Here is a 57,671-nt window from a genome sequence, read left to right as displayed (position 1 = left end):
TGCGTAGTTCGACGTGACGGCCATCGCGACCGGGCGGGCGGCGAGGGCCGCGAGCAGGCGTCGGATGAGCACCCCGTCGGCCACGTCGTGCACGTGGAACTCGTCGAAGCACAGCAGCTCGACGTGCCCGTCGCCGTCGGGGGATCGCAGCAGCTCGTCGAGGGCCGCGTTCAGGTCGTGCCGGTGCCGGAAGATCGCGGCGTGCAGCTCGGGGAAGAAATCGTGGAAGTGGATCCGGCGTTTGCGGGCGGTGGGCGCGGCCGCGAAGGCCGCATCCATGAGCCAGGTCTTGCCGCGGCCCGCGGGTCCGTGCAGGTACACGTGCCGTCGCGCGGGCCTCAGCATCCGTGGGACGGCGGCGCGTTGCGCGGCATCCAGCGCGATGCCCTGTGCGCGGGCGGCGGCCTCGATCGCGGCCTCCGTGACCCCGCGGAACACCTGGGCAGCTGCGGTGTCGCGGGCGCGGGCGGTGGTGGGCATCGAGGGACAGTCTGCCCCACGGAGGCCGAGGGACGGCCGTAGGCTCGACGGCATGGGGGAGACGACATACCGCCGATTGAACGCGCGGGTCACCGGGATCGCGATCGCCGCTGCGTTGGGCGGCTTCCTGTTCGGCTTCGATACGGCCGTCATCAACGGCGCCGTGGATGCGCTCGCGGGGGACTTCGCGCTCGACGGCGCGCTCACGGGCTTCGCCGTGTCGAGCGCGCTGCTGGGATGCGCGGTGGGCGCGTGGTTCGCGGGGGCGATGGCCAATCGCTGGGGGCGCGTGCCGGTCATGCTCGTCGCCGCCGGGCTGTTCCTCGTCTCGTCGATCGGATCCGGATTCGCGTTCGGCGTGATCGACCTCATCGTCTGGCGGGTCGTCGGCGGCCTGGGCGTGGGTGCCGCGTCGGTCATCGCGCCTGCCTACATCGCCGAGGTGTCGCCCGCGCGCATCCGCGGTCGGCTGGGATCGCTGCAGCAGCTCGCCATCGTGACGGGCATCTTCGTCGCGCTGCTCTCGAACGCGCTGCTGGCCGGGATCTCGGGCGGCGCCGCGGAGGTGCTCTGGTTCGGCCTGCCCGCTTGGCGCTGGATGTTCATGATCGAGGCGATCCCCGCAATCGTGTACGGCGTCATGTCGCTGCGGCTGCCGGAATCGCCCCGCTACCTCGTGCTGCGCGGGCGGTACGACAAGGCGTCGCAGGTGCTGCTCGACTTCACGGGCTCCCAGGACGTCAACCTGAAGATCCAGCAGATCCGGGACTCCCTCGAGACCGAGCGCCGGCAGTCGCTGCGCGACATCCTCGGCCCGGCGCTCGGGCTGAAGCCGATCGTGTGGGTCGGCATCCTGCTGTCGGTGTTCCAGCAGTTCGTGGGCATCAACGTGATCTTCTACTACTCGACGACGCTGTGGCGGTCGGTCGGCTTCGACGAGTCGAGCGCGCTGCTGACATCCGTGATCACGTCGGTCACCAACATCCTCGTCACGATCGTGGCGATCGTGCTGGTCGACCGTGTCGGGCGGCGCCTCATGCTGCTCGTCGGATCCGTCATCATGACCGTCGCGCTCGGCACGATGGCCGTGGCCTTCTCCTTCGCGGAGCTCGTGACGGCCGAGGACGGCTCGACCACGGCGAATCTCGAGGCACCGTGGTCGGTCATCGCCCTGGTCGCCGCGAACCTGTTCGTCGTCGGGTTCGGCGCGACGTGGGGGCCGATCGTGTGGGTGCTGCTGGGCGAGATGTTCCCGAACCGGATCCGCGCGAGCGCGCTCGCAGTGGCGGCTGCGGCCCAGTGGGTGGCCAACTTCGTGATCTCGACGACGTTCCCGGTCCTGAGCGAGATCGGCCTGTCGTTCGCGTACGGGATCTACGCGGTGTGTGCCGCGGCGTCGTTCGTGTTCGTGCTGTGGAAGGTGCGGGAGACGAAGGGCATGGAGCTGGAGGACATGCGCAGCTGAGGCGCTCCCGCTCGGTGGCGGCAGCGCTCCGGCCATGCGGGGGTGTCGCTCGGACGATGGCGTGACCGGGCGCTTAGGCTCGGTACGCCATGATCCGGTTCGAACACGTCACAAAGCGATACCGGGGGACCGCGAAACCCGCCCTCGACGACGTCGACTTCGAGGTGCAGCGCGGTGAGTTCGTGTTCCTCGTGGGCGCGTCCGGGTCGGGCAAGTCCTCCTGCCTGCGGCTGATCCTGCGCGAGGATCTCCCGAGCGAGGGCCGCATCGTGGTCCTCGGGCGCGACACGAAGTCGCTGTCGAACCGCCGCACGCCGTACTTCCGCCGGCACATCGGGTCGGTGTTCCAGGACTTCCGGCTGCTGCCGTCGAAGACCGTCTTCCAGAACGTCGCATTCACGCTGCAGGTGATCGGATCCTCCCGCGCTTTCGTCAAGCAGGCGGTCCCGGAGGCGCTCGAGCTCGTGGGGCTCGCCGGCATGGCGAAGCGGATGCCGCACGAGCTGTCCGGCGGCGAGCAGCAGCGCGTCGCGATCGCGCGCGCCCTCGTCAACCGGCCGCAGGTGCTCCTCGCCGACGAGCCGACCGGCAACCTCGACCCGGCGACCTCGGTCGACATCATGCAGCTCCTCGCGCGGATCAACGCCTCGGGCACCACGATCCTGTGCGCGACGCACGAGGCGAACTTCGTGGACCAGATGCAGCGCCGCGTCATCGAGCTCAAGCACGGCCAGCTCGTGCGCGACGAGCGTCACGGCGGCTACGGCGACCGCTCGGGCATCAAGACGCTCGAGCCCCAGGTCGAGCGGGGAGCCGCGGCGGTCGCCGCACTCACGGCCGTGCTCGAGCTGCAGCGCGAGGTGAGCGGCAACGCGACCGGAGCCGTTCCGACCCCCGCGCGCGAGGGGGCGCCCGCTTCGCCCGCGCCGGCGGCCGAGCCCACCGGTTCCCCGCAGCCCTCCGAGCCCACGGCTCCCACGGCGCCCGAGCCGGTCCCTGCCGCACAGGACGATCCTCGTCCCGAGCCGCCGACAGCGGCCGTGCCGCGCCCCGACGTCGACGTCGCGGAGCTCGGCATGGCGGATCGGTTGGGGCTGCGGAGCAACGACGACGAGGTGGGCCCGACATCATGAGGGTGGGATTGATCCTCGCGGAGGTGCTCAACGGCCTGCGACGCAACGCGTCCATGGTCGTCTCGGTCGTGCTGGTCACGTTCGTCTCGCTCACCTTCGTGGGCGCCGCGATCCTGATGCAGGCCCAGATCGGCACCATGCGCGACTATTTCCAGGACCGGGCGCAGGTCGACGTCTACATGTGCTCGTCCATCTCCGTGACCGAGACCTGCACGGGCGGCGTGGCCAACGAGGACCAGATCGCGGCGGTGGAGGCCGAGCTGGAGGGCCCGACGCTGTCGCCGCTCATCCAGCACTTCTCGTACGAGTCGCAGGCGGAGGCGTACGAGTCGCTGCTCGCCAACTTCGGCGAGGACTACGCGCGCCTGCTCACCGAGGAGCAGACCAGCGCCATCTTCCACATCAATCTGCTGGATCCGACCCAGTCGGACGTCATCGTGGAGGCCTTCGCGGGCGTGGACGGCGTCGAGGAGGTGTCGGACCAGCTCGAGTACCTCGATCCGCTCTTCTCCGCGCTCACGATCGCCACGTACGTCGCGGTCGGCATCGCCGGACTCATGCTCATCTCGGCGGTGCTGCTGATCTCCACGACCATCCGCCTGTCGGCCTACGCCCGCCGCCGCGAGGTCGGCATCATGCGGCTCGTGGGCGCCTCCAACCGCTTCATCCAGACGCCGTTCATCCTGGAGGGCGTCGTGGCATCGCTCATCGGATCGCTCCTCGCCAGCGGCGCGGTGCTCGCCGGGGTCAGGTTCGGTGTCGAGGGCTACCTCAGCCAGGGCATGGCGACGATCCCCTGGGTCGGCATGCGCGAGGCCTTCCTCGTGGTGCCCGTGGTCATCGCGATCGGCGTGGCCCTCGCGGCGCTGTCCGCGGGCTTCGCGATCCGGCGCTGGCTGCGGGCGTAGCCCCCTGCTGCCCCCGCGGTCGCAGGAGGAGCCGCGCGCCGGGAGGCGGTAGGGTGGAAGGCTGTCCCGCGCGAGACGGGACCCGTTCGCAACAGAGGGAGGTGAGCACATGCCCAGGGAGAAGGGCGAGAAGGTCATCGCGACCAACCGTCGCGCTCGGCACGAGTACTCGATCGAGAAGACGTACGAGGCGGGGCTCGTGCTCACCGGCACCGAGGTGAAGTCGTTGCGGCAGGGCCGTGCGAACCTGTCGGACGGGTACGCGTACGTCGACGGGGGAGAGGCGTGGCTCGACGCCGTGCACATCCCCGAGTACTCGCAGGGCACGTGGACCAACCACTCCTCGAAGCGCACGCGCAAGCTGCTGCTCCACAAGGACGAGATCGTGCGGCTCAGCCACGCCGTCTCCGCCGGCGGGTACACGCTCGTGCCGCTCCGGCTGTACTTCCTCGACGGGCGGGCGAAGGTCGAGATCGCCGTCGCCAAGGGAAAGCGCGAGTTCGACAAGCGCCAGACCCTCCGCGAGCGGCAGGACAAGCGCGAGGCCGAGCGGGCCATGCGCACCCGCAATCGCCTGGGCGAGTAGTTCTCCACAGCCGCGCCCGAGCGCAGCCTCCCCGTGCCTATCCTGGCCGCGAAAGGGGGCGGGCGTGGCCGGGATGGGGGCGGGCGAGGCGATCGTGGCGACCGCGCATGCCGCGTTCCTCGTCGTGGGCCTCGTGCTCATCCGCGTCGACATCCTCGAGCATCGCCTGCCGGACCGGATCGTGCTGCCCTCGGCGATCGGGCTGACCGCGCTGCTGGCGGTGGCGGCCGCGATGGCGGGGGACCTGCAGCCGGCGGGGCGGGCGGCGCTCGGCGGGCTGACGCTCATGGGGCTCTATCTCGCGCTGCGCGCCGCGCACCCGGCCGGTCTCGGCGGCGGAGACGTCAAGCTCGCGGCGCTGGTCGGGGTGTTCCTCGGCTGGCACGGATGGATGCCGCTCGTCGTCGGAGCGGGGGCGGCGTTCGTGCTCGGTGCGGCGTTCGCGACGGTCATGATGCTCGCCGGGAGGGCCGGGCGGGACACGCACATCGCCTTCGGCCCGTGGATGATCGTGGGAGCTTGGGCGGCGCTGCTGGTCACCTGAGCGTCCGCCGCAGGGTGGGGCCGGCGTCCATGTCAAGCGACTGCGGGCGGACGGGGCGCTTCGCTAGCCTTGCGGCATGGCGGGCATCATGGCGCGGGTGAAGGTGCTGATCGCGTGGGCGCTCGCCCGCAAGCCGGTGCGGGCCTTCTTGCTGTACGCCGAGCAGAAGGGCCCGCTGCTCGCCTCGAGCGTGACCTACCGCGCGCTGTTCTCGATCTTCGCGGGCGTCCTGCTGGGCTTCTCGGTCGCGGCGATCTGGCTCGCGGGCCGTCCGGAGCTGTGGCAGGCGCTCATCGACGCGGTCGACAACGTCGTCCCCGGCCTGATCGGCGGGGAAGACGGGATCATCCGCCCCGGAGACCTGGACCAGCCCGCGAGCTTCACCATCGCCGGTCTCGCATCGCTCGTCGCCCTCATCATCGCCGCGATCGGGGTGATCGGGGTGCTGCGCCAGGCGATCCGCATGATGGCCGGCACGACGCACGAGAGCGTCCCCGGGGTCCTGCTGATCCTGCGCGACCTGCTGTTCGCCGTGATCATGGGAGCGGTGCTCCTGGCCGCAGCGGTGACGAGCTTCCTCGGCTCCGCCTTCGTCGGCACCGTGCTGGGATGGATCGGCGCCGACGACGGCGGGTTCGCCCCGATCGCGACGCGGATGGTGACCGTGCTGGTGACGTTCGTGCTCGACGCGGTGCTCATCGCGCTGCTGTTCCGCATGCTGTCGGGGCTGCGCCCGTCCGCGCGCTCGCTGTGGAGCGGCGCGGTGATCGGCGGCATCGGACTGACCGTGCTGCAGCAGCTGTCGGGCCTGTTCGTCGGGGGTGCGACGAACAACCCGCTGCTGGCGTCGTTCGCGTCGCTCATCGCGCTGCTGCTGTGGGTGAACCTGTCGGCGCAGGTGATCCTCATCGCGTGCGCGTACATCATCGTCGGCGTGGAGGAGGAGCAGGATCGCGTGCGGGCGCGCTTCGCGGCCGAGACGTTCGCGCAGCGCCGCGTGCGGCGTGCCGAGCGCGAGGTCCAGCTCGCCGTCGACGCCCTGCGCGAGGCGCGCGAGGCGGAGGACGAGGAACGGGCGAAGGACCAGGAGCAGATCCGGGAGAGCCGGAGCTGACCGCATACCGCGATCCGGACGCTCGCGCCAGCCCCCGGGCCGCACCGTGCCGCGACGGGAGACCCGGCTTATGGTGGGGTCATGGCCATCGCACGACTGCACGGCGGACCCCTCGACGGTCAGGTCCTGCCCCTGGAATCGCCCGAGCTCGATCAGCTGATCCTGCCCTATTCGGACGGACAGATCATCTATGATCGCGAGGGCGCTCCCGCCCACACCGGCGAATCCGACGGCCCGACGGAGGTCTCCTTCCGCTACGCCGGTGAGGAGAACGACATCGGCATCGGCGACGACCGCCACCCCGGCGCGTGAGCGCGCCGGACCGCGGCCGCGAGCCTTCGCGCTTCGTCGAGATCGAGCGCAAGTTCGACGTCGACGCGGGGGCACCGGTGCCCACGTGGACCGAGGTCCCCGGCGTCGCCTCCGTCAGCGCGGGGGAGCGGCGGCACCTCGACGCGCTGTATCTGGACACCGAGGACCTGGCTCTCGCGCGCGCGGGCGTCGCCCTGCGCCGGCGCACCGGCGGCCCCGACGCGGGTTGGCACATCAAGGGGCCCCTGATCGACGGGGCCCGCACGGAGCTGGGGTGGCCGCTGGGTGAGTCGGACGAACCGCCCGCGGCCGTGCTCGCCGAGATCGCGCCCTGGACGACCGCGCCGCTCGCGCCGCTTGCGCGCATCGTCAATGACCGCACGGCCTACGAGCTCCTCGACGCCGACGGTGCCGTGCTCGCGGAGTTCGTCGACGATCACGTGCGCACCAGTGATCTGCGCCAGGGCACGGAGCGCGAATGGCACGAGTGGGAGGTCGAGCTCGGCCCCGCCGCGCCCTCCGACGCCGCCGATCGCGAGACTTTCTTCACCGCTGTGGCCGACGCGGCCTTCGCCGCCGGAGCCCGCCCCGCGCTCTCCGCGTCCAAGCTCGCCCGCGCCCTCGGCCACTGAGGGCCCCCGCTCGTTGAGCGGAGCCGCGCAGCGGCGGAGTCGAAACGGGTTGAGCGAAGCGGCGCAGCCGCGGAGTCGAGACCGAGGCCGCGCCACGCGCCACAACACCGGCAGACGACGAAGGCCCCCGGAACGGATCCGGGGGCCTTCTCGTGCGCGGGGCGACTCACATGTTGATCATGTGGCCGGCGAGGCCGTGGAAGCCCTCCTGCAGCGCCTCCGACAGGGTCGGGTGCGTGTGGATGTTGCGGGCGGCCTCGAGCGCCGTGAGGTCCCACTTCTGCGCGAGCGTGAGCTCGGGCAGCAGTTCCGAGACGTCCGGGCCGATGAGGTGGCCACCGATGAGCTCGAGGTGCTCGGCGTCGGCGATGAGCTTGACGAAGCCGACCGGCTCGCCCAGGCCGTTCGCCTTGCCGTTCGCGCTGAACGGGAACTTCGCGACCTTGATCTCGCGGCCCTCGGCGCGCGCCTGCTCCTCCGTGAGGCCGAAGCTGGCGACCTGCGGCGAGCAGAACGTCGCGCGCGGCATCATGCGGTAGTCGCCCAGCGTCATGGTCTCGGCCTTGCCGATCGTCTCGGCGGCGACCACGGCCTGCGCCTCGGCCACGTGGGCCAGCTGCAGCTTCGCGGTCACGTCGCCGATGGCGTAGATGCCCTCGACGTTCGTGCGCATGTGGTCGTCGATCTCGATCGCGCCGCGGTCGGTGAGCTTGACGCCCGTCTTGTCGAGGCCGAAGCCCTCGACGTTCGGCGCGAATCCGACCGACATGAGCACCTTGCCGGCCTCGATCGATCCGGACTGGCCGTCCTTCGCCGAGTACTCGACCGTGACGGATGAGCCGTTGTCGGTGATCTTCTCGACCTTGGTGGAGGTGAGGATGTCGATGCCGTACTTCTTGTACTGCCTCTGGATCTCCTTGGAGACCTCGGCGTCCTCGTTCGGCAGGGCGCGGTCAAGGAACTCGATGATCGTGACCTTGACGCCGTAGTTCGACAGGACGTAGCCGAATTCCATGCCGATCGCGCCGGCGCCCACGATCACGATCGACTCGGGCAGCTCGCGCGAGAGGATCTGCTCCTCGTACGTCACGACGTTGTCGCTCAGCTCGACGCCCGGCAGCAGGCGCACCTTCGAACCGGTCGCGATGATCGCGTTGTCGAACGTGATCTCCTCGGCCGAGCCGTCCGCCTTGGCCACCGAGATGGCCTTCGGGCCCGTGAAGGTGCCGCGGCCCTCGTACTCGGTGACCTTGTTCTTCTTCATCAGGAAGTGGATGCCCTTGACGTGCGTCTCGGCCACCTTGCGGCTGCGGTCGAACGCCGCGCCGAAGTCGAAGTGCACATCGCCGGAGATGCCGTAGAAGTCCGCCTTGTGGGTGAACGTGTGGGCGATCTCGGCGTTCTTGAGGAGGGACTTCGACGGAATGCACCCGACGTTCAGGCAGACCCCGCCCCAGTACTTCTCTTCGATGATCGCGACACTGAGCCCGAGCTGCGAGCTGCGCACGGCGGCGACGTAACCGCCGGGACCCGCGCCGAGGATGACGACGTCGTAATGAGCCATGCCCTCAGCCTATCGCCCGGTGGGGTCCGCGGAGTCGTCGCGCGCGCCCGGTCGTCCGCGACGGACGAGCAGCGCGATGAGGGTTCCGACGATCGCGAGGGCGACGATCCCGAGCAGGATCCACGGGAGCGCGTCGCCACCCGCAGCGTCGTCCGCGTCCCCGTCAGGAGCGGGCGTCTCCGCATCGGGCGCGGGGGTGGCGGGGGTCTCCGGCTGGTCGGTGGCCGCGGGCTCCTCGGTGGCGGGAGTCGTGGGGGCCGACGGCTCCTCTGCCGGGGGAGCGACCGCCTCGAGGGAGAAGGAGAACGTGCCGTCCGTCGGATGCCCATCGCTCGACACGACGCGCCAGTTGACCGTGTATTCGCCCGTCTCGGTCGGCGCGGCGACCGCTTGCGTCACGACGGCCCCGTCGACCTCGGCCGAGCCCTCGGAGAGGTTCTCGCCGGAGGGGGACAGCACGTCCACCACGGTCTCGTCGCCGCCCATCGTGATGAGCGCCGCGGAGAACGACAGCGTCACGGCCTCGGGCATCGCCGTCACCGAGGAGCCCTCGGCGGGATCCGAACTGATGAGGGTGTCATGCGCGGCGGCCGGGGAGGCCAGCGCGAGGGACGCGACGACCGCGGCAGCGGCCGCGGGCGCGAGCAGGCGGGACAGTCTGGGGAAGCGTGCGGAAGCCATGGCCCCGAACCTACCGCCGAACACCTGAGCGTGACCCCGCAGGGGGATGCCGGGATGCCGGATCGGCGCTCGCGCCGGGATGCGGATCGGCTAGGCTGGGGGGAGAAGGAGGGTGACGTGTCAGAGACCAACCGTGCCGGTTCGCCGATCCATCGTGACGGCGACACCACGCGTTTCGGCCACGACGGCTCGGGTGACTCGACCCAGACGTTCGGACATGACTCGGACCTGTCCTTCGTGCCGTTCCGGGGAGAGCTCAACGCGACCGAGCGGGACGCGATCGGTGCGCTCCCGTCGGGATCCGCGCTGCTGCTCGTCCGCTCCGGCCCGACCGCGGGTGCGCGCTACCTCCTCGACTCCGACGTGACCACGGCCGGGCGGCACCCCGAGGCCGACATCTTCTTCGACGACGTGACGGTGTCGCGTCGTCACGCGGAGATCACGCGGCACAAGACGTCCTTCGAGATCGTCGACCAGCGCTCGCTCAACGGAACGTACGTCAACGGCGAACGGGTCGACCGCGCGGTGCTGACGGACGGCGCCGAGGTGCGGATCGGCAAGTTCCGCCTCAACTTCTTCGCCTCGCCCCTCGACCGGACGGAGCAGGGCGGCTGATGGCGGCGGCCGCCGCCCGCGAGCCTTCTTCCGATCGGAAAGCGCCCGCGGGGCTGCTGAGCATCGGTCAGGTGCTCGCCAAGCTCACTCCAGAGTTCCCGGCGCTGACCTCCAGCAAGCTCCGCTTCCTCGAAGTGCAGGGAATCGTCCGACCGCAGCGCACGGCAGCGGGGTACCGCAAGTTCGCCCCCGCAGACCTCGAGCGTCTGCGCCTGGCGCTCACGCTGCAACGCGACCACTACCTGCCGCTCGTCGTGATCCGCGAGTACCTCGACGACATCGACGCCGGGCGCTCGCCCGCGACCCCGCAGGTGCCGCCGCCCTCGATCCATCCCGCCGTCCGTCGTCACAGCCGCCAGGAGCTGCTGACCGCCTCGGGCGCGGGACCGCAGCTGCTCAACGACGCCGTCAGCACGGGACTGCTGAAGCCCGCCGATCACTACGACGACCACGCGCTGGCGCTCATGCGGGCGCTCGTGGCGCTCGAGCGCCACGGCATCGAGCCGCGCCACGTGCGCGGCCTGCGGCAGAGCGCTGAGCGCGACGTCGCGCTCGTCGAGTCGGCGCTGTCTGCGCTGCTCAAGCGACCCGACGCGACGTCGCGGGCCAAGGCGAGCGAGCTCGCGCCCGAGGTCGCGGCGCGGCTCGAAGACCTCCGCGCGATCTTCATCAAGGACGCGCTGGGGCGCCTCCTGCCGTAGCATTGATCTCCCGTTGGTAACGCTTGAGCGACACGCCGCGGGCGATCCGCGGATGTCGTTGCCGGTGCTCGGGGGCTCCCATACGGTGGAGGAACCAGGGCATACGAGGAGGACAAGATGAACGCTGGCGATCACTCCGGTGACAACGGCATGACCGACCTCCTCTTCACGGACGGCCTGCCGGACCTCGACCCGGAGGCCGGCTACCGCGGCGCCGTCGCCGCCCGCGCGGCGGGCATCACCTACCGCCAGCTGGACTACTGGGCGCGCACCGAGCTGGTCGAACCCACGGTGCGGGGCGCATCCGGTTCCGGATCGCAGCGCCTCTACGGCTTCCGGGACATCCTCGTGCTGAAGCTCGTCAAGCGCCTGCTCGACACCGGGATCTCCCTGCAGCAGATCCGCACCGCCGTGGAGCAGCTCCGCGCCGCCGGCATCCGCGACCTCGCAGGCACCACGCTCATGAGCGACGGCGCCTCGGTCTACCTGTGCACCTCCGACGACGAGGTCATCGACCTCGTCAGCCGCGGCCAGGGCGTCTTCGGTATCGCCGTCGGCAAGGTGCTGCACGAGGTGGAAGCCACCCTCGTCGACTTCGACCCGGCCGCCCCGGACCCCGTGGACGAGCTCGCCGCACGCCGCGCGAAGCGCACGGCTTGATTCTCTTTCTCCCACGCGTTTCTTTTTCCTCCCGCTCGTCGGGCCCCGAGGGGCCGCTCCTCGGGGGAGGCGCTTGCGCTTCGCTTCAGCGCGCCGGCGCTGCGCGCCTGGTGGCGGGCGCACTCGCGCCCGCACGCTCGCGCTTCGCGCTCGCACCGGGTTGAGGTCGGTGGGTAGGGGTACGGGTTTTGGGTGCTCGTTGAGCGGAGCGGCGGAGCCGCGGAGTCGAAACGGGCTGAGCGGAGCCGCGTAGCGGCGGAGACGAAGCCGAGTGCGACCGGCCGGAGGCGGGAAGAGCGCGCTATTCCGCGACGGTCTCGCGGGGGTCTTCGATGCGGCCCGCGCGCATGATGCGGTCGAGCAGCGCGTCGAAGTCGGCCGCCAGCTCCTGGGCGGACTCGCCGGGCCAGACATGCAGCGGCTTGGCGGCGCCCTGGGCCTGCTGCAGCGAGGTGCGCTCGGGCAGCTGCGGCTCCAGCACGAGCGGGCCGAACATGTCGCGCAGCTCCTTGATGCGGAACTGGTGCTCGACCGACTGGGGCCGGACACGGTTGACGACCAGGCCCAGCGGCTGCAGCCGGGGGGAGAGGCCGCGGCGGATCTCCTCGATCGCACGCAGCGCGCGGTCGGCCGCGGCGACCGAGAACAGGCCCGGCTCGGTGACCACCATCACGCGGTCGCTGGCCGCCCACGCGGTGCGCGTGAGCGCGTTGAGCGACGGCGGGCAGTCGATCAGCACGAGGTCGTACTCGCTCTCGATCAAGGCGAGCGCCTCCTCGAGCTTCCAGACATCCGCGACCGTGGGGTGCGGGCCGTCGAAGTTGATCGCGGACGGGCTCCCCAGCATCACGTCGATCACGCCGTCGTGCACGCGCGTCCACCCGCTCGAGGTGATCGCCTGACGGACGATCTTCTCCTTGGGGCTGGTCAGCACGTCGGAGACGTTGAGGCGCCCGGCGATCTGCACGTCCAGGCCCGTGGAGACGTCGGCCTGGGGGTCGAGATCCACGACGAGCGTGCGCAGCGACCGCGCGAAGGCGGCAGAGGCGAGACCGAGAGTCACGGTCGTCTTGCCGACGCCGCCCTTGAGGGAACTGACGCTGAGTACGTGCACAGTCCCCTACGTTACCTCCCCTATGCTGAGAACCACGTCGCCCGGCCCAGGTCGCCGGCGCGAATCGTCTCATGGCTCCGCCGCACTCACTGCTGAAGGGGGCGTATGTTCGCCAAGATCCTCGTGGCCAATCGTGGAGAGATCGCGATCAGAGCGTTCCGCGCGGCGTATGAGCTGGGGGCCCGCACGGTCGCCGTGTTCCCCCACGAGGATCGCAACTCCCTTCACCGGCTGAAGGCGGACGAGGCGTACCGGATCGGCACGGAGGGGCACCCCGTCCGTGCGTACCTGGACGTCGACGAGATCATCCGCGTCGCGCGGGAGTGCGGCGCCGACGCGATCTACCCCGGGTACGGCTTCCTGTCCGAGAACCCGGACCTGGCGGAGAAGGCCGCCGATGCGGGCATCACGTTCATCGGGCCGTCGGCGACGGTGCTCGAGATGGCGGGCAACAAGGTCACGGCGAAGGAGCACGCGATCAAGGCGGGCGTGCCCGTGCTGCGCTCGACCGATGCCTCCGACGACGTCGACGCGCTCGTCGCCCAGTCGGACGAGATCGGCTTCCCCCTGTTCGCCAAGGCCGTCGCGGGCGGCGGTGGGCGCGGCATGCGCCGCGTCGAGAGCAAGGCCGAGCTCGCCCCGGCGCTCGCCGAGGCGATGCGCGAGGCGCAGAGCGCGTTCGGCGACCCGCGGATGTTCCTCGAGCAGGCGGTCGTCCGGCCCCGGCACATCGAGGTGCAGATCCTCGCCGACAAGACCGGCGCGACGGTGCACCTGTTCGAGCGGGACTGCTCCGTGCAGCGCCGGCACCAGAAGGTCGTCGAGATCGCACCCGCGCCCAACCTCGACGACGCGATCCGCTCCGAGCTGCACCGTCACGCCGTGGCGTTTGCCGAGTCGATCGGCTACGAGAACGCGGGCACGGTCGAGTTCCTCCTCGAGACGGCGGGGGACCGGGCCGGCGAGATCGTGTTCATCGAGATGAACCCGCGCATCCAGGTGGAGCACACGGTGACCGAAGAGGTCACGGACGTCGACCTCGTGCAGTCCCAGATGCGCATCGCCGCCGGCCAGACCCTCGCGGAGCTGGGCCTGGAGCAGGACGCGATCAAGCTGCGCGGTGCCGCGCTGCAGTGCCGCATCACCACCGAGGATCCGGCACAGGGTTTCCGCCCCGACACCGGCAAGATCACGACGTACCGCTCGCCGGGCGGCGCGGGCATCCGGCTCGACGGCGGCACGACGGCCGCGGGCGCGCAGATCAGCCCGCACTTCGACTCGATGCTCGCCAAGCTCACGTGCCGCGGGCGCGACTTCGGCGCCGCGGTCGCCCGCGCCCGCCGCGCGCTTGCCGAATTCCGCATCCGCGGCGTCTCCACCAACATCCCGTTCCTGCAGGCGGTGCTCGACGATCCGGAGTTCTCGGTCGGAGACCTGTCGACCGCGTTCATCGACGAGCGCCCCCAGCTCCTGGCGGGCCGGGTCTCGAAGGACCGGGGATCGAAGATCCTGAGCTGGCTCGTCGACGTGACGGTCAACAAGCCGCACGGGGAGAGGCCGCTCTCGATCTCCCCGCGGGAGAAGCTGCCCGCGGTCGACCTCGCGGCCCCCGCGCCCGAGGGTTCCCGTCAGCGGCTGCAGCAGCTCGGTCCCGCCGGCTTCGCGCAGGCCCTGCGCGCGCAGACGGCTCTCGCGGTCACGGAGACGACGTTCCGCGACGCCCACCAGTCGCTGCTCGCGACGCGCGTGCGCACGCGCGACCTCCTCGCCGTCGCCCCGCACGTCGCGCGCCTCACGCCGCAGCTGCTCTCGGTCGAGGCCTGGGGCGGGGCGACCTACGACGTCGCCCTCCGGTTCCTCGGCGAGGATCCCTGGGAGCGCCTGGACAGCCTCCGCGAGGCCCTGCCGAACGTCGCCATCCAGATGCTGCTGCGCGGGCGCAACACGGTCGGCTACACGCCGTACCCGACGCGCGTGACCGATGCCTTCGTGCAGGAGGCCGCGGCATCCGGCATCGACATCTTCCGGATCTTCGACGCGCTCAACGACGTGTCGCAGATGCGACCGGCGATCGACGCGGTCCTCGCGAGCGAGACGGCGATCGCGGAGGTGGCGGTCTGCTACACCGGCGACCTGCTGAATCCGGCGGAGGACCTCTACACGCTCGACTACTACCTGCGCCTGGCGGAGCAGATCGTGGACGCCGGCGCCCACATCCTCGCCATCAAGGACATGGCGGGGCTGTTGCGGCCCGCCGCCGCGGCCACACTCGTCTCCGCCTTCCGCGAGCGCTTCGACGTGCCGGTGCACGTGCACACGCACGACACCCCGGGCGGGCAGCTGGCCACGCTGCTGGCCGCCAGCGCGGCGGGAGCGGACGCGGTCGACGCCGCCGCCGCGCCCATGGCGGGCACCACGAGCCAGCCGTCCCTGTCGGCGCTGGTCGCGGCGCTCGCGCACACCGAGCGCGACACCGGCCTGGACCTCCGCGCGGTGACGGATCTGGAGCCGTACTGGGAGGCCGTGCGTCAGCTGTACCGCCCGTTCGAGTCGGGCCTCGCCGGCCCCACCGGCCGGGTCTACCGCCACGAGATCCCCGGCGGTCAGCTGTCGAACCTCCGCCAGCAGGCGATCGCTCTCGGACTCGCGGACGACTTCGAGCTCATCGAGGAGATGTACGCGGCGGCCGATGACATCCTGGGCCGCGTGCCGAAGGTCACGCCGTCGTCCAAGGTCGTGGGCGACCTCGCGCTGCACCTCGCCGCGGTGAGGGCGGATCCGGCGGACTTCGCCGAGAACCCCCACAAGTACGACGTGCCGGACTCGGTGGTCGGCTTCATGGCGGGGGAGCTGGGCGACCTGCCGGGCGGATGGCCCGAGCCGTTCCGCAGCAAGGTCCTCGAGGGTCGCACGGCGCGTCCCCCGGTCACGCCGCTCGAGGCACAGGACGAGGCGGCGCTCGCCGCCGACTCGGCCACGCGCCGCGCCGCGCTCAACCGCCTCCTGTTCCCGCAGCCCACCAAGGCGTTCGAGAGCATGCGCGAGACGTACGGCGATCTGTCGGTGCTCGAGACGGCCGACTACCTGTACGGCCTGGAGCCCGGCGGCGAGCACGTCGTCGAGATCGAGCGCGGCGTGCAGCTCTACGTGGGGCTGGAGGCGGTCGGCGAACCCGACGACAAGGGCATCCGCTCGGTCATGGCGACGCTCAACGGGCAGCTGCGCCCCGTGGCGGCGCGCGACCGCGGCATCGAGGTGGAGGTGCACGCGGCCGAGAAGGCCGACACCTCGAAGCCGGGTCAGGTGGCGGCTCCCTTCTCGGGTGTCGTCACGCTCAAGGTGGCCGAGGGCGACCGGGTCACCGCGGGTCAGGCGGTCGCCTCGATCGAGGCGATGAAGATGGAGGCCGCGATCACGACACCCGTCGACGGCGTCGTGGAGCGCCTCGCGATCGGCGCCGCGCAGCAGGTGGACGCGGGCGACCTTTTGGTCGTCGTCAATCCCGGCCAGTAATCTGAGCAAGGGGCGGGAGGGACTCGTCCCTCGGGCGTGGCCCAATGGAGTGAAACCCGCTGTGACGAAGAACATCACCACCGACCCCGATGAAGATCCGGCGGAGGGGCAGGACCACGGCGTCCTCGCCGACGCCGGCGTCGACACGACGGCGATCGGAATTCTGAGCCCCCACACCGCGCAGGTCCGGGTGGTGCTTCCGCACGTCGTCGAGGAGCCGGACGACGAGGTCATCGACGACGGGCTGAACCCCGACGACGTGCGTCGCGGCGAGATCGTCATCGAGCTTCCCGGCGGGCACGCCGCGGCGGGTGCCGTCGACCGGGACGGGGAGCCGGGCGACGAACCGCCGCATGCCGAGGAGGAGTCGCCCGCGATGACGGGCGAGATCGACGGGGGCATCGTGAGCGCCGCGCGGGAAGCTGCGGACGCGGACGAGCACGGCATCGAGGACGCGGTCGTCGTGCATGAGGGCGGCCACGGCAGCGAGGAACCGGCTGCCGAAGAGCAGGATCGCGACCCGCAGGGGGACAGCCGGCAGGACGACGACGAGCCCGATCACGAGCCCGAAGCCGCGGAGGCGGGGCAGCGCGCCGACGAGGCGCCGCCTGCCGAGGACGACGAGGAGACGCCCGTCTCGGCGGAGCCCACCGACGCCGGGGAGCCCGTCGCCGCACCGCAGTCGGCGGCGGCGTCCACAGGCTTCGAGACCGATGCGCACCACGACGAGTCCGCGTCGGGAGAGGATGTCGCGACGCCGATGGCTGCCGCGCCGTCCGCCGACGGCGGGGAGCCGGAGACCGATCCGGTGGAGGAAGAGGCGATGACGGAGTCCGAGAAGAACCGCGAGGACGACGCAGCGGCCGACGCGGGGCGGTCCGAGCGTACGCTCTCGCCGGCCCCCGCACGCCCCCGGACGGAGGTACAGCTGACGTCGAAGCGACTGGGCGAACTGGGAGCCAGCGCCGAGCGGGAGTCGAGCGACCTCCTGACGCCCGACCGACTGCTCGATCCCAACCGGGTCAGCCGTTCGGAGCCCGAGGACCCGTGGCGACACCTCGTCTACTCCCTCACCCGCGGCCGTGTGAACCTGGGCGACAGCCGCCGGACGCGTGAGCGCAAGGAGCTCACGGCGCGCATCGCGGCCGCGCTGCCGGGCGGCGCGCGTTTCGTGCCCGTCCTGAGCCGCAAGGGCGGCGTCGGCAAGACGACCGTGACGACCCTCCTCGGCATGGCGCTCGCGGACGCGCGCGACGACCGCATCATCGCGGTCGACGCCAACCCCGATCGCGGCACGCTCGCCGACCGCATCGGCCGCAAGAGCAGCAGGACCGTGAGGGATCTCGTGCGGATGCGCGATGAGGTCAGGGGCTACAACGACATCTCGGGGATCGTCGCGCGCGACGAGACACGGCTGGACGTGCTCGCCTCCGACGCCGATCCGCGCATCGCGGAGGCCTTCGGCGACGACGACTACCGGGACGTCGCGGCCGTGGCGGGCCACTACTACTCGATCGTGCTCACGGACACCGGGACGGGCATCGTCCACTCGGTGATGGGCGCGACGCTCGAGCTGGCGGATCAGCTCATCATCGTGTCGGGCCTGAGCGTCGACGAGGCGCGCCTGGCCTCGGAGACCCTGACGTGGCTCGAGTCGAACGGCTACGAGCAGCAGGCGCGAGACGCCGTCGTGGTGCTGACCCAGCAGGCGCCAGGGGCGCCGATCGTGCGGCTCGGCGAGCTGGACGCCCACTTCGCCAGCCGCGTGCGCGCCGTGATGCACCTTCCGTACGACCCGGCGCTCGCGACGGGCAGCGTGATCTCGTTCCGCGAGCTCCGCCCTGCCACGCGGCAGGCGGCGCGGGAGATCGCGGCTCGCGTCGTCGAAGGGCTGCGCGAGAGCGGGAAGGCGGCGTGACCGCCCGGGAGATCCGCCTGTACGGCGATCCGGTGCTGCGCACGCCGTGCGCGGAGATCGAGACGATCGACGACGGCATCCGCGCGCTGGTGCAGGACCTGCTCGATTCGGTCGCGCTGCCCGGCCGCGCGGGGGTCGCGGCGCCGCAGATCGGCGTGGGCCTGCGGGCGTTCAGCTACAACGTCGATGAGCGGATCGGGTACATCCTCAATCCGCGCCTCGTCGAGGTGCGCGGCGAGGCGCAGCCGACGGGGGAGGGGTGCCTGTCGGTGCCGGGCCTCTGGCACGATGCGCTGCGCCACCCGTACGCGCGGGTGGAGGGCATCGATCTCGACGGCGGGAAGGTCGTGCTGGAGGGGGAGGGCCTCATGGCGCAGATGCTGCAGCACGAGACGGATCACCTCGACGGCGTCGTCTACGTGCAGCGCCTGCCGAAGGAGGAGCGCGCCAAGGCGATGCGCGCCATCCGCGAGTCCGACTGGTTTTGACAGACGCCGGCTCAATGCGCCGAAGGCGCGTTGAGCCGGCGACTGTCAAGGTTGAGCGAGCGCAGCGAGTCGAAACCTCCCTCTCGCTCCGCTCAATGCGCCGAAGGCGCGTTGAGCCGGCGACTCCTACCTCAAGAGAACGCGGTCCGCACGAGTTCGCCGACCTTCGCGAGGGTCGCCTCGTCGATCTCCTCGAGGAACCATGCGCAGGGGCGCAGGGTCGTGTCGGGCTCGCGTTCCACCTTCGCCTTCTCCGACAGCCCCAGTGACATCACTCCGTCGTCGAGGCGGAGGAACACCAGGACCGGCGCGCTCCGAGCGGTGGCGTATCCCGGCATGCCGTACCAGATCCGGGGCTTGAGCTTCGGTCCGGCATCGAGGATGGTCTCGTGCAGCCGCGCGCCGATCGTCGCGTAAGGCTCGGGCCATCCGGCGATCTTGTCGAGGACCGCCTGAGCGTCCTTGGCCGTCTTGTCCGTTTTCGTCAGGGACATGGGGAGCAAACCCTTCTCTCGCGCCGCATTCGCGGCATGGTGAACACAACCGACCCGATCAGGGGCGGTTGCGCAATCTCCACCGCGGACATGTCCTGGCCGATGCCAGTCCTCTCCGCGAATGTGTCAGACGAGCACTTCGTCATCGACTGCGCGAGGGGCACACGGGGTGCCGCGTTCACGATAGCAGGAGCTCGCCACCGAGCTCCGGACCCGCCCGTCGGCGGGCGGGTCCGGTCAGCCCGGGACGGAGATGTTCGTCGTGCTCACGGGCTCGGAGTAGAGCTCCTCGATCTCGCGCGCGAAGTCGCGCGTGATCTCGGCGCGCTTGATAGACAGCTTCGGCGTCAGGTGCCCTGTCGCCTCGGTCCACTCGGTTCCCAGCACGGCGAACTTGCGGACCGACTCGGCGCGCGAGACGTGCTTGTTCGCCTCGTCGATCGCGCGCTGGATCTCGGCGCGGACCGTGGGGTTCTTGGCGGCCTGCTCGAGCGTCAGGTCGGGGCTCTCGCCGTGCGTCGCCAGCCATGCGGGCAGCATCTCCGGGTCGAGGGTCACGAGCGCCGAGATGAACGGCTTCTTGTCCCCGACCACGACCACCTGTCCGACGATCGGGTTCGCGCGGATCGGGTCCTCGAGGGCCGCGGGCGCGACGTTCTTCCCGCCGGCCGTGACGATGATCTCCTTCTTGCGACCGGTGATCGTGAGATATCCGGCCTCGTCGAGCGAGCCGAGGTCGCCGGTGCGGAACCACTCTCCGTCGAACGCCTCGGCGGTCGCTTCGGCGTTGTTCCAGTACTCGCGGAAGACGTTGATGCCCTTGACCTGCACCTCGCCGTCGTCGGCGACCCGGATGCTCACACCCGGCAGTGCGGGCCCCACCGTGCCCACCTTGATGAGGTCGGGCAGGTTGACGCTCGCGGGCGCCGTGGTCTCGGTGAGGCCGTAGCCCTCGAGGATCTTGATGCCGAGGCTGTGGAAGAAGTGGCCGAGGCGCGGACCGAGCGGAGCCGATCCGGAGACGGCGTAGGTGACGCGACCGCCCATGAGCGCGCGGAGCTTCGAGTAGACGAGCTTGTCGAACAGTCGGAACCGGAGCTTAAGGCCCAGGCCGATCTTCTCGCCGTCCTGCAGCCGGCGCGAGTGCTCGACGGCGGTGTGGGCTGCCGCGCGGAAGATCTTGCCCTTGCCCTCCGTCTCGGTCTTCTGCTCGGCCGAGTTGTAGACCTTCTCGAACACGCGCGGCACCGCCAGCAGCAGTGTCGGCTTGAACGAGCCCAGGGTCTTGACGAGGTTCTTGGTGTTGGGCTCGTGCCCGGTCTTGACACCCGCGTGGATGTAGAGGATCGACATGAAACGGGCGAAGACGTGCGCCGTGGTGATGAACAGCACGGTGGACGCGCCGGGCTGGTGCACGACCTCCGCGAGGGCCTCGGCCGAGTTGCGTGAGAGCTCCACGAAGTTGCTGTGGGTGAGCACGCAGCCCTTCGGGCGACCGGTCGAGCCGGACGTGTAGATGAGGGTCGCGATGTCCGAGCCCTTCGCGAGGCGGCGGCGGCGCTCGATCTCCTCGTCCGCAACACCCGTGCCCTCGGAAGTGAGGCGCTCGATGATCCCCTCGTCCATGCGCCATACGGAGCGCACGAGCGGAAGCTCGTCCTGCACGCTCTGGAACGTCTCGTGGTGCGCCGCGGTCTCGGTGATGAGGCCGACGGCGCCCGAGTCGGACAGGATCCACTGCAGCTGCGACGGCGAGCTTGTCTCGTACACGGGCACCATGACCGCGCCGGCGTAGAAGAGAGCGAAGTCGACCAGCGTCCACTGGTACGTGGTCTTCGCGATGAAGCCGATCTTGTCGCCCGGCTGGATGCCGGCGGACACGAAGCCCTTCGCGAGGGCGATGACCTGGCGCTCGAACTCCCGCGCGGTGACATCGCGCCAGCCGTCGCCGTCCGGCACGCCGAAGATCGCGCGATCAGGCGTCGACCGTGCTCGCTCGACGAGCAGATCGGCGACGTTCGCGTCGGGGTCGGCGGGCACGATCGCAGGTGTCGAGAACTCGATCACGGCAGCTCCTTCGGTACCGGGATGGTCGGGTTCCCTCGATTGTAGACGTATGGCGCCGTCTTCCCGGGAGGCTTGACGTGGCCTCTCCCGGGGCTCGTGGGAGGGGAGGGGCGCCCGGCTAGACTTCAATGCGCGTCCGGCGCCAGCAGGGGAGACCGGGCGGCGGCAGAAAGGGATGCGCTCCGCGGTGTTCTACTGGTTCATGAAGTACATCGTGATCGGGCCCGTGCTGAAGGCCGTCTTCCGGCCGTGGGTCGTGGGACGCGAGCACGTCCCGGCGAGCGGCGCCGCGATCCTCGCGAGCAACCACCTCTCCTTCGCGGATTCGATCTTCCTCCCGCTCATGCTCGACCGGCGGGTGTCCTTCCTCGCCAAGAGCGAGTACTTCACGGGGAAGGGCATCAAGGGCTGGCTGACGCGCCTCTTCTTCAAGGGAACCGGGCAGCTGCCGATCGACCGCTCCGGCGGGAAGGCGTCGGAGGCGTCTCTCAACACCGGCCTGGAGGTCCTCGGTCGCGGCGACCTGCTGGGCATCTACCCCGAGGGCACGCGCAGCCCGGACGGAGTGCTCTACCGCGGCCGCACGGGCATCGCCCGCATGGCGCTCGAGGCGAAGGTGCCCGTCGTGCCCGTCGTGATGGTGGACACGGACACGATGATGCCGATCGGGCAGAAGCTGCCCCGCATCGTGCGCGTCGGCATCGTGATCGGCCCGCCGCTCGACTTCAGCCGTTACGAGGGCATGGAGAACGATCGTTACATCCTCCGCTCGGTCACGGACGAGATCATGGTCGCGCTGCAGCGGCTCGGTCAGCAGCGCTACCGCGACGTGTACGCCTCGACGGTGAAGAACCAGCGGCCTGCCGACCGCGACGGCGCCCCCGAAGCCGACCCGCGTCCCGAGCCGGCGGCTACGGGCACGCGCTGACGCGGTCTCGAGAGGTCTCCGGCGACGATAACATCGAGGAATGCAACACACGGCTGACCTTGATGCCGGCGCTCTGGACGCCTGGCGATCCCTTCCGATCAAGCAGCAGCCGGAGTGGCCGGACTATGCCGAGGTCGAGCGCGTCTCGGCCGAGCTCGCCCAGCAGCCGCCGCTCGTGTTCGCGGGGGAGGTCGACAGCCTGAAGCACCGGCTCGCCCAGGCCGCCGCGGGCAACTCCTTCCTGCTGCAGGGGGGAGACTGCGCCGAGACCTTCGCGGGCGCCACGGCGGACAAGATCCGCAACCGCGTCAAGACCCTGCTGCAGATGGCGGTCGTGCTGACCTACGGCGCGTCGATGCCGGTCATCAAGATGGGCCGGATGGCGGGGCAGTTCGCCAAGCCGCGCTCCAGCAACACCGAGACGCGCGGCGACGTCACGCTCCCGGCGTACCGGGGCGACATCGTCAACGGCTACGACTTCACGGCGGCCTCGCGCCAGGCGGATCCGCAGCGCCTGCTGCGCGGCTACCACACGGCCGCGTCGACACTGAACCTGATCCGCGCGTTCACCCAGGGCGGCTTCGCCGACCTCCGTGAGGTGCACTCGTGGAACAAGGGCTTCGCCGAGAACCCGGCCAACCAGCGCTACGAGCGCCTGGCAACCGAGATCGACCGCGCCATCAAGTTCATGGAGGCAGCGGGCGCCGACTTCGACGAGCTGCGCCGTGTCGAGTTCTACACGGGCCACGAGGGCCTGCTGATGGACTACGAGCGTCCGATGACGCGCATCGACTCGCGGACGTCCCTGCCGTACAACACGTCGGCGCACTTCCTGTGGATCGGGGAGCGCACGCGCGACCTCGACGGTGCGCACGTCGACTACTTCTCTCGCATCCGCAACCCGATCGGCGTCAAGCTCGGCCCGACCACGACGCCGGAGACCGCGCTGGCCCTGATCGACAAGCTCGACCCCGAGCGCGAGCCGGGCCGCCTGACGTTCATCACGCGCATGGGAGCCGGCAAGATCCGCGACGCGCTGCCGCCGCTGCTGGAGGCCGTCAAGGATTCGGGCGCGCTGCCGCTGTGGGTCACCGACCCGATGCACGGCAACGGCATCACGACGCCGACGGGCTACAAGACGCGTCGCTTCGACGACGTCGTCGACGAGGTGCGCGGCTTCTTCGAGGCGCACCGCGCCGTCGGCACCTACCCGGGCGGCATCCACGTCGAGCTCACGGGCGACGACGTCACGGAGTGCCTGGGCGGCTCCGAGCAGATCGACGAGGCCACCCTCGCGACGCGCTACGAGTCGCTGTGCGACCCGCGCCTGAACCACATGCAGTCTCTTGAGCTCGCCTTCCTCGTGGCGGAGGAGCTCGGCAAGCGCTGACCCGTCTCAGAGCCGCGACGCCGCCGATTCGGAGGAATCCAGGGATTCGGATGCGGGCGCTAGTTCGCGTCCGAGCCGGTGGATGTCTCCGAATCCGTGGCGGCGTTAGTCGTCGCCGCGGAGGTCGATCGAGATCTCGACCGTGGTTCCCGCGACGTGCATGGTGCCGGCCGCGGGGTTCTGCGACTGCACCTCCGTGAGGCCGTTCATGGCGATGTTCCACGGGAAGACCACGCCGCTCACCTGGAAGCGCTCCGAGAGTGCGCGCACGGCCTCGTCGCGCGTCATCCCGACGACGTTCGGCACCTCGAACAGCTGCGGCCCGAGGGACTCGACGAGCGTGATGCGATCGCCGGGCCGCCAGTGGCCCTCCTCGGCCCGCGGCTCGACCCGCAGGACGTTCCCGCGCGGAACGCTGTTGCTGTACTCGGCCGGGGCGGCGACCACCTCGAGACGGGCCTGCGTGAGCGTATCGGTGGCTTCGGCCATGGGACGCCCGGTGACGTCCGGCAGCGGCCCGAGGGAGACGATGAAGTCCGCGGTGTCGCCCTGGTGCACGGTGCAGCCCTCGAAGCACGGGATGCGCTCCTCGGACCCGGCGGGCAGGATGTCGAGCCCGATCACCTGGTCGGCGGGCGCGTCGGTGTACAGCTCGAGGTTCTCGGCATCGTCGTAGCCGATGCGATGCTCGTCGAGCAGCGCCCTCGCGTCGCCGAGCGACATGCCGGCGAAGCCGGGCAGCACCGCCTCGGCGGGGCCCGACGACGTGACGACCGTCACCTCGCTGCCCTTGTCGACCCGGTCGCCGGCCCCCGGATCCGAGCGGATCACCATTCCTGCCGGAACCTCGAGGCTGCTCTCCTGCATCTCCCGCGCGACCAGCTCGACCTCCGCGAGCAGGTCGCGGGCCTCGACGAAGCTCCGTCCCGTGACCTCCGGCACCGCGACGAGCGAGCCCGGCCCCGAGCCGAACCACCAGCCGGCCGCGCCGGCGGCGGTCGTGAGCAGCAGCACGAGCGCGAGCAGGAAGCCGCCCCTGCGGCGGCGGCTCTGGGCGCGGCGTCGCAGGCGTGCCGCGTTGTCGCGCTCGTGCGCGGGCTCGTCCGCGTCGACGTCCCCCGTGATCTCGGTGGTCATCGGCAGGGGCCCCGGGAGCACCTTGGTCGCGCCCGGGCCGGTGTCCCCGGCCGAGAGCGGCGTCTCGAACGCCGGGGAGGAGCGGGTGGGCAGGGGCGCGATCCCGAGCTCGCGCTCGATCTCTCGAAGGCGATCGAGCATCTCCTGCGCATCGGAGGGGCGTTCGTCGGGAGACTTCTCGGTGGCCCACAGCACGAGCTCGTCGAGCTGCTCGGGGACGCCGGGGTTCTTCACGCTGGGCCTCGGCACGGACTCGGTGGCGTGCTGGAACGCGATCTGCATGGGCTGCTCGCCCTTGTACGGCTGTTCGCCGGCGAGCATCTCGTACAGGAGGATGCCGAGCGCGTAGATGTCGCTGCGCGCATCCGCCGTCCCGCGCGTCACCAGCTCGGGCGCCAGGTAGGCGATCGTGCCGAGCAGCTGCTGCCCCGTCGCGGTGTTCGCCGACGTGGCGCGCGCCAGACCGAAGTCTCCGATCTTGATGCGCCCGTCCTCCGCCAGCAGGATGTTCTCCGGCTTGACGTCGCGATGGATGAGACCGGCGCGGTGCGCGGACGCGAGCCCCGACAGCACCGCGTCCATGATGGTGATCGTCTGGGTCACGGTCAGACGCCGCTGCTCCTTCAGCAGCTGGCGCAGGGTGATGCCCGGCAGGTACTCCATCACCAGGTAGGCGAGCTCGCCGTCCTGGCCCTGGTCGAACACGTTGACCACGTGCGGGTCCGACAGGCGGGCGGCCGCGCGGGCCTCCTGGATGAAGCGGCTCTGGAAGACGCTGTCGTCGCTCAGGTGACCGTGCATCACCTTGAGCGCGACGCGTCGCTCCAGGCGCAGGTCGGTCGCGACGTAGACGGTCGCCATCCCGCCGCGCGCGATGCGGGCGCGAACACGGTATCTGTCGTCGACAAGTCGCCCGATGAGGGGATCGACCTGCTGACTCGTGCTCACGCTCAGATTCTACGGGCGCGGCCCGTGCGGCAGGGGGAGCGGCGCACCCGGTGGAACGCCGCCACCCGGGGCGTCAGCCGAACTGCGCGAGCCAGCCGTACGCGGCCTGCTCCCACTGGCCGTAGCGGTTCGGGTAGGCCGAGATCTGGACGGCCTGGGCGGCCTTCGTGAACTCCATCTTCTCCCAGCCGGGGATGTCGAACAGACCGCGCGTCGAGTAGCCGTTCGGGTCGTTCGGCCCGCCGAAGAACGCCTTCGTGGAGCGCACGGGATCCAGGATCTGCTCGGGTGTGCCCCACCCGGTGCTGGGGCGCTGCTGGAACAGGCCGAGCGAGTCGCGGTCGCCGTGGTTCAGGTTCCGCAGGCTGGACTCCACCATCGCCGTCGCGAGCGCGATCGCGATCGCGCGGTCCGACGCGCCCAGCTCGCGGCCCACCCGGATGATCAGGCGAGCGTTGTCGGCCTGCTCCCTGTCGAGCACGGCCGAGCGCTGGATGCTCGGGTCCTCGGTCGCGGCAGGGGAGGGCTTGGCAGCGGGCGCAGGCGCGGGAGCGGCGGGCGCGGCTCCGGAGAGCTTGAGCTTCTGACCGGGGTAGATGATCGCGCCCTCCGAGAGGCCGTTGGCCTGGAGCAGGGCGGCGACCGTCGTCCCGTTGCGGTTCGCGATGCCCCACAGGGTGTCGCCCGCGACGACCTGGTACGTTCCCGTCGCCGCTGCGGGAGCGGGAGCGGGAGCGGGCGCAGCCGGAGCCGGCGCCGCGGGAGCGGGCGCAGCTGGAGCCGGGGCGGGGGCGGCCGGGGCCGGCGCGGCGGGCGCGGCGGACGAGCCGGACAGCTTGAGCTTCTGGCCGGGGAAGATGGTCGCCGACGCGCCGAGGCCGTTCGCGCTGATGATCGCGGCCACTGTGGTGCCGTTCCTCTGCGCGATGCCCCACACGGTGTCGCCCGCCTTGACGGTGTAGGTCGCGCCGCCGTCGTTCGCGGCCGGCTTGGCGGCGGGAGCGGCGGGGGCGGCCGCGGAGGGTGCGGGAGTCGCCGGACGCGGCGTCGCGGCGGGCGCCGCACCCGTGAGCCGGAGCGTCTGACCCGGGAAGATGAGAGCGGATGCGCCGATGCCGTTGGCGCTGAGGATCGCCTCGACCGTGGTGCCGTGCTTCTGTGCGATGCCCCAGACCGTGTCGCCGGCCTTGACGGTGTACGTGGCCGCCGACGTCGAGGCCGGCGCCGCGGCGGGTGCCGGTGCCGGTGCTGCGGGGGCGGGCGAGCCGGGCGGTGTGAGGCGCAGGACCTGTCCCGGGTAGATCGTGGTCGTCCAGCCCAGGCCATTCCACGTCAGCACGTCGATCGTGCGCAGGCCGTTGCGGATCGCGATGCGCGTCACGGTGTCGCCCGGCTGCACGACGTGGGTCGAGGGCCGGGCCGCGGGGCGCACGGACGTCTCGACGCGTACGGTCGGCACCGCCTGGGCCGCGGCGGCGCGCGTGGCCCCGAAGGCGCTGCCGGGGACCTGGCCGTCGCGCACGCCGTCGCGCATCTTCACCTCGGCGGCCGCCGCGGGCGTGGCTCCCAGCGAGAGCGCGATGGAACCCGCGATCGCCACCGGGACGCTCGTGAACAGAGAACGCATCGGGTGGCTGGCGCGAGCGTGGCTCGCGCGTGCAGGAAGACGTCGGTGCACGTTGATATTCCCCTCGAATCGGCTGTTGACACCGTGTCATGGAAGTGAATGCCTGTCAACTCGTGCTATTTGGAGTGGCGGCTGTGGAGAGAGTGATGTCTGTGAGGCATGTGATCCGTGTGACGAATGGGGATGATCGAACTGGTCCCAGGGTCGGCGGATGCGGGCGGGTCGCCGCGGATGAGATAGTGGGCACCGTGATCGCAGACAACTCCTCGGCCACGCCCGACGGCGCGGTTCCCACCGACTGGCTGACGCTGCCCGAGGTCGCGGAACTGCTCGGCGAGACCGTCAGCCGCGTACGGCGCCTTCTCGATGAGAACGCCCTCATCGCCTCGCGCCGCCACGGGCCGCTTCAGGTCCCCTCGGTCTTCCTGCTCGACGGCGCGGTGCTCTCCTCGCTGAGGGGAACCGCGATCGTGCTGCACGATGCGGGTTTCAGCGACGACGAGGCGATCGACTGGCTGCTCGCGCCGGAGGATTCGATCGGTGCCGCGCCCATCGAAGCGCTCCGCGCCGGTCGCAAGGCCGAGGTGCGCCGGGTCGCGCAGACCCTGGCCTGATCCGGCGCGGACCGCGCGCCCGTCAGGAGCGCCGGTGCGTCGCGGCTCGCGCCAACTCGCGCAGCTGCTCCGACACGTCCGGGGCGAGATCGGCCGCCGCGAGCGCCTCGTCCGCGTCGCGCGCGTAGGACGCGATGAGCCGCTCCACCTCGTCGAGTGCCCCGGACTCCTGGATCATCGCGCGCAGGCCGCCCACGTCCGCGTCCGAGAGATCGGGGGCTCCCAGCAGCTCGTCGAAGCGCTCCCGGTCGGACCGGGCGAGGCGGGGGCGGGCGAGGGCCACGAGCGCGGTGCGCTTGCCCTCGCGCAGGTCGTCTCCCGCGGGTTTTCCCGTCACCGCGGCGTCACCGAACACGCCGAGCACGTCGTCCCGCAGTTGGAAGGCCATCCCGAGGGGGTGGCCGAACGAGCGCAGCGCCTCGAGGTGCCGCTCCCGGCCGCCCGCGAGGGCGGCACCGATCACGAGCGGCTGCTGGACGCTGTAGCGCGCCGACTTGTACGACGCGATGCGGAGCGCGCGCTCCGCGTGAGCGTCGTCGGGGGCGACGCTCCAGGCGGACTCCTCGGCGATGTCCAGGAACTGCCCCATCGTCACGTCGCGTCGCATCCGCGCGTACTCCGCGCGGGCGGCGGCGACGCGGTCCCGGTCGCGTCGCTCCGCCTGCGGGGCGTCTCCCACGAGCGCGAGCGACTCCTCGAGCAGGTCGTCGCTCCAGGCCACGAGCAGATCGCCGAGCAGCAGCGAACCGGCGCGCCCGAACGCGTCGGCGCGACCGCTCCACCCCTGCTCCCGGTGGTCGGCTTCGAGCGCGCGATGCGCGGACGGGCGGCCGCGGCGCGTGTCCGAGTTGTCGATCAGGTCGTCGTGCACGAGCGCGGCGGCCTGGAAGATCTCGAGGGCCGCGCACACCCCGATGGCCGCGCGTTCGTCGGCGTCGTGGTGCGCGCCGTCGTGCGCGTCGACGGCGCCGGCGACCGCGCGCCACCCCCACCAGCAGAAGCGCGCCCGCAGCCGCTTTCCGCCCCGCAGGGTCGCGACCGCGTGGCCGGCGAGGAGCTCGGCTTCCGGGCCGAGGGGCGTCGCCTCCTCCCGCCGCTGCGCGGCGAAGCTCTCCAGTCGCTGGGAGATCGCTTCGATCACGGGGTACGCCGGCTGCACGGGCCTAGCCTAGTTCTCCGGCCCGCGGTTAGAATGGGATCCAGCCACACCGAGGGGGACACGATGCCACTCTCCGAACAGGAGCAGCGTCTGCTAGACGAGATGGAGCGCCATCTCATGCAGAACGACGCAGATGTCGTGAGCGCGCCCGCGGGGGCGCAGGTTCTCAGCTACCGAAATCTCATCTACGGGGCCATCCTCGTGCTCGCCGGTCTCGGTGCGATCATCGCCGGCATCGCGCTGTGGAGCGGAAGTCTCGCGCTGGGGTTGACCCTCGGAGTCATCGGCTTCGCGGCCATGCTCGGCGGCGTCATCCTCGCCCTCAGTCCGGTGAAGGGCAGCGGTGCAACCGTGCGCGGCGCGAGCGTCGGGGGCACGCGCGGCCCGAGCTCCGCCTCCTTCATGGACCGCATGAACGAGCGATGGGACCGCCGCCAGCAGGGCGGCTGACGCCCACTTCCATCCACTTTCACAGCGCCGACCTTCGGGTCGGCGCTTTTTTTGCGTTCGCGAGGCTTTCAGGCTCCCCTGAGGCCTGGTTTCGGCCCGTTTTCCCTCCACCTTCCTCCACCCGCGCCATGCCTTGATTTTCTGCGGCACAGCTCGCGAGATCCGCGCGAAATCGAGCGAAGATGCTCTAGACAGTGGGGGAAAGTGGAGTAAAGTGGAGCCAACCTCGGGAGTGGCCGGACGAAGGGGGTGATGGCCGGTGCTGTTGGGTACTCACACCCCCAAGCTCGACGACAAGGGCCGCGTCATCCTCCCGGCCAAGTTCCGCGAGGAGCTGGCGGGCGGCGTCGTGGTCACGCGCGGGCAGGAGCGGTGTCTGTACGTGTTCAGCACGGCCGAGTTCGAGCAGGTGCACGAACGCGTCCGTCAGGCGCCGCTCAGCAACAAGCAGGCACGCGACTTCCTGCGCATGTTCCTGTCCGGTGCGAGTGCCGAAACCCCCGACGGCCAGAACCGGATCACGATCCCGCAGCACCTGCGCACGTACGCCGGCCTCGAGAAGGAGCTGGTCGTGACGGGCGTCGGCGCCCACGCGGAGATCTGGGACGCGGCCGCATGGAACGCGTACCTGGAGAGCAACGAAGAGAGCTACTCGGAGATGGAGCAGGAGGTGATCCCGGGCCTGTTCTGAGGCATGCCCCCGGCCGTGACTCCCACCCGCAGCCCTGACGCACTTCCCCGGCGCCAGGTCGAGCGGATGGGGATCAGGGTCGGGGGAGCGCCTCCCTCGTATCGGCACGAGAACCACGCAGCGCCCCGCACATCATGAACCTCCGCGACATCCACATCCCCGTCATGCTCGAGCGTTGCGTCGAGCTGCTCGGCCCCGCGCTCGTGCGTGAGGGCGCCGTCTACGTCGACGGCACGCTCGGCATGGGCGGCCACGCCGAGGCGTTCCTCGACCGGTTCCCCGGCATCCGGCTCGTCGGGCTCGACCGCGACCCCGCTGCGCTGAGGATCGCCGGCGAGCGGTTGCAGGCCCATGCCGACCGGATCGCGCTCGTGCACACCGTCTACGACGGCATCGCCGACGCGCTGCGGACCGCGGGCGTCGACCGCGCCGACGCGATCCTCTACGACCTGGGGGTGTCGTCGCTCCAGCTCGACGAGGCGGAGCGCGGATTCGCCTACGCGCGTGATGCGCCGCTCGACATGCGGATGGATCCCACGCAGGGGGTGACCGCGGCCGAGATCGTCGCGACGTACTCCGAGGGGGAGCTGCGGCGCATCTTCGAGCGCTACGGCGAGGAGAAGCTGGCCGGCCGCTACGCGCGCGCGATCATCGCGGCGCGCCAGCAGAGCCCGATCGAGCGCTCGGGCCGGCTGGTGGAGGTGCTGCAGCAGGCGACGCCCGCCGCGCTGTCCCACGCCGGGCACCCGGCCAAGCGCGTCTTCCAGGCGCTGCGCATCGAGGTCAACGGCGAGCTGTCCGCCCTCGAGCGGGCGATCCCGGCGGCGCTCAGCACGCTGGCCGTCGGCGGCCGGCTCGTGGTGCTGTCGTACCAGTCGCTCGAGGACCGGTTCGTCAAGCGGCTCTTCGCCGAGGCGAGCGCCTCGACGGCGCCCGCGGGCCTGCCCATGGAGCTCCCCGAGCATGCCCCGCGCTTCCGTCTGCTCGTCAAGGGCGCCGAAGTCGCGGGCGACGAGGAAGCGGCACGCAATCCCCGCGCGAAGCCGGTGCGGCTGCGGGCGATCGAGCGAGTGAGGGAGTCGGAATGAGTCCTGCAGCGAACAGCGCGGCGGTGCCGCGCACGGCGGTACCGGAGCCCGCGCCCGAACGCCGGCCGCGGCGGCGGCTGCAGCCGGTGGAGGCTCCCGCGCCGCGCCGCCGGCCGCGCCTGGCGTACGCGGTCGTCGCGCTGGCGGGCGCCGTCGCGATCGCGGTGGCGCAGATGAGCCTGTCGATCCTGATCACCCAGACCTCGTACGACATCGCCGCGCTCAACCAGGAGCGCCGAGCGGCGACCCTGCAGGCGCAGGAACTCCAGGACGAGGTGGCCGGGCTCAGCTCGCCGCAGTACCTCGCGGCGAACGCCGCCGCGCTGGGCATGGTCATCGACGCCTCGCCGAGCTTCCTGCGCCTCAGCGACGGCGCGGTGATCGGCGCCGGGCACGCCGCGGGTGCCGACTCGACCGTCGACGTGGCGGGGCGTGCGGCCGTGGGCAACGCCCTCATCGGCGACACGCCGCTCGTGACCGACCCCGCCACCACGCTCGACGGGCCCGTGGTGCAGGAGACCGAGGCCGGCGACGAGACGGCACCGGCCGCGGACGATCCGCTGCCGCCGCCCCTCACCGAGGGCCTGCCGAGGCCTCAGACCCGCTGACGCCTCGCGCGCCGACCCGCTCCTTCGACAGATCCCGCCCACGACGACCGACCACGAGCCAGGAGCACGGAAAGGCACCACGTCATGAACCCGCTCGCCACGCGCTCCGCGCGCCGCCGCACCATGGTGGCCTCGGGCATCGTGCTCGCCGTGCTCGCCGGCTTCGTCGTGCGGCTCGTCGACATCCAGGTCGTCAACGCGCGCGAGCACGTGGCCGACTCGATCGCCACGGGCAACATGGCCGGCCGCCAGACGCTGTTCGGCACGCGCGGGGCGATCGTCGACACCCACGGCGCCGTGCTCGCCAGCAGCACGATGCGGTACGACGTCGCCGTCGACCCGGCGCTGGTCGGCACGCTGAAGCTCGAGGACGAGTCGGGCGAGAAGCGCGAGGTCACGTGGCCGGAGCAGGCCGCGGCGATCGCCGAGATCACGGGTCAGGAGCCCGAGCGCGTCGAGCAGATCGTCGCGGACGCCCTCGCAGCCGATCCCCACAGCCGCTGGACCCGGCTGGCCCACAGCGTCTCCACGGCGCAGTACCAGGCGCTGCGCGAACTCGGCGTCCCCTACCTCGTGTTCGAGGCGAAGCCGTCGCGCGCCTATCCCAACGGCGCGGTCGCGGGCAATCTGCTCGGCTTCCAGGACGTCGACGGCGAGCCGCTCGCCGGGATCGAGCTGGCGCAGAACGCGTGCCTCGAGGCGCACAACGGCGAGCAGACGTTCCAGATCGGGGCGACCGACGGCATCCGGATCCCCGGCACCGAGAAGACCACGCCGGCCGTGGACGGCGGCGAGGTCGAACTCACGATCGACGCCGACCTGCAGTGGTACATGGAGCAGATGATCGCCGAGGAGACGCAGAACCAGGACGCGATCTCCGGCACGGTCACCGTCGTCGACGTGCAGACCGGCGCGATCAGGGCCGCCGCGCAGTATCCATCCCTGGACCCCAACGACGTCCTCTCCTCCGACCCGGAGTACCGCGGGTCGCTCGTGTTCGGCACGACCTTCGAGCCCGGTTCGACGTTCAAGGCCGTGACGGCCGCGATGTTGCTGGAGGAGGGGGTCGCGACCCCGTTCAGCACGACGACGGCGTCGAGCTTCGAGACGTTCCCCAACGGCGCGCGTGTGGGCGATGCGTTCCCGCACCCGGAGCACGAGTACACGCTCGCGGGCGCCCTCATCGACTCGTCCAACGTCGCGCTGTCGAAGTTCGGCGACCTGCTCAGCCCGCAGCAGCGCCACGACTGGCTCGAGCGCTTCGGCATCGGCGCCGACAGCACGGCCGTGGGGTTCCCGGGGGAGGAGACCGGCGAGCTGCACCCGGCCGAGCGGTGGGACAACCAGTCGCACTACGCGACGACGTTCGGCCAGGCCTTCACCGCGACGATCCCCAAGGTCGTCAGCGCTTACCAGACCATCGCGAACGGCGGCGTGCGCGTGCCGCTGCGCCTCGTCGAGTCGTGCACCACGCCCGACGGCGAGGTGGTCGAGCCGAAGACGGGAGAGCCCCGGCGCGTCGTGAGCGAGGAGACGGCGGAGCAGGTCTCGCTCATGCTCGAGAACGTCGCGTACCAGGGCCCCGTCTCCGAGCAGATCACGGTGCCCGGATACACGATCGCGGCGAAGACCGGTACCGCGCAGAAGACGGATGGGAACGGCCGCTACAAGGCCGGGGTGTATTTCACGAGCATCGTCGGGTTCGCGCCGGCGGACGACCCGCAGTACGTCGTCATGATTACGCTCGACGAACCGAAGCGGGTAACCTCGTCTGCGGCCACGGCGCCCGCGCTCCAGAAGGCGATGACCCAGGTCCTCAAGGCCTACCGGGTCACGCCATCGGCTTCGGAGCCCGCGACCCTTCTTCCCAAATTCAAGTGACGCGCTGCCGCGTGCGCGCGTCACGGAGGTTCCTGACCGCATGATCGCTCTGTCGTTGTCGGAGATCGCCACCGCGATCGACGGCGTGCTCCGCCTCCACGGCGCCGACACCCCCGACTCGGTGGTGTCGGGCGTCGTCGACACCGACTCGCGCAACATGGCGCCCGGCGGCATCTTCGTCGCCAAGCCCGGCGAGACCACGGACGGTCATCTGTTCGTCGGCAAGGCCGTGGAGGCCGGCGCCGTGCTCGCGATCGTGGAGCGCCCCGTCGACGACGCCGTCACGCAGATCGTGGTCGCGGACGTCCTGCAGGCGATCGCCGCGCTCGCGCGCGAGGTCGTCGCGCGCGTACGCGCGGGCGGGCGGCTCCGGATCGTCGGCATCACCGGGTCCAACGGCAAGACGACGACGAAGAACATGCTCGCGACGATCCTCCGGCCGGAGGGCGAGACCGTGGCCCCCGTCGGCTCGTACAACAACGCCGTGGGCGCCCCGCTGACGATGCTGCGGGTCACGTACGACACGCGCTTCCTGGTATCGGAGTTCGGCGCCGACGCGTCGGGTCAGATCGCGAGGCTCGCGGGGCTCGTCTCGCCCGACATCGGCGTCGTCCTCATGGTCGGGATGGCCCACGCCGGCGGGTTCGGCGGCATCGAGGCGACCGTCAAGGCGAAGTCGGAGCTCGTCGCGGCCGTGCGTCCCGGCGGCGTCGCCGTGCTCAACGCCGACGACCCGCGCGTGGCGGGGATGTCCGCGATCGCGGAGGAGCGCGGCGTCGCGGTCCGCTGGTTCGGCGAGTCCGAGTCCGCCGACGTCCGGGCGTCCGCCCTGCGCGTCAGCGCGGAGGGGACGGACGGCACCGTGACGGTGGTCGGCCGCGACCTCCCGCTGCACCTGCGCGTGCTGGGCGCCCACCACGTCAAGAACGCCCTCGCCGCGATCGCCGCGGCCGCGGAGCTGGGCGTCGCGCCCGACGTCGCGGTGGAGCGGATCGGCACGGTCGAGCTCGCCGAGCGCTGGCGCATGCAGGTGATGGGCTCCGACCGGGTCCGCATCATCAACGACGCGTACAACGCCAGCCCCGACTCGATGACCGCCGCGCTGCGCACGCTCGCGCAGATCACCGGTCCGGATGAGCGCATGGTCGCGGTGCTGGGCGCCATGAGCGAGCTCGGCGAGCACGCGCACGAGGAGCACGCGAAAGTCGGCCTGCTGGCCGTGCGCCTGCGCATCCCGCGCATCGTGGTGGTCGGACAGGAGGCGCGCAGCCTCTATCTCGCCGCGGTCGCGGAAGGGTCGTGGAACGACGAAGCGGTGTTCTTCCCCGATGCCGACGCCGCCTACGAGTACCTCCGGGACGAGCTGCGCGACGGCGACCGCGTGCTCGTGAAGTCGTCCAACTCGGCCGGGCTGCGGTTCCTGGGCGATCGTCTGGGAGAATTGTTCTCGTGAGATCACTCCTGACGGCGGCAGCGATCTCCCTGGCGTTCTCGCTCTTCCTCACCCCGGTCTTCCTGCGCGCGTTCCGCCGCTGGGGATGGGCCCAGCCGATCCGCGTCGCGAGCGCGAAGATGCTCGCCCCCGATCACGAGGTGAAGCGGGGAACGCCCACCATGGGCGGCACGATCTTCATCGTCGGCACGGTCGTCGGCTACCTGATCGGCTGCTTCGCGGGCGGCAACCCGCCGACCGCCTCGGGCTGGCTCGTGATCTGGCTCATGCTGTCGTTCGGGGCCGTGGGCTTCATCGACGACTATCTGAAGGTCAAGCAGAACCACTACGACGGCCTGAGCGGCTGGCGGAAGATCGCCGGGCAGGTGATCGCGATCGTGCCGTTCGGGATCGCGGCACTCAACTTCCCGGACGTGTACGGCCAGACCCCGGGCACGGGCTACGTGTCGTTCTTCCGTGACATCCCGGTGCTGTGGTTCATGGCGCTAGGCCCGGTCCTGGGCTGGCTGCTGTATCTCGCGTGGTTGTCCCTGCTCGGCACGGGCTTCTCCAACAGCGTCAACCTGACCGACGGCCTCGACGGCCTCGCAGCGGGCGCGGGCGTGTTCGTCGTGGGCGCATACAGCATGATCGCGTTCTGGCAGTTCAACCAGGCCTGCACGGGGGAGGGCTTCGTCGAGGCGCTGGCGCCGGCCTGCTACAACACGCGAGATCCGCTCGACCTGGCGATCGTCTCGGCCGCGCTTGTCGGAGGTCTCGTCGGCTTCCTGTGGTGGAACGCGCCCAAGGCTCAGGTCTTCATGGGCGATGTCGGCTCGATGGCGATCGGCGGCGTCATCACCGCGATGGCCGTGCTCACGCGCACAGAGCTGCTGGGCATCCTGATCGCCGGCCTGTTCGTGATCTCGTCGGGCTCCGTGATCCTGCAGCGCCTGTACTTCAAGGCGACCCGGGGCAAGCGCCTGTTCCTGATGAGCCCGCTGCACCACCACTTCGAGATGCGCGGGTGGCCCGAGGTGACGATCGTCGTGCGCTTCTGGATCATCGCGGGCATGCTCGCGCTGAGCGGGATCGGCCTGCTGTACGTCGAGTGGCTCTCCCGCACATGAGCGTCGCCGCATCGGACGGAGGCACGCGCCTCGACGGCCTGACGAGCTGGCACGCCGACTGGAGCGGCCTGCGCGTCGCCGTGCTGGGGCTGGCGGCCACGGGCTTCTCGGTCGCCGACACCCTGACCGAACTGGGCGCGGACGTCCTGGTCGTCACGGAGCAGGCCGCGGAGGAGTACGCGCGGCTCGTGCCCGTGATCGGAGCTCGTCTGTGGCAGGGCGACCTGTCCGAGGTGCCCGAGGAGCTGCGCGGCTTCGCTCCCGACGTGATCGTCGCCTCGCCCGGCTTCCCGCCCTCGCACCCCGTGATCGCCTGGGCCAGGGACGCGGGCGTGCCCCTGTGGGGTGACATCGAGCTGGCATGGCGCGTGCGCGACAAGGTGACGCGCGCCGACGGCACGCCGGCCGAGTGGGTGTTCGTCACGGGCACGAACGGCAAGACGACCACGACGCGGCTGACGGCCACGATGCTCGTCGAGGGCGGCCTGCGAGCCGCGCCGTGCGGCAACATCGGCGTCCCGGTCCTCGACGCGGTGCGCGACCCCGCCGGTTTCGACGTGCTCGTGGTCGAGCTGTCCAGCCATCAGCTCTGGTACCTGGGGCTCGAGGACGGCGCCGGATCGCCGTCTCCGCACGCGGCCGTGTGCCTCAACCTGGCCGACGACCACCTCGTGTGGCACGGCAGCTTCGCGGCGTATCGGGACGCGAAGGCGGTCGTCTACCGCCACGCCAAGGCCGCGTGCGTCTACAACAAGGCCGACGAGGCGACGCTGCGGATGGTCGAGGAGGCCGACGTCGTCGAGGGCGCGCGCGCGATCGGCTTCGATCTCGGCGTGCCGGGGCCCAGTGAGCTGGGTGTGGTCGAGGGCATCCTCGTCGACCGCGCGTTCCTCGCCGCGCGCCGGACGTCCGCCCTCGAGCTCACGACGGTGCGCGCGCTGGAGGAGCGCGGCCTGTCCGCGCCGCACATGGTCGCCAACATCCTGGCCGCGGCGGCGCTCGCGCGCTCGCTCGACGTCCAGCCCGCCGCCATCCGGTCCGCGCTGACCTCCTTCCGCCTCGATCCCCACCGCATCGAGGTCGTCGCGCGCGCGGGAGGGATCACGTGGGTCGACGACTCGAAGGCCACCAATCCCCACGCCGCTGCCTCCTCGCTGGCGGCGTTCCCGGGCGCGATCTGGATCGTGGGCGGCCAGCTGAAGGGGGTCGACATCGGGTCGCTCGTGGCCGAGCGCGGGGCGTCGACCCGTGCCGCCGTCGTGATCGGTGTCGAGCGGTCCGAGGTCGTCGCGGCGTTCGCGCGACACGCCCCCGGGGTCCCCGTGATCGAGGTCGACCACGCTCAGACTGAGAACGTCATGGCGCGGGCCGTCGCAGCGGCGGCGGGGATCGCGCGAGACGGCGATGTGGTGCTCCTCGCACCGGCGGCCGCCTCGTTCGACCAGTTCACCGGCTATGACGACCGCGGCACGCAGTTCGCCGAGGCCGTGAGGGATTGGATCGAGGGGGGCGCGACGCGTGACGCAGGCGACGACGCGACCCCCGGGGGGAGCTGACCGCCCCCGGGGCGCGGTGTCCGCGCGCGTGTCGCTCGGGCGCGTGTTCGCACCCGTGCCGGTCGAGTTCCTGCTGATCGCCTCGACCGCGCTGCTGCTGACGGGCTTCGGCGTGGTGATGGTGCTGTCGGCCACGACGGCCTCCGCCCTGAGCGCGGGGGAGAGCCCCTACAACGACGGGCTGCAGCAGGGCATCTACGCCGCCCTCGGGGTCCCGCTGATGTTCATCGTGAGCCGGTTCCCCGTCGCGTTCTTCCGGAAGATCGCGTGGATCGCGCTCTTCGGCGCCGTCGCTCTCCAGCTGCTCGTCTTCGTGCCGGGCATCGGCTACGCCGCGGGCGGCAACCTGAACTGGATCCGGATCGGGGGACTGTCCGCCCAGCCCTCCGAGTTCCTCAAGCTCGCGCTCGCGCTGTGGGCCGGGCTGGTGCTGTACCGCAAGCGCTTCCGTCTCGACAAGCTGCGGCACGTCGCGATCCCGCTCGTGCCGATCGGCGTGCTCGCGATCGGCACGGTGCTCGCGGGCCACGACCTCGGCACGGTGATCATCCTCGTGCTGGTGCTGCTGGGCACGCTGTTCTTCTCGGGCGTGCGGCTGCGCATCTTCCTGCTCCCCGTCGTGCTCGGCGCGATCGCGGTGATCGGCTACGCCGTGACGAGCGAGAACCGCATGAACCGCATCCTGAGCATGTTCGACTCGGAATGCGACTACCTCAAGGAGTGCTACCAGCCGCTGCACGGCATCTGGGGGCTGGCGAGCGGCGGCGTGTTCGGCATGGGGCTCGGCAACTCGACCGAGAAGTACAACTGGCTCCCCGCCGCGGGCGACGACTACATCTTCGCGATCGTCGGCGAGGAGCTCGGCCTCATCGGCTGCGTCGTCGTGCTGCTGCTCTTCGCGACGTTCGCCGTCGGGGCCTTCCGGATCATCCGCAACAGCGAAGACCCGTTCGTGAAGATGGTCAGCGGCGGGATCGTCGCGTGGATCATCGGGCAGGCCCTCATCAACATCGGCGTCGTGCTCCGCGTGATCCCCGTGCTGGGCGTCCCGCTGCCGTTCATGTCCGCCGGCGGCAGCTCCCTGATCGCCGTGCTGCTGGCGTCGGGGGTGCTGCTGGCGTTCTGCCGCACGATCCCCGTCGGCGCCGAGCCGTCCCCGCCGCGACCCGTGCGCTGACGCGGGGCGCGGCGGCCCGGCGCGGGCGTGCGAGGATCGGTGGGTGACGACGTACCTGCTCGCCGGCGGCGGAACCGCCGGTCACGTGAACCCGCTCCTCGCCGTCGCCGACGGGCTGCGCGCCCGGGCGGCCGCCGATGCCCGGCACGCGGGCGGTGACGTGCTCGTGCTCGGCACGCGGGAGGGCCTGGAGTCGCGGCTCGTCCCGGAGCGCGGGTACGAGCTCCTGACGATCGAGAAGGTCCCGTTCCCCCGGCGGCCCGACCGGGCGGCGCTGGCTTTCCCGGTGCGCTTCCGTCGCGCCGTCGCACGGGTGCGCGAACTCATCCGCACCCGCGGCGTCGAGGTGGTCGTCGGCTTCGGCGGGTACGCGTCGGCGCCCGCCTACGTGGCCGCGCGCCGGGAGCGGGCGCCCTTCGTCGTCCACGAGGCCAATGCCCGGCCGGGGCTCGCGAACGTGCTCGGTGCGCGAAGCGCGGCCGGCGTGGGCGTCGCGTTCGACGGCACCCCGCTGCGGCGCGCCGAGGTGGTCGGCATGCCGTTGCGCCGCGAGATCGTGGACCTCGATCGCGCGGCGCTGCGCGAGGAGGCCGCCGCGCATTTCGGCCTCGACCCCGCGCGCCGCACCCTTCTCGCGTTCGGCGGCTCCCTCGGAGCCCGCCGCATCAACGAGGCCCTCGCCGGCGCGTGGACCGACGTGCTGGCCGCCGGGTGGCAGCTGCTGCACATCACGGGCGAGCGGTCCGAGGTCGCCGATCCGGGCGCCGACGGCTATGCGCTGCGCCGGTACGTCGACCGGATGGACCTCGCCTTCGCCGTCGCGGATCTCGTCGTCTCCCGGTCGGGCGCGTCGACCGTGAGCGAGATCGCGGCGCTCGGCATCCCCGCGGTGTACGTGCCCTATGCGGTCGGCAACGGCGAGCAGCGCCTCAATGCCGCCTCCTCCCTGGCAGCGGGCGCGGCCATCCTGATCGAGGACGCCGAGTTCACGCCCGACCGCGTGCGCGCGCAGCTCGTTCCCCTGCTCGGCGACGAGGGACGCCTCGCCGCGATGTCGGCAGCCGCCGAGACGGCGGGCACGCGCCGCGGCACGGAGAACGTCATCGCCATGATCGACCGCGCGCTGGCCGGTCGCTGAGGCGAGCCGGCACCGCGGGTGTCCGCGCGCCGAGGGCCTCCGCGCGCCGAGGGCTTCCGTGCGGCGGGGCGACCTACACTTGAGCCGTCATGATCAGACCCGACCTGAGCACCCCGATCCCCTCCCGCATCGGTGCCGCACACTTCATCGGCATCGGCGGATCCGGCATGTCGGGGCTGGCCCGCATGTTCCTCGCGGCGGGCGTGAAGGTGTCGGGCTCCGACCGCGCCGACAGCCAGAACCTGCGCGAGCTCGAAGCGCTCGGCGCGCGCGTGCACGTCGGGCACGACGCCGAGAACCTCGGCGACGCCGACACGGTGGTGTTCACCGGTGCGATCTGGCCCGAGAACCCCGAGTACCTCCGGGCGCGCGAGCGCGGGCTGCCGGTGATCCACCGGTCGCAGGCGCTGCACTGGCTGATCGGCGGCCGTCGCCTCGTGGCCGTCGCGGGGGCGCACGGCAAGACCACGTCGACCGGCATGATCGTCACGGGCCTGCGGGGCCTGGGCGCCGACCCCAGCTTCGTCAACGGCGGTGTGATCGCCGGGCTCGGCGTGTCGAGCGGCACGGGCTCGGACGACGTCTTCGTGATCGAGGCGGACGAGTCGGACGGTTCGTTCCTGCTGTACGACACGTCGATCGCGCTCATCACCAACGTGGATGCCGATCACCTCGACCACTACGGCTCCCACGAGGCGTTCGACGCCGCGTTCGTGCGGTTCGCGGACGCCGCGCGGGAGGCCGTCGTGATCTCGGCCGACGACGCCGGCGCGCGCCGCGTGAGCGCGGCCCTCCGCCATGGCAACGTCGTCACGTTCGGGGAGTCCGAGGACGCCGACGTTCGACTGACGGATGTCGTCACCGACGGGCCCGTGTCGTTCGCCCTCACGCATCGCGGCACGACCGCCCGCGCTCGACTCGCCGTGCCGGGCGTGCACAACGCCGTCAACGCGGCGGGCGCCGTCGCCGTGCTGGTCGCGCTCGGCCACGCGCTCGAGCCGGCACTCGAGGCGGTCGCATCCGGATTCGCCGGCACCGTCCGCCGCTTCGAACTGCACGGCACGGAGCGGGGCGTGCGCGTGTACGACGACTACGCGCATCATCCGACCGAGGTCGCTGCGGCGCTGTCGGCGGCGCGCACGGTGGTCGGGGCGGGGCGCATCATCGCGGTGCACCAGCCGCACACCTATTCGCGTACGCAGCTGATGGCGGGCGAGTTCGCCCGGGTGCTCGAGGAGCTGGCCGATCACACGGTCGTGCTGGACGTCTACGGCGCCCGCGAGGATCCCATCCCGGGGGTGACGGGAGAGCTGGTCAGCACGGCCTTCCGCGACCCGGATCGCGTGCACTTCGTCGCCGACTGGCAGGCGGCCGCAGAGCACACGGCCGCCGTCGCCCGCGAGGGCGATTACGTCATCACGCTCGGTTGCGGCAACGTGTACCAGATCATCCCGCAGGTGCTCGGCGCGCTCCGCGAACAGGGTGTGAGCAGCCCCGACGAGGCGGTGGAGGGCAGGCCCGCGTGAGGCGGCCCGGACCGCTGCCGCCGCCCGAGCGGGACAGGGCCGGCGACGCGCCGACTCGGCCGTCCGACGCGCCGGCGCAGCCGACGGGCGACTCGGGGCGGGCAGGGGAGCAGCGGCGTCCCCGCGCCGTCCTGCCGCTGCGTCCGAAGCGCGCCGAGGTCGGGCCCGCCGTCGAGACGCCGCCGCACGAGGTCGACGCCGCTCCAGCGGATGGTGCCTCGGCCGCGGCCCCCTCGGCCGCTCCGGGAGCGGGCTGGCGCCACGTGTGGCGCGCGACGCGCGCACGCAGGCGTGCGCTGCGCGCGGAGATCAGGCGCTTCACGGGGCGCGCCCGTCGTCGCCGCATGGCCTGGATCACGGGCGTCGCCGCGGTGCTTCTGCTCGTGGTCGGAAGCGTGGGTGCCGCGTACAGCCCGCTGTTTGCGGTGCAGCGCATCGTCGTCGTGGGCGCCGAGGCCATCGACGACGCCGCGCTGCAGGAGGCCCTCGGAGCGCAGCTCGGCAGGCCCTTGCCGACGGTCGATCACAGCGAGGTGAAGGCGGCGCTCGTGGCCTTCCCCCTCATCGAGACGTACACGCTCGAGGCCCGCCCGCCGCACGAGCTCGTGGTCCGGATCGTCGAGCGCACGCCCGTGGGCGTGGTGCGCTCGGAGGCCGGCGTATCGACGGTCGACGCCGCGGGAGTCGTGCTGTCCACCGGCGACGCCGGGCCCGAGGGGCTCCCCGAGATCGACGCGGCGGGCGGCCTCGCCGCGCCGGCGTTCGCCGCGGCCGCGCAGGTGCTGCGCTCGCTGCCGGAGGACGTGCACGCGCGCGTCGCGACGGTGCGCGCCGGCACGCCCGACGATGTCACGCTGATCCTCCACGACGGCACCGAGGTGCTGTGGGGGAGCGCGGACGACTCCGTGTTGAAGGCCGCCGGCCTCGAGGCCGCTCCCGAGGGACATCACCACTACGACGTGTCGTCACCCGGCGCGATCGTCGTGCGCTGAGCGGATCCGGATCCGACTCGCGACACGCCCGCGCCCAATCCGCCCCCGAGCGCCCGGCCCCCGTACCTTCGGGAACAGGAATTGCATACCGGGAAATACTTTAACCCTCATGTAGAGGGTGAAGGTTCACCACCCGGATGAGACCAGGGTTCGGACCAAACGGAGGCCGGCATGAGCCAGAACCAGAACTACCTCGCCGTGATCAAGGTCGTCGGCGTCGGCGGCGGTGGCGTCAACGCCGTCAACCGCATGATCGAGCTCGGTCTCCGCGGAGTCGAGTTCATCGCCGTGAACACCGACGCGCAGGCGCTCCTCATGAGCGACGCGGACGTCAAGCTCGACGTGGGCCGCGAGCTCACGCGCGGTCTCGGCGCCGGGGCGGACCCGGAGGTCGGTCGCCGCGCGGCGGAAGACCACGCCGAGGAGATCGAGCAGGCGCTCGCGGGCGCCGACATGGTGTTCGTCACCGCCGGCGAGGGCGGCGGCACCGGGACGGGCGGCGCGCCCGTCGTGGCCCGCATCGCGAAGTCGATTGGCGCGCTCACCATCGGCGTCGTCACCAAGCCGTTCTCGTTCGAGGGTCGGCGCCGCCAGAGCCAGGCCGAGGCGGGTGTCGCGACCCTCAAGGAAGAGGTCGACACGCTCATCGTCGTGCCGAACGACCGTCTGCTCGAGATCAGCGACCGCGGCATCTCTATGGTCGAGGCGTTCGCGACGGCCGACCAGGTGCTCCTCGCCGGTGTCCAGGGCATCACCGACCTGATCACGACCCCGGGTCTGATCAACCTCGACTTCGCCGACGTCAAGTCGGTCATGCAGGGCGCCGGGTCAGCGCTCATGGGCATCGGATCGGCGCGGGGCGCCGACCGGGCGATCAAGGCGGCCGAGCTGGCGGTCGAGTCGCCGCTGCTCGAGGCGTCGATCGAGGGCGCGCATGGCGTGCTGCTGTCGATCCAGGGCGGGTCGAACCTCGGCATCTTCGAGATCAACGACGCCGCGCAGCTGGTCAAGGAGGCGGCGCACCCCGAGGCGAACATCATCTTCGGCACCGTGATCGACGACACGCTCGGCGACGAGGTGCGCGTGACGGTCATCGCGGCCGGCTTCGACGGCGGCGAGCCGCAGACGCGACTGGACGTGCCGGCCATGGCCGGGCGCTCGGCGATGCCGACGCTGCCGGGGGCGGCGCCGGCCGCCTCGTCGGAGGCGCCCCGCGCCGAGGAGGGAGCTCGCGAGACGGTCTCGGTGGCGGCTCAGCCGCCCGTGCTGCCGGACTCGGGGTTCGAGTCGGCCTTCGGAGACGACGATCTCGACATCCCCGACTTCCTCAAGTAGGAGCTCGCGGACGGCATGACAGAGCTCGCCCAACGCCTCGCCGAGGTCGACGCGCGCATCGCCGCGGCGGCGCGGTCGGCGGGACGCGACCCGGCCGAGCTGACGCGGATCGTCGTGACGAAGTTCCATCCCGTCGCCCTCGTGCGCGAGCTGCACGGTCTCGGCGTGAAGGACGTCGGCGAGAACCGCCAGCAGGAGCTCACGGCCAAGCGCGACGAGGCCGCGGGGCTCGCCGGGCTCGTCTGGCACTTCGTCGGCCAGGCGCAGACCAACAAGGCCCGCGCGATCCGCAGGGCCGCCGACGTCGTCCATTCCGTCGACCGCGCGCGCCTCGTCGATGCGCTCGAGTCGGCCGCCGAGCCCGACGACGGGACGCTCGACGTGCTCGTGCAGATCAACCTCACGGACGACCCCGGCCGCGGCGGTGTGCAGCCGTCCGAGCTCGAGCCGCTCGCGGAGCGCGTCGTGTCGGCCGCCACGCTGCGGCTGCGCGGCGTCATGGCCGTGGCGCCGCTCGACGAGCCGCCCGCCGCCGCGTTCGAGCGCCTCGCCGGGTACGCCGCTCAGGTGCGGCGCATCGCGCCGGACGCGGCGTGGATCTCCGCCGGCATGACCGCCGACTTCGCCGAGGCGATCGCCTGCGGCGCGACACACCTGCGGATCGGGACCGCAATCACGGGCCCGCGCGACTCGCGGGCGTAGCCTCGAGACGACAAGAGCAGACAACGGAGGACGCCATGGCGAACCCGCTCAAGAAGACGATGGTCTACCTCGGACTCGCGGACGAGGAAGGATACGATGACGCTCCCGAGCAGCCCCAGCCCCAGCGCGCGCAGCGCGAAGAGCAGCCGCAGGACGAGGCGAAGCCCGCTCCCGTCACACCGCTGCGCCGCCCGACGGTCGTCCGCCAGCCCGCTGCCGCTGCCGTGAACGAGATCGTCACCGTCCACCCGAAGCAGTACCGCGACGCGCAGACGATCGCCGAGCACTTCCGCGAGGGCGTGCCCGTCATCATCAACCTGTCGCAGATGAGCGACGCCGACGCGCGGCGCCTGATCGACTTCGCGAGCGGCCTGTCCCTGGGCCTCTACGGTCGCATCGAGCGCGTCACGAGCAAGGTGTTCCTGCTGTCGCCCGAGAACATCGCGGTCTCCGGAGACGGGGGCATCGCGCACGCGGACCCCGAGGCCGCGCCGTTCGCGCAGTCCTGACCGCCTCCGCTCTCCTCGTCGCCGCTGAGTCGCTGTCGTGACCTTCATCGCGCTGATCGCCACGATCCTCAACCTCCTGCTGCTGCTCTATGTCTTCGTGCTGTTCGCGCGGCTGATCCTCGAGTACATCCCGATCTTCAACCGAGGCTGGCGGCCCCGCGGGCCCATGCTCGTGGTCGCCGAGGTGGTGTACACGCTGACGGATCCCCCCATCCGCTTCTTCCGTCGCTTCATCCCGCCGCTGCGGATGGGCGGGATCGCGATCGACTTCGCGTTCGCGCTCACGATGCTGCTGTGCTTCGTGCTGCTGTCGATCACGCGCGCGTTCACCACCGTCTGAGCCCGACGAAGCGCGCTCCGCGTGCGCGCCGAGGGCGGCGGTTATGCTTGCACAGGTCAGAAGTGCCCGGGCTCCGCCCACGGCCACAGACATCCAATGGAAGAGGAGCCACCCCATGGCATTGACGCCGGATGACGTCGTCACCAAGCAGTTCCAGCACGTCCGGTTCAAGGAGGGTTTCGACCCGGACGAGGTCGACGACTTCCTCGACGAGATCGTCGTCGAGTGGCGCAAGACGATCGAGGAGAACAACGAGCTCAAGGCCAAGAACAGCGAGCTCGAGGCCAAGCTCGCCAAGTACGAGTCCGGTGAGGCCGCTCCCGCTCCCGCTGCCGCCGCTCCTGCTCCGGCTCCCGCTCCGGCTCCCGCTCCGAAGGCGCCGGCAGAGTCGCCGGCCGAGGCACCCGCTGCCGACCAGGGCGTATCGCCGGTCGCCAGCAGCGCCGCGAGCATCATCGAGCGCGCGCAGCGGCTGCACGACGAGCACGTCGCCGAGGGCAAGCAGATGGCGGAGCAGCTCGTCGACGAGGCGAAGGCCGAGGCCGACCGCATCCTCAGCGACGCGCGGGACAAGCAGCGTGAGCTGACCGAGAAGTACGAGCGCGAGCGCACGACCCTCGAGGGCCGCATCACGGAGCTGCGCCAGTTCGAGCGCGACTACCGCGCCCAGATGCGCAGCTACTTCGAGTCGAAGCTGAAGGACCTCGACGCCTCGAGCTCGTCCTCGGGCGACACGCCTGTCTCGGCCATCGGGCTCTGAGCCGGTCTTGACCGACCGCGCCCCTCTGCGGCCGGCGGCGGCCAGCACGATCATCGCCCTCCTCGCGGTGGTGGTGCTGGCCGCCGACCAGTTCACCAAGCACCTGGCGTTGACGACGCTGGAGTGGCACACGCCCGTCCCCGTTCTCGGGGAGGCGCTGCAGTGGTACCTCATCGGAAACTCGGGAGCCGCGTTCTCGATCGGCGAGGGCGTCACGTGGGTCTTCACGATCGCTCTCGCGGTCGTGGCGAGCGTGATCGTGTGGCTCGCCGTCACGCGCGTGCGCTCCCGACTGTGGGCCGTGGTCCTCGGGCTGCTGCTGGGCGGCGTGCTCGGCAACCTGACCGACCGCCTCTTCCGCGAGCCGGGATTCGCGGTCGGACACGTCATCGACTTCATCTCCACGCCGTGGATGATGCCCGCGATCTACAACGTCGCCGACATCTTCATTGTCACGAGCATGATCGTGCTCGCCGCGCTGACGCTGTTCGGCTTCGCGCTGGACGGCACGCGGCAGAGCAAGCGAGACGTCGAGGCGGAGCAGGCCGAGCAGCCGCGGGAGGACTGATGGAGTCGCGTCGCCTTCCCGTGCCGGACGGACTCGACGGGGCGCGCGTCGACGCCGCTCTCGCCAAGATGCTCGGCTTCTCCCGCACGTTCGCCGCCGAGGTGGCCGAGGCGGGGGGAGTGGAACTCGACGGGACCGCGGTGGGCAAGTCCGACCGCGTGCACGCGGGCGGCTGGCTGGACGTGTCGTGGCAGCCGAAGGAGGAGCCGCGCGTCATCCCGGTGGAGGTGCCCGATCTCGGCATCGCCCATCAGGACGACCACATCGTGGTCGTGGACAAGCCCGTGGGCGTCGCGGCGCATCCGTCCCTGGGGTGGGAGGGCCCGACCGTGCTGGGCGCGCTGCTCGCCGCGGGCGTCCGGGTCGCGACGAGCGGAGCGGCGGAGCGGCAGGGCATCGTGCACCGCCTCGACGTCGGCACCAGCGGCCTCATGGTCGTCGCCAAGACGGAGCAGGCGTATACGCACCTCAAGCGGGCCTTCAAGGAGCGCACGGTCGACAAGGTCTACCACGCGGTCGTGCAGGGGCATCCGGACCCCCTCGCCGGCACCATCGACGCGCCGATCGGCCGGCATCCCAGTCACTCGTGGAAGTTCGCGGTGACGCCGGACGGCAAGGACTCCGTCACGCACTACGAGACGATCGAGGCGTTCCCCGGCGCGTCGCTCCTCGAGATCCATCTCGAGACCGGCCGCACCCACCAGATCCGCGTGCACATGGCCGCGCACCGGCATCCGTGCGTGGGCGACCCCCTGTACGGCGCGGATCCGACGCTCTCGGCCCGACTCGGTCTGACGCGCCAGTGGCTGCACGCGCGCGAGCTGTCGTTCGCGCACCCCGCGACGGGCGACTGGTCGACCTTCGTCTCGGAGTACCCGGCCGACCTCGCGCACGCGCTCGCGGTACTCCGCGGGGAGTGACGCGCGCCGGCGTCAACACGCCCCGCCCCGACAATCCGTTCCCGCGCCGACAATCCGTCTCCGCGCCGACAATCCGTTGACCACACGCATTGTCGGCGCGAAGACGGATTCTCGCGATCGCGCGGGTCATGCGACTCGATCTCCGCTGGCGGGCGCGGAGTGTCAAGCCTCTGGCAGCAGGGGCCGGCGCGCGCCGAGGATGTCGGCATGGCGGAGGGCATGTCGACGCGAGAAGCGACGATCGAGCGGTGGACGGCGGGACTGGCCGAGGCGAACGGGGATCCCGGCGGGGGAGCGGCCGCGGGCGTGATGCTCGCCGTCGCCGCGGGGCTGATGTCGATGGTGGCCGGATACAGCGACCTGGACGAGGTTCGCGAGCGGGCGCGCGCTCTGCGCGAGGCCGCTCTCAACGACGCCGACGCGGATGCTGCGGCGTCGGCGGCGTTCGGGGCCGCGTTCCGCCGGGATGACGAGGGCCGCGACGCCGCGATCCGCGCGGCCGCGGCCGACGCGGCGCGGGCGTCGGCCCGGCTGGGCGAGCGCGCCCGCGACGCCGTGCCCGACCTCGAGGTGCTCGCCGGAGAGGGTGACCCGGCGCTGATCGCGGACGTCGCCGTCGCAGCCGCGGCGCTCCGGGCTGCCCTCGCCAGCGCCCGTACGAACGTGAGCTATGACCTGGCAGCCATGCGGTCGGGCGGTCTGGGACTCGACGAGGTGCGTGCGCAGCATCCGGAGCTGTGGGCCACGGTAGCCGGCCTCGACGACGCGATCGCCCGGGTCGACGGTCTCGTGTCTCGCATCGACGATCGGGCGGCGCCCACCGCCTGAGCCGGTGATGCGCGGCGCTCCCGACACCCGGTGGCGCCGGGCCGGCATGTCGGACCCCGTCCGTAGACTCGACGCATGGCCTCCGACTCCTTCGTCCACCTGCACGTGCACAGCGAGTATTCGATGCTCGACGGGGCCGCGAAGATCGGCGCGATGACGCAGGCCGCCGCCGATTACGGCATGCCCGCGATCGCGGTCACGGACCACGGCAACACCTTCGCGGCGTTCGAGTTCTACAACGCCGCGAGGTCGGCCGGGATCAAGCCGATCATCGGGCTCGAGGCGTACGTGACGCCGGGCACGCACCGCAGCGACAAGTCGCGCGTGGCGTGGGGATCGCCGGATCAGAAGAGCGACGACGTGTCCGGTGGCGGTGCGTACACCCACATGACCATGTGGAGCCAGAGCACCGAGGGCATGCACAACCTCTTCCGCCTCAGCTCCCTGTCGAGCATGGAGGGGTACTACTTCAAGCCCCGCATGGACCGGGAGCTGCTGCAGACCTACAGCAAGGGCCTGATCGCGACGACGGGGTGCCCGTCGGGCGAGATCCAGACACGCCTGCGTCTGGGCCAGTACGAGGCCGCCCGCGCCGCGGCGGCGGAGTTCCAGGACATCTTCGGCAAGGAGAACTACTTCGCCGAGATCATGGACCATGGCCTCTCGATCGAGCGGCGGGTCATGACCGATCTGCTGCGGATCGCCAAGGAGCTGGACATCCCGCTCGTCGGCACGAACGACTCGCACTACACGCACCAGCACGAGGCCGACGCGCACGCGGCTCTGCTGTGCGTGCAGTCGGGCTCGACGCTGGACGACCCGAACCGGTTCAAGTTCGACGGCGACGGGTACTACATCAAGACCGCGCAGGAGATGCGCCAGCTGTTCCGCGACCACCCCGAGGCGTGCGACAACACGCTCCTGATCGCGGAGCGGTGCGAGGTCGAGTTCAACACCTCGGCCAGCTACATGCCGCGGTTCCCCGTGCCCGCGGGGGAGACCGAGGAGAGCTGGTTCGTGAAGGAGGTCGAGAAGGGCCTCCACTACCGGTACCCGAACGGCATCCCCGACAGGGTCCGCAAGCAGGCCGAGTACGAGATCGGCATCATCACGCAGATGGGGTTCCCCGGCTACTTCCTCGTCGTCGCGGACTTCATCAACTGGGCGAAGGACAACGGGATCCGTGTGGGTCCGGGCCGCGGATCGGGCGCGGGCTCGATGGTCGCGTACGCGATGCGCATCACCGACCTCGATCCCCTTGAGCACGGCCTCATCTTCGAGCGCTTCCTCAACCCCGACCGCGTCTCGATGCCCGACTTCGACGTCGACTTCGACGACCGTCGCCGCGGCGAGGTCATCGACTACGTCACCGAGAAGTACGGCTCGGAGAGGGTCGCCCAGATCGTGACGTACGGCACGATCAAGTCGAAGCAGGCGCTCAAGGACGCCGGCCGCGTGCTGGGCTTCCCGTTCAGCATGGGCGAGCGCCTGACCAAGGCCATGCCCCCCGCCGTGATGGGCAAGGACATGCCGCTCGACGGCATGTTCGACCCGGAGCACCCGCGGTACAAGGAGGCCAGCGAGTTCCGCGCGCTCATCGAGAGCGACCCCGAGGCCAAGACCGTGTACGACCGTGCGGTCGGGCTCGAAGGGCTCAAGCGCCAGTGGGGCGTGCATGCGGCCGGCGTCATCATGTCGAGCGAGCCGCTGCTGGACATCATCCCGATCATGCGCCGCGAGCAGGACGGCCAGATCGTCACGCAGTTCGACTATCCGGCCTGCGAGGCGCTCGGCCTGATCAAGATGGACTTCCTGGGGCTCCGCAACCTGACGATCATTTCGGATGCGCTCGACAACATCCGGATGAACCGGGGCGAGGAGCTGGACCTCGAGCGCCTCGAGTTGGACGACCGCGGCGCCTACGAGCTGCTCTCCCGGGGTGACACGCTCGGCGTGTTCCAGCTCGACGGCGGGCCGATGCGCTCGCTGCTGCGGCTCATGAAGCCCGACAACTTCGAGGACATCTCGGCCGTCATCGCGCTGTACCGTCCGGGTCCCATGGGGGCGAACTCCCACACGAACTACGCGCTGCGCAAGAACGGCCAGCAGCCGATCACGCCGATCCACCCGGAGCTCGAGGAGCCGCTGCGGGAGATCCTCGACACCACCTACGGCCTGATCATCTACCAGGAGCAGGTCATGGCCATCGCGCAGAGGGTCGCCGGCTTCAGCCTCGGCCAAGCCGACATCCTGCGCCGCGCGATGGGCAAGAAGAAGAAGTCGGAGCTGGACAAGCAGTACGAGGGCTTCTCCGGCGGCATGAAGGAGCGCGGGTTCTCCGAGGGCGCCATCAAGGCGCTGTGGGACATCCTGCTGCCGTTCTCGGACTACGCGTTCAACAAGGCGCACTCGGCCGCGTACGGGCTGGTGTCCTACTGGACCGCGTATCTCAAGGCGCACTATCCCGCCGAGTACATGGCGGCGCTGCTCACGAGCGTCGGCGACTCCAAAGACAAGATGGCTCTCTACCTGAACGAGTGTCGCCGCATGGGCATCAGGGTGCTCCCCCCGGACGTGTCCGAGTCGATCAACTTCTTCACGGCCGTCGGTGAGGACATCCGCTTCGGCCTCGGGGCGGTGCGCAACGTCGGCACGAACGTGGTCGACGGGATCGTCGCCGCGAGGGAGAACGGTCCGTACACCTCGTTCCACGACTTCCTGAACCGGGTCCCGCTGCACGTGGCCAACAAGCGGACGGTCGAGTCCCTCATCAAGGCCGGCGCGTTCGATTCCATGGGGGCAACGCGGCGCGCGCTCATGGAGATCCACGAGAGCGCCGTCGAGGTCGCCGTGACCGACAAGCGCAACGCCGCGGGCGGCGCGATCGGATTCGATTTCGACAGCCTGTGGGACGAGCCGCAGACGGTGCAGAAGGTGCCCGAGCGTCCCGAGTGGACCAAGAAGGACAAGCTGGGCTTCGAACGCGAGATGCTCGGGCTCTACGTCTCCGATCATCCGCTGGCCGGCCTGGAGGTCGCGCTCGCCAAGCATCGCTCGATCACGATCAGCGCTCTGCTCGCGTCGGAGGATCTCAACGACGGCGATCAGGTCACGATCGCGGGTCTCGTGACGAGTGCGCAGCATCGGGTGGCGAAGTCGAGCGGCAACCCGTACGGCATGATCACGGTCGAGGACTTCGAGGGCGAGGTCACCGTGATGTTCATGGGAAAGACCTACACCGAGTTCCAGCCGATCCTGCAGCAGGACGCGATCCTCGTCGTCCGAGGGCGCGTGTCGCGCCGCGACGACGGTATGAACCTGCATGCGCAGTCGGCGTTCGTGCCGGATGTCGGGTCCTTCGACGAGGCGGGGCCCCTCACGCTCGTGCTGCCGGAGCAGCGAGCGACGGAGCGCGTCGTGCAGGACCTCGCCGAAGTGCTGCGGCGTCACAGCGGCGACACGGAGGTGCGTCTGAAGATGCACCGGGGCGGTACGGCGAAGGTCTTCGAGGTTCCGCTGCCGGTGCAGATCAGTGCCGACCTCTTCGGCGACCTGAAGTCCCTGCTGGGGCCGCAGTGCTTGGGCTGAGCACGGGCGGGGCATCAACCCCGCAGCAGGCGTCGTGGCGCGTGACCGGGGGAGAGGTGCCCCCGGCGAGCGGCGTGCGCCGGCAGTAGGATCGAGCGCAGTGGTGCCCGGACCACCGGAGCCCGTCGAGGCGTCGCCGCGACGCCGGAGAGGATCAGCGTGACCGACCACCAGCCCGGACCGCAGGAAACCCCCTCGAACCGGCCCCCCACGGGCCCGCAGCCGGGACCCGGCGGTGAGCCCGCCGGTCCGGTCGCGCACGGCTCGCCGCAGGGAGGGCCGACGTCGCCCGGCGCCGGACGGCTCACGCTCCGCGAGGGGCTCCTGGTCGGAGTGTCGGCCGTGGTCCTCCTGCTGTCCTTCTTCCCGATCACCCCGCGCTTCCCGCAGTCGATCTGGGGCGTCTCGCTCGACTGGGTGCTCGCTGTTGCGCTCCCGGTCGCGGTGGGCGTGCTCATCCTGATCCGCCGGCTTTCGCCCGGTGCGCGCCCCCGGGTCGGCTCGCTGAGCGTCGACCAGTTCGCGTCGGTCGCGTATTCCGTCGCGGCGGTGATGTGGCTCAGCCGGATCGGCTGGGGTTTCCGGGACCTGCTGGTCGGCTACGGCTTCGGCGCCTCGATCTTCGCGTGGTTCCAGTTGGTCGCGGTGCTCGCCGGCGTCTTCCTCACCGTGGCGGCGCCCCATATCCCGGGCCTGCGCGACGACTTCGCGAACCGCACCGAGGTCCCGGCCCACCCCGTCGCCAGGCCGCCGGCCGCGATCGCCGCGCGCCCGAAGCCGCCCCGGCCGGCACAGGCCGGGACGTGGACCCCGGCGCAGCCGCACCCGGGAGCGGGGCCGTACGGGCAGCCTGCCCCGCCGCACTACGGTCCGTCCGCTCCGGCGCCGCAGGGCGCCCCGCCGCCCTACGGGCCGCCCGCTCGGGCGCCGTACGGGGCTCCGCCGGTTCAGGGTCGAACAGCTCCGGGTCAGCCTCCGCAGGGGCCGCCCATGCCACCCTACGGGCGACCGGCCCCCGGTCCCCAGCCGTTCCCGGGACCGCAGCCGTTCCCGGGACAGCAGCCGTTCCCGGGTCCGCAGCCGGGCGGGGCGATCCCGGCGGTGCCCCCGCCCTACGGAGCGCCGCATGGTCAGCAGGCTCCGCATGCTCAGTCGGGCACCCCGGGCGGACCCGTCCCGTACGGCCAGCCGGCCCCGTATGGCCCTCCTGCGCCGCAGGCGCCGTATGGCCAGCCCGCGCCGCCCCGTCAGAACCCGTACGCGACCGGCCCGGCGGCGCCGGCCCCGGCCTCGCCCGCCCAGGACGTCCCGCCGCGGGACCAGGCCCCGCAGGAGCCGGCGGTGCAGGATGATCCCCCGCGGGAGCCGGCGCCGAAGGAGGAGGCACCCGTCTCGACGGGCGGCGAGGCGCCCGTCGCCGCGCCGCGCGCCGCGCCGGTGGCCGAGGCGATCGCCGCGAGTGAGGACGCGCCGGTCGAGGAGGACGCGCCGATCACCGCTCCCGCAGCGCCCGCACCAGTCGCGGCCGAGTCGGAGGTGGGCGCCGACACGACGGTGGAAGCGGACCGCGACCGGCCGGCGACCCTCGAGGAACTGTTCGGCATACCGGCCGAGCACGCCGAGCCGGCCGATCACGCGGAACCGGCCGATCACGCCGAACCGGCTGAGCCGATCGAGCCGGCGGGGGGCGGCGCCGAGGTAGAGGATGCCGGATCGCCCGGACTGGCCCGGACGGCCGGCGACGTCTCCGACGATGCGCACGCGAGCACGACCGCGATCCCCGCGCCCCAGGCATTCTGGGCTCTCGTGCCGCAGGAGCGGGACGTGCTCGACGCGTACGGTCGGCCCCTGTTCCGCATCGGACCGACGGCGTGGGCGCTCGTGATCGAGGACCGCGGCGACACGTACGTGGTGCGTCACGACGACGGGCGCATCGGTTACCTCCACGACACGTCGGGCGTCACGCGGGGCTGACGGCGCACGCCCCCCCCGGGGGCACCGCGCAGGCGTCGTCGGCGCTGCTGACACAATGGGGGGATGCGCACCATCGATCTCCGCGGCCGCACGCTCTCACCCGCGGAACTGCTCGCGATCGTCCCCCGCGCGACCGAGGCGCGGAACGAGGCCCTGCAGGTCGCCGCGCAGCTCGTCTCCGACGTGCGCGAGCAGGGCGAGGCCGCGCTGCGCGACCAGGCCGCGCGCTTCGACGGCGTGACAGGTCACGCGATCCGTGTGCCGGGCGAGCACATCCGCGCGGCCGTCGACGGCCTCGACCCCGAGGTGAGGGCCGCGCTGGAGGAGGCGATCCGGCGGGTGCGCGACGCGTCGGCCGCGCAGGTCCCGTCCGCCCGCGTCACGGAGCTCGGAGCGGGCGCGCGCGTCACACAGCGCTGGCAGCCGGTCACCCGCGTCGGCGTGTACGTGCCGGGGGGCAAGGCCGTCTACCCGTCGAGCGTCGTGATGAACGTCGTTCCCGCGCAGGTCGCGGGGGTGCGCAGCGTCGCGCTGGCCTCGCCTCCGCAGCGGGATCAGGAGGGGCGCGTGCACCCGACGATCCTCGCCGCCGCGGGCCTGCTCGGCGTGGACGAGGTCTACGCGATGGGCGGAGCCGGCGCCATCGGGGCCCTCGCGCACGGGGTGGCCACCGTCGGGCTCGACCCCGTGGATGTGGTCACCGGCCCCGGCAACAACTTCGTCGCGGCGGCCAAGCGCGCCGTGGCCGGAACCGTCGGCACCGACTCCGAGGCGGGTGCGACCGAGATCCTCATCGTCGCGGACGACACGGCCGACGCGCGACTCATCGCCTACGACCTCGTGAGCCAGGCCGAGCACGACGAGCAGGCCTCCGCTGTGCTCGTGACCGACGCCGCCGCACTCGCGGCCGCGGTCGCGGACGAGGTCGAGCGCGTCGCCGCAGCGACCCGCCACCGCGAGCGTGTGTCCGTCGCGCTGAGCGGACCCCAGTCGGCCATCGTGCTGGTGGACGACTCCGAGGCCGCCGTCGCCTTCAGCAACGCCTACGCCCCCGAGCACCTGGAGCTGCACATCGCGGATGCCGCCCGGGAGGCCGCGCGGTACACGAGCGCGGGCGCCGTCTTCGTCGGGTCCCACACGCCCGTGAGTCTGGGCGACTACCTGGCCGGTTCCAACCACGTCCTCCCGACCGGGGGTCAGGCGCGCTACGCCGCCGGCCTCGGTGCCCACACCTTCCTGCGGCCGCAGCAGGTGGTCGAGTACGACCGCGACGCGCTCGCGGACGTGCGGGAGGGGATCGTCGCGCTCGCGCAGGCGGAGGCGCTGCCCGCCCACGGCGAGGCGGTCACGGCGCGCTTCGAGCGTTCGGGGGAGTCGGCCGGGCAGGGAGCTCCCGGCGCCGGCGCGTAGGCTGTCGGACTATGCACTGCCCGTTCTGCCGTCACGGCGACTCTCGCGTCATCGACTCCCGGACGAGCGACGACGGCCTGTCCATCCGGCGGCGCCGGCAGTGCCCGGAGTGCGGCGGACGGTTCTCGACCATCGAGACCGCGAGTCTCAACGTCATCAAGCGGTCGGGCGCCGTGGAGCCGTTCAGCCGCGAGAAGGTGATCGCCGGCGCGCGCAAGGCGTGCCAGGGGCGGCCCGTGACGGACGCCGATCTGGCGATCCTCGCCCAGCGCGTCGAGGAGGCCGTGCGGCAGACCGGACTCAGCCAGATCGACGCCAACGAGATCGGACTGGCGATCCTCGGCCCGTTGCGGGAGCTCGACGAGGTCGCGTATCTGCGCTTCGCGAGCGTGTACCGGGCGTTCGACTCGCTCGAGGACTTCGAGGCGGCGATCGCCGAGCTTCGCGCCGACCACGCGCGTCTCGCGGGCGAGGGCGCCGCGACGGGTGACGCGCCGGCGGAACGATAGCCTGACGGGGATGTATCCGCTCCTGTTCCGCCTGGTCCTCTCGCGCGTCGACCCCGAGTCCGCGCACCACCTCGGCATGGCGGTCATCCGCCTCGCGGGCATGCGCCCCGTCGCGGCCGTGCTGCGACGCGCCACCGCACCGCGCACCGATCTCGCCGTGACGGCGCTGGGGCACACGTTCCCGTCCCCGTTCGGCGTCGCGGCGGGCTTCGACAAGGACGCGGTCGGCGTGCGGGGCCTCGAGGCACTCGGCTTCGGGCACATCGAGGTCGGCACGGTCACCGCGATCCCGCAGGAGGGCAATCCGCGGCCGCGCCTGTTCCGGCTGATCGCCGACCGCGCGGTCATCAACCGCATGGGGTTCAACAACCGCGGTGCCGAGGCTGCCGCACGCCGACTCGCCCGCCTGCGCCGCTCCCGCGACCCGCGACGGCCCGGCGCCGTCATCGGCGCGAACATCGGGAAGAGCCGCGTGGTCGACGTCTCCGATGCCACGGCGGACTACGTCCGCAGCGCGCGCATGCTCGCGCCGCTCGCCGACTATCTGGCGGTGAACGTCTCCTCGCCCAACACGCCGGGGCTCCGGGGCCTGCAGGCCGTGGAGACCCTCGCGCCGCTGCTGCGCGCGGTGCGCGAGGCGGCGGGGGACACGCCGCTGCTGGTGAAGATCGCGCCCGATCTCGCGGACGACGAGATCGAGGGCATCGCGCGGCTGGCGGTCGAGCTCGGGCTGGCGGGTCTCATCGCCACCAACACGACGATCTCTCGAGACGGGCTGCGCACCGCCGCCGACGTGGTCGCGGCCGCGGGTGCCGGGGGCCTGTCGGGAGCGCCGCTCACGCAGCGCTCGATGGAGGTGCTGCGCACCGTCCGGGCCGCGGTGCCCGACGACTTCTGCGTCATCTCGGTTGGCGGAGTGGAGACCGCCGAGGACGTGCAGGAGCGCCTCGACGCCGGCGCCACCCTCGTGCAGGGCTACACGGCCTTCCTCTACCGTGGCCCGTTCTGGGCCCGCCGGATCAACCGAGACCTGGCGCGCCTCCGCGGCGCATAGCCGGCTCCCCGACGGGGATTGCACTCGGCTTCGACTCGCTCGCTCCGCTCGCTCGCTCAACCCGTTTCGACTTCGGCCGCTCCGCGACCTCCGCTCAACGAGCGGAGTGAAACACCACCTCAACCCGGTGCGAGCGCGAAGCGCGAGCGTGCGGGCGCGAGTGCGCCCGCCAACCAGGCGCGCAGCGCCGGCGCGCGGAGCAAAGCGAAGCGCCTCCCTCGCGGAGCGGCCCCTCGGGGCCCGACGCGTGGGAGAAAAACGAACAGAGCGCTCGCCCCGGGTTGAAGCCGCGCGGGGGTTGTGCCCGGTCGTTGAGCGGAGCGCGAAGCGCGGAGTCGAAACGGGCTGAGCGAGCGTAGCGAGTCGAAGCCGGGGTCTACAGCGCCGGGTACTGGCCGCGCTTGACCTGGGGCTTGGGGAGGCGCATGAAGCGCATCTGCACCGAGCGCATGGCGGCGTACCAGCCGAGGCCCTTCTCGCGCTTGTCGAGACCGAACTTCGCGGCCGCCTTCTTCTTGACGTTGCGCGACAGGATGATCATGTCGCCGACGACGAAGAAGATGAAGACCCACAGCGCCACGAACGAGTAGTACTGGAAGAAGTGGACGGGGATGAACGTGGCGATGATCACGAGCAGCATCGCGGGCATCAGGAACTCGCCCAGGTGCCATCCGGCGTCGGTGTAGTCGCGCGCGAAGCGGCGCTGCGGGCCC

Annotated in this window: 52 protein-coding genes (2 of these 52 cut by a window edge); 42 read left to right on the top strand and 10 right to left on the bottom strand. The window is 71.3% G+C overall.

What is annotated here, in order from left to right:
• On the bottom strand, positions 1-480 hold the 5' portion of the coding sequence (zapE, locus tag IEX37_RS06380) for a cell division protein ZapE (RefSeq protein ID WP_188755392.1). 543 nt of this gene lie to the left of the window's left edge; 480 of the gene's 1,023 nt are visible here — the first part of the coding sequence; the start codon lies at positions 478-480; its stop codon lies beyond the left edge, outside the window.
• A 52-nt stretch (positions 481-532) separates the two neighbouring features.
• Between zapE and IEX37_RS06375 the strand changes: the two genes are divergently transcribed.
• From IEX37_RS06375 to IEX37_RS06340, 8 genes are all read left to right on the top strand, one after another.
• Positions 533-1,945 (top strand): sugar porter family MFS transporter, encoded by a 1,413-nt coding sequence (locus IEX37_RS06375; protein WP_188755391.1) that lies wholly within the window; start codon positions 533-535, stop codon positions 1,943-1,945.
• 89 nt (positions 1,946-2,034) lie between these two features.
• Positions 2,035-3,078: a cell division ATP-binding protein FtsE gene (gene ftsE, locus IEX37_RS06370; protein WP_188755390.1), complete on the top strand. Its 1,044-nt coding sequence runs from the start codon at positions 2,035-2,037 to the stop codon at positions 3,076-3,078.
• Positions 3,075-3,986, top strand: coding sequence for a permease-like cell division protein FtsX (gene ftsX, locus IEX37_RS06365; RefSeq protein WP_188755389.1), 912 nt, complete (start codon positions 3,075-3,077; stop codon positions 3,984-3,986). Before ftsE ends, ftsX begins: the two co-directional genes overlap by 4 nt.
• Positions 3,987-4,095: 109 nt before the next feature.
• The gene (gene smpB, locus IEX37_RS06360) at positions 4,096-4,572 is read left to right on the top strand and encodes an SsrA-binding protein SmpB (protein ID WP_188755388.1); all 477 of its coding nucleotides are present in this window, start codon (positions 4,096-4,098) and stop codon (positions 4,570-4,572) included.
• A 73-nt stretch (positions 4,573-4,645) separates the two neighbouring features.
• Entirely contained in the window at positions 4,646-5,116 is a 471-nt protein-coding gene (locus IEX37_RS06355) for a prepilin peptidase (protein ID WP_188755446.1), read from the top strand.
• 76 nt (positions 5,117-5,192) lie between these two features.
• Positions 5,193-6,230, top strand: coding sequence for a YihY/virulence factor BrkB family protein (locus tag IEX37_RS06350; protein ID WP_188755387.1), 1,038 nt, complete (start codon positions 5,193-5,195; stop codon positions 6,228-6,230).
• Between the two features lie 81 nt (positions 6,231-6,311).
• Positions 6,312-6,542, top strand: a complete 231-nt coding sequence (locus IEX37_RS06345; protein WP_188755386.1) for a response regulator — start codon at positions 6,312-6,314, stop codon at positions 6,540-6,542.
• The gene (locus IEX37_RS06340) at positions 6,539-7,174 is read left to right on the top strand and encodes a CYTH domain-containing protein (protein WP_188755385.1); all 636 of its coding nucleotides are present in this window, start codon (positions 6,539-6,541) and stop codon (positions 7,172-7,174) included. The genes IEX37_RS06345 and IEX37_RS06340 overlap by 4 nt, the downstream gene beginning before the upstream one ends.
• A 166-nt stretch (positions 7,175-7,340) precedes the next feature.
• Here the strand turns inward: IEX37_RS06340 and lpdA are convergent, their stop codons facing one another.
• Positions 7,341-8,738 carry a dihydrolipoyl dehydrogenase gene (lpdA, locus tag IEX37_RS06335; RefSeq protein WP_188755384.1) on the bottom strand — a complete coding sequence of 466 codons (1,398 nt, stop codon included), beginning with the start codon at positions 8,736-8,738 and terminating at the stop codon, positions 7,341-7,343.
• Positions 8,739-8,747: 9 nt separating this feature from the next.
• Positions 8,748-9,419 (bottom strand): copper resistance CopC family protein, encoded by a 672-nt coding sequence (locus IEX37_RS06330; protein WP_188755383.1) that lies wholly within the window; start codon positions 9,417-9,419, stop codon positions 8,748-8,750.
• A 117-nt stretch (positions 9,420-9,536) separates the two neighbouring features.
• Between IEX37_RS06330 and IEX37_RS06325 the strand changes: the two genes are divergently transcribed.
• The 3 genes from IEX37_RS06325 (at position 9,537) to IEX37_RS06315 (ending at position 11,395) form a co-directional block, all read left to right on the top strand.
• Positions 9,537-10,034, top strand: a complete 498-nt coding sequence (locus IEX37_RS06325) for an FHA domain-containing protein (protein WP_373286252.1) — start codon at positions 9,537-9,539, stop codon at positions 10,032-10,034.
• A complete protein-coding gene (gene ftsR, locus IEX37_RS06320) occupies positions 10,034-10,735 on the top strand; it encodes a transcriptional regulator FtsR (protein WP_188755382.1) in 702 nt (233 codons plus the stop codon). The genes IEX37_RS06325 and ftsR overlap by 1 nt, the downstream gene beginning before the upstream one ends.
• Before the next feature lie 117 nt (positions 10,736-10,852).
• Positions 10,853-11,395: a MerR family transcriptional regulator gene (locus IEX37_RS06315; RefSeq protein ID WP_188755381.1), complete on the top strand. Its 543-nt coding sequence runs from the start codon at positions 10,853-10,855 to the stop codon at positions 11,393-11,395.
• A gap of 301 nt (positions 11,396-11,696) precedes the next feature.
• Here IEX37_RS06315 and IEX37_RS06310 read toward each other — a convergent pair whose 3' ends face one another.
• Positions 11,697-12,509, bottom strand: a complete 813-nt coding sequence (locus IEX37_RS06310) for a ParA family protein (RefSeq protein WP_188755380.1) — start codon at positions 12,507-12,509, stop codon at positions 11,697-11,699.
• 105 nt (positions 12,510-12,614) lie between these two features.
• Between IEX37_RS06310 and IEX37_RS06305 the strand changes: the two genes are divergently transcribed.
• The 3 genes from IEX37_RS06305 to def all read left to right on the top strand — a co-directional run bounded on the left by IEX37_RS06305 (position 12,615) and on the right by def (position 18,428).
• The gene (locus IEX37_RS06305) at positions 12,615-16,022 is read left to right on the top strand and encodes a pyruvate carboxylase (protein ID WP_188755379.1); all 3,408 of its coding nucleotides are present in this window, start codon (positions 12,615-12,617) and stop codon (positions 16,020-16,022) included.
• A gap of 61 nt (positions 16,023-16,083) precedes the next feature.
• The gene (locus IEX37_RS06300; RefSeq protein WP_229663111.1) at positions 16,084-17,940 is read left to right on the top strand and encodes a nucleotide-binding protein; all 1,857 of its coding nucleotides are present in this window, start codon (positions 16,084-16,086) and stop codon (positions 17,938-17,940) included.
• Positions 17,937-18,428 carry a peptide deformylase gene (gene def / locus IEX37_RS06295; protein WP_188755378.1) on the top strand — a complete coding sequence of 164 codons (492 nt, stop codon included), beginning with the start codon at positions 17,937-17,939 and terminating at the stop codon, positions 18,426-18,428. Before IEX37_RS06300 ends, def begins: the two co-directional genes overlap by 4 nt.
• A gap of 131 nt (positions 18,429-18,559) precedes the next feature.
• Here the strand turns inward: def and IEX37_RS06290 are convergent, their stop codons facing one another.
• Positions 18,560-18,922 carry a DUF1801 domain-containing protein gene (locus IEX37_RS06290; protein WP_188755377.1) on the bottom strand — a complete coding sequence of 121 codons (363 nt, stop codon included), beginning with the start codon at positions 18,920-18,922 and terminating at the stop codon, positions 18,560-18,562.
• A gap of 237 nt (positions 18,923-19,159) precedes the next feature.
• Positions 19,160-20,989 carry an AMP-dependent synthetase/ligase gene (locus IEX37_RS06285; protein WP_188755376.1) on the bottom strand — a complete coding sequence of 610 codons (1,830 nt, stop codon included), beginning with the start codon at positions 20,987-20,989 and terminating at the stop codon, positions 19,160-19,162.
• 187 nt (positions 20,990-21,176) lie between these two features.
• Here IEX37_RS06285 and IEX37_RS06280 point away from each other — a divergent pair, with 187 nt between their 5' ends.
• Together IEX37_RS06280 and IEX37_RS06275 are read left to right on the top strand one after the other, a co-directional pair.
• A complete protein-coding gene (locus IEX37_RS06280) occupies positions 21,177-21,917 on the top strand; it encodes a lysophospholipid acyltransferase family protein (RefSeq protein WP_188755443.1) in 741 nt (246 codons plus the stop codon).
• Positions 21,918-21,957: 40 nt separating this feature from the next.
• Entirely contained in the window at positions 21,958-23,307 is a 1,350-nt protein-coding gene (locus IEX37_RS06275) for a class II 3-deoxy-7-phosphoheptulonate synthase (protein WP_188755375.1), read from the top strand.
• Between the two features lie 105 nt (positions 23,308-23,412).
• On the opposite strand, the gene pknB is transcribed toward IEX37_RS06275, so the two are convergent.
• Positions 23,413-25,392 carry a Stk1 family PASTA domain-containing Ser/Thr kinase gene (pknB, locus tag IEX37_RS06270; protein WP_188755374.1) on the bottom strand — a complete coding sequence of 660 codons (1,980 nt, stop codon included), beginning with the start codon at positions 25,390-25,392 and terminating at the stop codon, positions 23,413-23,415.
• A gap of 73 nt (positions 25,393-25,465) precedes the next feature.
• Positions 25,466-26,557: a LysM peptidoglycan-binding domain-containing protein gene (locus IEX37_RS06265; RefSeq protein WP_444543224.1), complete on the bottom strand. Its 1,092-nt coding sequence runs from the start codon at positions 26,555-26,557 to the stop codon at positions 25,466-25,468.
• Between the two features lie 710 nt (positions 26,558-27,267).
• Here IEX37_RS06265 and IEX37_RS06260 point away from each other — a divergent pair.
• Complete coding sequence (locus IEX37_RS06260) at positions 27,268-27,633, top strand: Rv2175c family DNA-binding protein (RefSeq protein ID WP_229663109.1); 366 nt, start codon at positions 27,268-27,270, stop codon at positions 27,631-27,633.
• Between the two features lie 22 nt (positions 27,634-27,655).
• Here the strand turns inward: IEX37_RS06260 and IEX37_RS06255 are convergent, their stop codons facing one another.
• Positions 27,656-28,792 carry a polyprenyl synthetase family protein gene (locus tag IEX37_RS06255; protein ID WP_188755373.1) on the bottom strand — a complete coding sequence of 379 codons (1,137 nt, stop codon included), beginning with the start codon at positions 28,790-28,792 and terminating at the stop codon, positions 27,656-27,658.
• Positions 28,793-28,855: 63 nt separating this feature from the next.
• On the opposite strand from IEX37_RS06255, the gene IEX37_RS06250 reads away from it, so the two are divergent.
• The 25 genes from IEX37_RS06250 (at position 28,856) to IEX37_RS06130 (ending at position 56,958) form a co-directional block, all read left to right on the top strand.
• Positions 28,856-29,242 carry a DUF3040 domain-containing protein gene (locus IEX37_RS06250; protein WP_188755372.1) on the top strand — a complete coding sequence of 129 codons (387 nt, stop codon included), beginning with the start codon at positions 28,856-28,858 and terminating at the stop codon, positions 29,240-29,242.
• A gap of 259 nt (positions 29,243-29,501) precedes the next feature.
• Positions 29,502-29,933 carry a division/cell wall cluster transcriptional repressor MraZ gene (gene mraZ, locus IEX37_RS06245; RefSeq protein ID WP_055991719.1) on the top strand — a complete coding sequence of 144 codons (432 nt, stop codon included), beginning with the start codon at positions 29,502-29,504 and terminating at the stop codon, positions 29,931-29,933.
• Between the two features lie 134 nt (positions 29,934-30,067).
• On the top strand, positions 30,068-31,021 hold the full coding sequence (gene rsmH / locus IEX37_RS06240; protein WP_188755371.1) for a 16S rRNA (cytosine(1402)-N(4))-methyltransferase RsmH: 954 nt from the start codon (positions 30,068-30,070) through the stop codon (positions 31,019-31,021).
• Positions 31,018-31,629 carry a cell division protein FtsL gene (ftsL, locus tag IEX37_RS06235; RefSeq protein ID WP_188755370.1) on the top strand — a complete coding sequence of 204 codons (612 nt, stop codon included), beginning with the start codon at positions 31,018-31,020 and terminating at the stop codon, positions 31,627-31,629. Before rsmH ends, ftsL begins: the two co-directional genes overlap by 4 nt.
• A gap of 84 nt (positions 31,630-31,713) precedes the next feature.
• Positions 31,714-33,510, top strand: coding sequence for a peptidoglycan D,D-transpeptidase FtsI family protein (locus IEX37_RS06230; protein WP_188755369.1), 1,797 nt, complete (start codon positions 31,714-31,716; stop codon positions 33,508-33,510).
• 40 nt (positions 33,511-33,550) lie between these two features.
• Positions 33,551-34,963 (top strand): UDP-N-acetylmuramoyl-tripeptide--D-alanyl-D-alanine ligase, encoded by a 1,413-nt coding sequence (locus tag IEX37_RS06225; protein ID WP_188755368.1) that lies wholly within the window; start codon positions 33,551-33,553, stop codon positions 34,961-34,963.
• Positions 34,960-36,072, top strand: coding sequence for a phospho-N-acetylmuramoyl-pentapeptide-transferase (mraY, locus tag IEX37_RS06220; protein ID WP_188755367.1), 1,113 nt, complete (start codon positions 34,960-34,962; stop codon positions 36,070-36,072). The genes IEX37_RS06225 and mraY overlap by 4 nt, the downstream gene beginning before the upstream one ends.
• A complete protein-coding gene (murD, locus tag IEX37_RS06215) occupies positions 36,069-37,628 on the top strand; it encodes a UDP-N-acetylmuramoyl-L-alanine--D-glutamate ligase (protein ID WP_188755366.1) in 1,560 nt (519 codons plus the stop codon). Before mraY ends, murD begins: the two co-directional genes overlap by 4 nt.
• Complete coding sequence (ftsW, locus tag IEX37_RS06210) at positions 37,591-38,805, top strand: putative lipid II flippase FtsW (protein ID WP_229663108.1); 1,215 nt, start codon at positions 37,591-37,593, stop codon at positions 38,803-38,805. The genes murD and ftsW overlap by 38 nt, the downstream gene beginning before the upstream one ends.
• Positions 38,806-38,848: 43 nt before the next feature.
• Positions 38,849-39,943 (top strand): UDP-N-acetylglucosamine--N-acetylmuramyl-(pentapeptide) pyrophosphoryl-undecaprenol N-acetylglucosamine transferase, encoded by a 1,095-nt coding sequence (locus IEX37_RS06205; protein ID WP_188755365.1) that lies wholly within the window; start codon positions 38,849-38,851, stop codon positions 39,941-39,943.
• Positions 39,944-40,032: 89 nt separating this feature from the next.
• Complete coding sequence (murC, locus tag IEX37_RS06200; RefSeq protein WP_188755364.1) at positions 40,033-41,469, top strand: UDP-N-acetylmuramate--L-alanine ligase; 1,437 nt, start codon at positions 40,033-40,035, stop codon at positions 41,467-41,469.
• Entirely contained in the window at positions 41,466-42,461 is a 996-nt protein-coding gene (locus IEX37_RS06195) for a cell division protein FtsQ/DivIB (protein WP_229663107.1), read from the top strand. Before murC ends, IEX37_RS06195 begins: the two co-directional genes overlap by 4 nt.
• Before the next feature lie 171 nt (positions 42,462-42,632).
• Positions 42,633-43,796 (top strand): cell division protein FtsZ, encoded by a 1,164-nt coding sequence (gene ftsZ, locus IEX37_RS06190; RefSeq protein WP_188755363.1) that lies wholly within the window; start codon positions 42,633-42,635, stop codon positions 43,794-43,796.
• 15 nt (positions 43,797-43,811) lie between these two features.
• Positions 43,812-44,498 (top strand): YggS family pyridoxal phosphate-dependent enzyme, encoded by a 687-nt coding sequence (locus IEX37_RS06185; protein ID WP_188755362.1) that lies wholly within the window; start codon positions 43,812-43,814, stop codon positions 44,496-44,498.
• Between the two features lie 35 nt (positions 44,499-44,533).
• Positions 44,534-45,007: a cell division protein SepF gene (locus tag IEX37_RS06180; RefSeq protein ID WP_188755361.1), complete on the top strand. Its 474-nt coding sequence runs from the start codon at positions 44,534-44,536 to the stop codon at positions 45,005-45,007.
• Positions 45,008-45,044: 37 nt separating this feature from the next.
• A complete protein-coding gene (locus IEX37_RS06175; protein ID WP_188755360.1) occupies positions 45,045-45,347 on the top strand; it encodes a YggT family protein in 303 nt (100 codons plus the stop codon).
• Positions 45,348-45,462: 115 nt separating this feature from the next.
• The gene (locus IEX37_RS06170) at positions 45,463-46,107 is read left to right on the top strand and encodes a DivIVA domain-containing protein (RefSeq protein WP_188755359.1); all 645 of its coding nucleotides are present in this window, start codon (positions 45,463-45,465) and stop codon (positions 46,105-46,107) included.
• Between the two features lie 7 nt (positions 46,108-46,114).
• Positions 46,115-46,675 (top strand): signal peptidase II, encoded by a 561-nt coding sequence (gene lspA / locus IEX37_RS06165; protein ID WP_188755358.1) that lies wholly within the window; start codon positions 46,115-46,117, stop codon positions 46,673-46,675.
• Positions 46,675-47,595, top strand: coding sequence for an RluA family pseudouridine synthase (locus IEX37_RS06160; protein WP_188755357.1), 921 nt, complete (start codon positions 46,675-46,677; stop codon positions 47,593-47,595). Before lspA ends, IEX37_RS06160 begins: the two co-directional genes overlap by 1 nt.
• A 207-nt stretch (positions 47,596-47,802) precedes the next feature.
• Positions 47,803-48,423 carry a cyclodeaminase/cyclohydrolase family protein gene (locus tag IEX37_RS06155; protein ID WP_229663106.1) on the top strand — a complete coding sequence of 207 codons (621 nt, stop codon included), beginning with the start codon at positions 47,803-47,805 and terminating at the stop codon, positions 48,421-48,423.
• Between the two features lie 75 nt (positions 48,424-48,498).
• A complete protein-coding gene (gene dnaE, locus IEX37_RS06150; RefSeq protein ID WP_188755356.1) occupies positions 48,499-52,011 on the top strand; it encodes a DNA polymerase III subunit alpha in 3,513 nt (1,170 codons plus the stop codon).
• A gap of 159 nt (positions 52,012-52,170) precedes the next feature.
• Positions 52,171-53,985, top strand: coding sequence for a hypothetical protein (locus IEX37_RS15940; protein WP_229663105.1), 1,815 nt, complete (start codon positions 52,171-52,173; stop codon positions 53,983-53,985).
• A gap of 63 nt (positions 53,986-54,048) precedes the next feature.
• Positions 54,049-55,395, top strand: a complete 1,347-nt coding sequence (hisD, locus tag IEX37_RS06140; RefSeq protein ID WP_188755355.1) for a histidinol dehydrogenase — start codon at positions 54,049-54,051, stop codon at positions 55,393-55,395.
• An 11-nt stretch (positions 55,396-55,406) separates the two neighbouring features.
• Positions 55,407-55,904 (top strand): transcriptional regulator NrdR, encoded by a 498-nt coding sequence (gene nrdR / locus IEX37_RS06135; protein ID WP_188755354.1) that lies wholly within the window; start codon positions 55,407-55,409, stop codon positions 55,902-55,904.
• Between the two features lie 10 nt (positions 55,905-55,914).
• Positions 55,915-56,958 carry a quinone-dependent dihydroorotate dehydrogenase gene (locus IEX37_RS06130; protein WP_188755353.1) on the top strand — a complete coding sequence of 348 codons (1,044 nt, stop codon included), beginning with the start codon at positions 55,915-55,917 and terminating at the stop codon, positions 56,956-56,958.
• A 376-nt stretch (positions 56,959-57,334) separates the two neighbouring features.
• Here IEX37_RS06130 and IEX37_RS06125 read toward each other — a convergent pair whose 3' ends face one another.
• Positions 57,335-57,671: the 3' portion of a DUF3043 domain-containing protein gene (locus tag IEX37_RS06125; protein WP_188755352.1), read on the bottom strand. Its footprint extends 254 nt past the window's final position; 337 of the gene's 591 nt are visible here — the last part of the coding sequence; its start codon lies beyond the right edge, outside the window — the gene reads right to left on this strand; its stop codon occupies positions 57,335-57,337.

The sequence above is a fragment of the Microbacterium album genome (assembly GCF_014643695.1).
In the GTDB taxonomy this organism is placed as follows: domain Bacteria; phylum Actinomycetota; class Actinomycetes; order Actinomycetales; family Microbacteriaceae; genus Microbacterium; species Microbacterium album.
The sequence above is the reverse complement of the archived record's forward strand: the minus strand, read 5'-3'. Positions and strand labels throughout refer to the sequence as shown.

What these genes read in the sequence shown, in the direction of transcription:
- IEX37_RS06130 (WP_188755353.1), top strand. Translation starts at nt 55,915, where the DNA reads ATGTATCCGCTCCTGTTCCGCCTGGTCCTCTCGCGCGTCGACCCCGAG.
- IEX37_RS06160 (WP_188755357.1), top strand. Translation starts at nt 46,675, where the DNA reads ATGGAGTCGCGTCGCCTTCCCGTGCCGGACGGACTCGACGGGGCGCGC.
- hisD (WP_188755355.1), top strand. Translation starts at nt 54,049, where the DNA reads ATGCGCACCATCGATCTCCGCGGCCGCACGCTCTCACCCGCGGAACTG.
- IEX37_RS06290 (WP_188755377.1), bottom strand. Translation starts at nt 18,922, where the DNA reads ATGTCCCTGACGAAAACGGACAAGACGGCCAAGGACGCTCAGGCGGTC.
- IEX37_RS06330 (WP_188755383.1), bottom strand. Translation starts at nt 9,419, where the DNA reads ATGGCTTCCGCACGCTTCCCCAGACTGTCCCGCCTGCTCGCGCCCGCG.
- murD (WP_188755366.1), top strand. Translation starts at nt 36,069, where the DNA reads ATGAGCGTCGCCGCATCGGACGGAGGCACGCGCCTCGACGGCCTGACG.
- ftsL (WP_188755370.1), top strand. Translation starts at nt 31,018, where the DNA reads ATGAGTCCTGCAGCGAACAGCGCGGCGGTGCCGCGCACGGCGGTACCG.
- IEX37_RS06230 (WP_188755369.1), top strand. Translation starts at nt 31,714, where the DNA reads ATGAACCCGCTCGCCACGCGCTCCGCGCGCCGCCGCACCATGGTGGCC.
- smpB (WP_188755388.1), top strand. Translation starts at nt 4,096, where the DNA reads ATGCCCAGGGAGAAGGGCGAGAAGGTCATCGCGACCAACCGTCGCGCT.
- dnaE (WP_188755356.1), top strand. Translation starts at nt 48,499, where the DNA reads ATGGCCTCCGACTCCTTCGTCCACCTGCACGTGCACAGCGAGTATTCG.
- IEX37_RS06315 (WP_188755381.1), top strand. Translation starts at nt 10,853, where the DNA reads ATGAACGCTGGCGATCACTCCGGTGACAACGGCATGACCGACCTCCTC.
- ftsR (WP_188755382.1), top strand. Translation starts at nt 10,034, where the DNA reads ATGGCGGCGGCCGCCGCCCGCGAGCCTTCTTCCGATCGGAAAGCGCCC.
- IEX37_RS06350 (WP_188755387.1), top strand. Translation starts at nt 5,193, where the DNA reads ATGGCGGGCATCATGGCGCGGGTGAAGGTGCTGATCGCGTGGGCGCTC.
- IEX37_RS06170 (WP_188755359.1), top strand. Translation starts at nt 45,463, where the DNA reads ATGGCATTGACGCCGGATGACGTCGTCACCAAGCAGTTCCAGCACGTC.
- IEX37_RS06225 (WP_188755368.1), top strand. Translation starts at nt 33,551, where the DNA reads ATGATCGCTCTGTCGTTGTCGGAGATCGCCACCGCGATCGACGGCGTG.
- IEX37_RS06345 (WP_188755386.1), top strand. Translation starts at nt 6,312, where the DNA reads ATGGCCATCGCACGACTGCACGGCGGACCCCTCGACGGTCAGGTCCTG.
- ftsZ (WP_188755363.1), top strand. Translation starts at nt 42,633, where the DNA reads ATGAGCCAGAACCAGAACTACCTCGCCGTGATCAAGGTCGTCGGCGTC.
- IEX37_RS06355 (WP_188755446.1), top strand. Translation starts at nt 4,646, where the DNA reads ATGGGGGCGGGCGAGGCGATCGTGGCGACCGCGCATGCCGCGTTCCTC.
- IEX37_RS06155 (WP_229663106.1), top strand. Translation starts at nt 47,803, where the DNA reads ATGGCGGAGGGCATGTCGACGCGAGAAGCGACGATCGAGCGGTGGACG.
- lpdA (WP_188755384.1), bottom strand. Translation starts at nt 8,738, where the DNA reads ATGGCTCATTACGACGTCGTCATCCTCGGCGCGGGTCCCGGCGGTTAC.
- IEX37_RS06250 (WP_188755372.1), top strand. Translation starts at nt 28,856, where the DNA reads ATGCCACTCTCCGAACAGGAGCAGCGTCTGCTAGACGAGATGGAGCGC.
- ftsX (WP_188755389.1), top strand. Translation starts at nt 3,075, where the DNA reads ATGAGGGTGGGATTGATCCTCGCGGAGGTGCTCAACGGCCTGCGACGC.
- rsmH (WP_188755371.1), top strand. Translation starts at nt 30,068, where the DNA reads ATGAACCTCCGCGACATCCACATCCCCGTCATGCTCGAGCGTTGCGTC.
- IEX37_RS06185 (WP_188755362.1), top strand. Translation starts at nt 43,812, where the DNA reads ATGACAGAGCTCGCCCAACGCCTCGCCGAGGTCGACGCGCGCATCGCC.
- IEX37_RS06275 (WP_188755375.1), top strand. Translation starts at nt 21,958, where the DNA reads ATGCAACACACGGCTGACCTTGATGCCGGCGCTCTGGACGCCTGGCGA.
- murC (WP_188755364.1), top strand. Translation starts at nt 40,033, where the DNA reads ATGATCAGACCCGACCTGAGCACCCCGATCCCCTCCCGCATCGGTGCC.
- ftsE (WP_188755390.1), top strand. Translation starts at nt 2,035, where the DNA reads ATGATCCGGTTCGAACACGTCACAAAGCGATACCGGGGGACCGCGAAA.
- IEX37_RS06305 (WP_188755379.1), top strand. Translation starts at nt 12,615, where the DNA reads ATGTTCGCCAAGATCCTCGTGGCCAATCGTGGAGAGATCGCGATCAGA.
- nrdR (WP_188755354.1), top strand. Translation starts at nt 55,407, where the DNA reads ATGCACTGCCCGTTCTGCCGTCACGGCGACTCTCGCGTCATCGACTCC.
- IEX37_RS06180 (WP_188755361.1), top strand. Translation starts at nt 44,534, where the DNA reads ATGGCGAACCCGCTCAAGAAGACGATGGTCTACCTCGGACTCGCGGAC.
- IEX37_RS06375 (WP_188755391.1), top strand. Translation starts at nt 533, where the DNA reads ATGGGGGAGACGACATACCGCCGATTGAACGCGCGGGTCACCGGGATC.